Source organism: Streptomyces sp. H27-C3 (assembly GCF_030063415.1).
Taxonomy (GTDB): domain Bacteria; phylum Actinomycetota; class Actinomycetes; order Streptomycetales; family Streptomycetaceae; genus Streptomyces.
The window spans coordinates 1-47,978 of sequence record NZ_JASITA010000051.1; the positions used below are offsets into that span (position 1 = coordinate 1).

Sequence of the window (47,978 nt, forward strand, 5' to 3'; positions counted from 1 at the left end):
GAGTTCTCAAGGAACGGACGCTTCCTTTGGTCCCTTTTCACGGGGCCCTCCGGGCGCTTCCCTTCGGTATTTCGTGTTTCCGACTCTACCAGACGCTTTCGTGTCCGATTCCCCGTCGGCGGGGTGCCTTCCAGGTTCCCGCTTTCGCGTTTCCCTTTCCGGCGATTCCGACTCTATCAGATCCTTTCGGGCCTGATTCCCAGTCAGCGGGCTTTGCCTTTCCGGCTGTTTGGCCGTTCCGACGAGTGAGACTTTAGCGGAATCCTGGCTCCCGAGCTAATCGGGAGCGTTCCTTCGAACGCGGATTCCAGATTTCGCAAAAGTGCGCCAAAACGGGACGACGGCTGTCGTTCGCTCTGGTCAATTTTGCGGAATCGCTGTCCGGGGCCGACCGGGGCCGGTGCTCACGTCGGACAACTCGGAGAACACTACGTAGGCGTCAATGCCCTGTCAACCGAGGGCCTACAGGCTACGCGGGGGCCATGACTTCGCGTACGTGCACCCAGCAGTGGCGGGCCGCCTGACGGCGGCCGGCAGCATGTGCGCACTCAACGGCCGCCGCTTCGGCGGCCGTTTCGCGTTCTCCCTCCGGGAGGTCGGCCGCCGGTAGTGGCGGCTCCGACGAGGAGGTAACGACCTCGGGGGCAATGGAGCGTGGATCAGCGAGCGGCGTCCTGCGGCTTCGCGTCCAAGGCAGAGGAGGGAGGCGACGCGGAGCGTCGTCGACCGACGACAACGCCGGAGGCGGAGTCACAGGACGTCGGGAGCCCGCGCACTATTGCCCCCGAGGTCGTAACAGAGATGACGCGGATCTTCAGCGGGGTCAAGCCCACCGGGCACCTGACGCTGGGCAACTGTCTCGGGGCCGTCCGGCGGTGGGCCGAGGACGATCAGCACCGGGCCGACGCGCTGTTCTGCGTCGTGGACCTGCACGCGCTGACCGTGGAACACGATCCTGCGCGGGTCCGCAGACTCAGTCGCCAGGCGGCGACTCTGCTGCTGGCGGCCGGGCTGAATCCCGCCGTGTGCACCGTGTTCGTACAGAGTCAGGTGGATGAGCACGTGCGGCTCGCGTACGTACTGGAGTGCACGGCCACCGACGGCGAACTGCGGCGGATGATCCAGTACAAGGAGAAGAGCGCCCAGGCGCGGGCTGCCGGGGACGGGGTGCGGCTGTCCTTGCTGACGTATCCGGTGCTCATGGCGGCCGACATCCTGGCCTACGGGACGGACGAGGTTCCTGTGGGCGACGACCAGACGCAGCATGTCGAGCTGACCCGGGATCTCGCGGTCCGTTTCAACCAGCGCTACGGGCACACCTTTGTGGTGCCCAGGGCCACGCGTCCGGTGGTGGCGGCGCGCGTCATGGACCTTCAGGACCCCACTTCGAAGATGGGGAAGTCGCACGCGGCCACCGCCGGGATCGTTTATCTGCTCGATGAGCCCGAAGTGGCTCGAAAGAAGATCATGCGGGCGGTCACCGACAGCGGGAGTGAAGTGGAGTACGACCGGGAGGCCAAGCCCGGTGTCGCGAATCTGCTGGACGTACTCGCGGCGTGTGAGGGCGGGGACCCGGCGGAGCTGGCCGGTGCGTACGCGTCGTACGGGGCCTTGAAGAAGGACACCGCTGACGCTGTTGTCGAGCTGTTGTGTCCCGTGCGCGAGCGGCATGCGGCCTTGACGGCCGACCCCGCATATGTGGACCGCGTACTGAAGGAGGGGGCCGAGCGGGCTCGGGGGATGGCCCGGCCGCGGGTGGATGCCGCCTATCGGGCCATCGGGCTGCGGCCCGCGGGCTGACGGAAGGCGGCGCGGTAGTCGCGTGGGCTGGTGGCGAGGTGGGCGGCGAAGTGCTGGCGCATGGTCACCTCGCTGCCGAAGCCGGCGCGGCGGGCCACCTCGGGGATGGGGTGGTCGGTGCGTTCGAGGAGCTTCTGCGCGGAGGCCAGTCGCTGGGTGATGAGCCAGCGCTGCGGGGTCGTGCCGGTGGTGGCGGTGAAGTGGCGTGCGAAGGAACGGGGGGACATTCCGGCGCGGGCCGCCAGGTCGGGGATGGTGAGCGGCTCGTCGAGGTGGCCCAGCGCGTACGCGCGTACGGAGGCGAGTGCGTCGGCGTCGCGGTCCGCGCGGGGGGTCGGTTGCTCGATGAACTGGGCCTGGGTGCCGGTGCGGAACGGGGCCGTGACCATCGAGCGCGCGATGGCCGCGGCGGCCTCGGCGCCGTGGGCCGCACGGACCAGGTGCAGGCAGAGGTCGATGCCGGCGGCGGTGCCTGCCGAGGTCCAGATGTTGTCGTCCTCGATATAGAGGGAGTCGGGGACGACGGTGACGTGGGGGTGGTGGGTGCGGAGGAGGTGCGTGAGGTTCCAGTGAGTGATGGCCCGGCGGCCGTCGAGCAGCCCGGCCTGGGCGAGGGTGAAGGCACCCCCGCAGAGGGCGGCGATCGGGGTGCCTCGGGCGTGGGCGCGGCGGAGCGCGTCGAGGACCCGTGGCGGGGCCGGGGCGAGGTGGTCGTCGAGGCCGGGGACAACGATCAGGTCGGCGTTGGCGAGCCAGGCGAGCGCGCGGTCCGGGGCGAGGGTGAGGCCGCCGCGCATGGGGACGGGGGTCCGGTCCTCGGCGACGCGGCGCAGAGCGAAGTCCGGGACGCCGCGATCGGTGCGGTCCACGCCCCAGACCTCAGTGATGACGGAGACGTCGAAGGCTCGGATGCCGGGGAAGGCTAGGAGCGCGATGCGGGAGGTCGGACGAATCGTCGGACGACTCTTCGGCCGACCCGTCGGTTGCGGAGTCGCCTGGGGCTTCGGCTTGCGCGTCGCCCTGAGAGTCACCTTGGCAGTAAAGCATCGATCGATGGCTTTTTGTTGTATGGGCGGTGGGGGGGTCGGCGCGGCAGCATCGTTCCTATGGAGAACGCAGAGAACGCAGAGAACGCAGGGATCTCAGGGATCTCAGAGAACGCCACGCTGGTGGTTGTCGACGTACAGAAGGGATTCGAGGAGGAGGAGCACTGGGGGGTGCGGAACAATCCGGCGGCCGACGACAACATCGCCGCGCTGATCGACGTATGGCAGGCGACGGAGCGGCCCGTGGTGTTCGTACGGCACGACTCGCTGAAGCCCGGGTCGCCGCTGCGGGTGGGGTACGAGGGGAACGGCTTCAAGGAGTACGTGGAGAGGAGGCGGGGGAAGGGCGCGGCAGCGGGCGGGGGCGAGCTGTTCGTGACGAAGAGTGTGAACTCCGCGTTCTACGGGACGCCGGACCTGGATGCGTGGCTGCGGGGTGGCGCGGGGCGCGGTGTGGGTGGGAATGCCGCGCGCGGTGCGGGTGGCGAATTGAGTGCCGCTTGTGGGCCGCGGGGGCAGTTGGTGGTGGCCGGGATTCAGACCAACATGTGCGCGGAGACCACGGCCCGGATGGGCGGGAATCTCGGGTACGAGGTGTTCTTCGCGCTGGATGCGACGTACACCTTCGACGCGGTGGGGCCGTGGGGGTGGACGTTGAGCGCGGACGAGCTGGCGCGGGCCACCGCGGTGTCACTGCACGGCGGTGGGTTCGCGACGGTGGTACGTACTGAAGAGCTTGTGCGGGCAGCGGGCTCAGTGCGGGCAGCGGGCTCGGTGGATGGGTATTAGTTGGGTGGTGCTGGTGGGCTGCATGCGGGTGGCCGCACGCACGCAGCCGGGTCAGCCGTTCCCCGAGGCCAGTTCGCGGCTGCGGTCCCGGGCCGCTTCCAGCGCGGCGATGAGGGCCGCTCGTACACCGTGGTTCTCCAGCTCGCGGATCGCGTTGATCGTCGTACCTGCGGGGGACGTGACCGCCTCGCGGAGCTTCACCGGGTGCTCGCCGCTGTCGCGGAGCATCACCGAGGCGCCGACAGCTGCCTGGACGATGAGGTCGTGCGCCTTGTCGCGGGGCAGGCCCAGGAGGATGCCGGCGTCGGTCATCGCCTCGACGAGGAAGTAGAAGTACGCCGGGCCCGAACCGGAGAGTGCGGTGGCCGCGTCCTGCTGGGACTCGGGGACGCGCAGGGTCTTGCCTACGCCGCCGAAGATCTCCTCGGTGTGGAGGAGGTGCTCGGGGGTCGCGTGGCTGCCGGCCGAGATGACCGACATGGCCTCGTCGACGAGAGCGGGGGTGTTCGTCATGACCCGGACGACGGGGGTATTCGGGGCGAGACGCTCTTCGAAGAACGCGGTGGGGATGCCCGCGGCGCCACTGATGACGAGGCGGTTCGCGGGGACGTGCGGGGCGAGCTCGTCGAGGAGCTTGCCCATGTCCTGCGGCTTCACCGTGAGGATGAGGGTGTCGGCGCGCTTGGCGGCCTCGGCGTTGGTGACGGGCTCCACGCCGTAGCGGGTGCGGAGCTCTTCGGCGCGTTCGGGGCGGCGAGTGGTGACCAGGAGGTCGGCGGGGCGCCAGCCCGCTCGGATCATTCCGCTGAGCAGCGCTTCGCCGATTTTTCCGGTGCCTAGGAATGCGACTGTCTGGGTCATGCGGTCACCTCGCCGGTGGGGTGCGTGTGCTGCGTGCGGGGCCCTGGAGCCCTGAAGCCCTGAAGTGGGTTCCTGGTGCGGGGCCCCGGGGTGCGTGTCCTGGACATCTTCGCATCGGGGGTGGTGGGTGGGGGTGGGTGTCCGGTGGGCGGAACGGGGGTGCGGGGTGTGTGCGTGGGTCGGGGATTGTTCTACGCCGTGCGGCGGCGGAGCGTTGCTGCTCCCAGGGTCAGGACCAAGAGCGCGCAGGCCGCCACGATGGATGCGTCTCGGGCGAATGCAGCCGTTACCTCCGAGTGGCGCAGCACCTCGTTCATACCGTCCACCGCGTACGACATGGGCAGGACGTTGGAGATCGCTTCCAAGACCGGTTGCATCTGGTCGCGGGGGGTGAACAGGCCACACAGGAGGAGTTGGGGGAAGACCACCGCCGGCATGAACTGCACCGCCTGGAATTCCGAGGCTGCGAAGGCCGACACGAACAGGCCGAGCGCCGTGCCGAGCAGTGCGTCCAGCAGCGCGATCAGCAGCAGGAGCCACGGGGAGCCCGCCACGTCCAGGTCGAGCAGCCACAGCGACAGGCCGGTGGCCAGCGCGGACTGGACGACCGCGAGTGCGCCGAAGGCCAGCGCGTAACCCGCGATCAGGTCGCCCTTGCCGAGCGGCATGGCGAGCAGCCGCTCCAGGGTGCCCGAGGTGCGTTCGCGCAGGGTCGCGATGGACGTCACCAGGAACATCGTGATCAGCGGGAAGATGCCGAGCAGCGAAGCTCCGATGGAGTCGAAGGTCCCCGGGCTCGCGTCGAAGACGAAGCGCAACAAGGTGATCATCACGACCGGGATGAGGATCAGCAGCGCGATGGTCCGTGGGTCGTGGCGGAGTTGGGCCAGGACGCGGGCGGCGGTGGCGAGGGTGCGGGATGCGTTCATCGAGCTTGCTCCTGGAGGGCGTCCACCTGGTCGACCAGGTGGAGGAAGGCCTCTTCGACCGTCTCGGTGTGGGTGCGGGAGCGCAGCGTTTCGGGTGTGTCGTCGGCCAGGATCACGCCCTCGCGCATGAGGAGGAGGCGGTGGCAGCGCTCGGCCTCGTCCATGACGTGCGAGGAGACCAGGATCGTGGCGCCGCGGTCGGCCGCGATGGAGTGGAAGAGGCTCCACAGGTCGCGGCGCAGGACCGGGTCGAGGCCGACGGTCGGTTCGTCGAGCACGAGCAGCTCGGGCGTGCCCAGCAGTGCGACCGCCAGTGAGACCCGGCTGAGCTGACCACCGGAGAGGTTGCCTGCCAGGGAGTCGGCATGCGAGGTGAGGTCCACGTCGGAGATGGCGCGGGTGACGGCCTCGTGGCGGCCGTCCCGGTGGGTGCGGCCGGGTTGCAGGACGGCCGCGAAGTAGTCGAGATTCTGGCGGACCGTCAGGTCGGCGTAGACGGAAGGCGCTTGGGTGACGTAGCCGATGCGGGGGCGGAGCGCGGCGTCGCCCGCCGGGAGGCCGAGGACTTCGAGGGTGCCGGTGACTTTGGCCTGGGTGCCCACGACGGCGCGCATCAGGGTGGACTTTCCGCAGCCGGACGGGCCGAGGAGGCCGGTGATACGGCCGCGGGTCACGGCGAAGTCGAGTCCGTGCAGGACGGTGCGGGGGCCACGTACGACGGTGAGATCGCGGGCCTCGATGGCAGCCCCCGCTGCCGGGGCGGCGGATCCGGAGACATAATTCATCATGCGTTGAATAATGCTCCTGGAGCGCGGTCGCGTCAAGAACCAGCGGTGGGGCAAGGGCGTCCCCCATGGTGTTCCGGGCGGCGGCGCGTGGAGCGTCGAGCGTCGAGCGTCGAGCGTCGAGCGTCGAGCGTCGAGCGTCGAGCGTCGAGGTTGACGCAAAACGGTGAAATCTCGAAAGCCGAGCGGCGCAGTCTCGTTGTCGCGTAAGCGACTCTCGGGCCGTGGCGGAGCGCCGCCGGGGTCGGTGCGCCGGGTGGCGGCGTCACGTTCACGGCCGGTGCGATCGGCCGCGGGTTCGGCACCGGCGTATCGACCGGTTCGCTGTCCGTCGCGCTGATGCTGTTCTTCCTGGTCGGCGTCGCCGGTGCGGCGCTCGGCGGTCGGCAGGGCGCGCCCGCGGACCGCCGGATACGGCGCTGGGCGGCGACCCACCCGTGGCGGGTCGTCGCCGTGCCCGCCGCGCTGCTGGTCGTCACCGATCTGGTCGTGCGGCAGGCCCCCTTGGCCGAAGGATTCTTCGGCAGCCTGTGGGACGGGTTGCGGCGGGGCGCGCTGACGTTGGGTGCAGTGGATGCAGTGGATGCAGTGGATGCAGTGGTGGGTGGGGTGGCTTCGGCGCGGGTTGCGTGAGCGGGGAGTGGAGGGGAGAGCCCCAGGGGTGCTGGGTGCGGGGGTCCGGGTGGAGTGCCGCTGGGTGCGGGCGTGAACGCGGCGCCGCGGGCGGGCACCTCCCGCTGCTTGCCTGGCGGGAACCCCGGCGGGGTTACTTTCGCTTGGGCTTCTTCTTGCGGGCGGCCGGGTTGCCGGTGCGGGTGCCTCGGCGGCGCTCGTACTGGGTGAGAGCCGTCTCGTACTCACCGCGGCGCAGCTTCTCGCCCGGGGCCTCGGCCAGCGAGCGGAAGAAGTACGCGAGCAGGCTGCCGATGAAGCCGATGCCCTTGAGGCTGCGCAGCGATGCCTCGGTGCTGGGGTCGGGGCGGCGCGAGTATCCCTCCCAGGTGCGGCGGAATGCGATCGCGCTGCAGATCGCGAACATCACGACGACCAGGAGACTGACCCAGCCGCCGATCTCGGCGATCTCCAGCCCCTGGTAGGCGAAGCGCAGCACGAAGCAGGCGGCGACGGTCAGCGCCAGCGAGCCGAGCGCGACTCCGGCGCGGCGCAGGGCGTAGCCGTTGTCGTGGCCGACCCAGGCCGTGCCGAAGAATCGGATGGGCTCGGGGCGGGGGCCGGCGGGGGTCTCGCCGGTCGTGGTGTCGTCCGTGTTCTCGCTCACGAGGGCGATTATCCCCCGTGGTGGGGGTGGGGATGTGCGGGTGCGGGTGCGGGTGCGGCGCTGTTCCCCTACCCGCCCCTTCCCGCTGTGTCATTTTGCGGCTGCCGCCCCGTGGTGGGGCTCCGCCCCAGACCCGGTCCGCAAACGCCGGACAGGCTGAAGTGGGCGGGATCGGACCGGGTGGGGTGGGGTGGGGTGGGGTGGGAGTGCCCGACCCACCTGCCGGTCCCGGTCCTCAAACGCCGGACGGCTGGAATGGGCGGGCGAGACGTGGCCGGGTGCGACGGAGGTAACCCGGATCACTTGCCGGTTCCCGTCCTCGAACCCCGAACGGCTGAGGTGCGCCGGGCCAGGCCGCGCGGGGTGCGTTCTCAACGGTCGGCCCACCTGCCCGTCCGCGACCCCGGACCGGCTGCGAGTGGCCAGGGTGGGCGGAGCGGCGGCGAGTCCCCCGACGCCCCCCCCCCCCTTCTCCCCCCCCCACCCCCCGCAACCGCTCAGCCAGGCCGCTCCACCCAGCAGTTGGGGTTGTGGTCGTCAGGAACAGTGCGGGGCGACGTAGCCGTCGCTGCCCGTCTTGATGTACGAGTCCGAGACGAACTGGCCGTTCCCTATGTTCGACCAGAGGTTCGTCGTGCCGTACGGGCCGGACACTCTGGTACCCGGGCACTGGCAGTTGATCGGCACCCGGGCGCCGTACGGCAGGACCTTGACCACTCCGTAGCTCGTGCCGGGGCCACTGCGTACGTTCACCCGGTGACCGGGAGCTACCGGGTACCGCAGCGCCGTTGCCGCGGAGGTGGTCTCCTCCGTGCTGGTCTCGGCTCCGGCCGCCTTGTCCGCGTTGATTCCTGCGGTGTCCATCGTGTCTCTTGTTTCTCCAACAGCCATCGGACTCTCCCCCGTTGATGTTCACTCTCCGTGTGTGCCACGCAGGCTAGCAAGCCCCACCGACATCGCACGCATCATCGACTAGGCTCCGTGCGTCGCGCTCGCGGACGAACAGCCGACGAACTACACGGGGGTGGGCGATGCCGCCGCTGCGCAGCATCGGGACGGGACCGGAAGCGGAGCTGCCGGAACAGCCGGAGTACGCCGGGCAGTACCGGCTGGAGTCCGTAATCGGCTCCGGTGGCATGGGTGTGGTCCATCTGGCCACGTCCGCCTCCGGGTTGCGCCTGGCCGTGAAGGTGGTGCACGCCGGGTACGCGCAGGATCCCGAGTTCAGGGCCCGTTTCCGGCAGGAGGTCACAGCTGCTCGGCGGGTGAGCGGGGCCTTCACCGCGCCCGTCGTCGACGCGGCGGCCGACGCCGAACGGCCCTGGATGGCCACGCTGTTCATCGAAGGTCCCACCCTCGCCGAACGCGTCAAGCGGAATGGGCCGCTGCCCCCCGAGGAGTTGTTCAGACTCGGCGCCGGGCTGGCCGAGTCGCTGCGTGACATTCATCGTGTCGGCGTGGTGCACCGCGATCTCAAGCCGAGCAATGTGTTGTTGGCCGCCGACGGGCCCAAGGTCATCGACTTCGGTATATCGCGGCCGACGGACAGCGATCTGCGTACGGAGACGGGCAAGCTGATCGGTACGCCGCCGTTCATGGCACCCGAGCAGTTCCAGCGCCCGCGTGAAGTGGGTCCGGCTGCCGACGTGTTCGCGATGGGCGCCGTGCTGGTGCACGCCGCGACCGGGCGCGGCCCCTTCGACTCGGACAGCCCGTACATCGTCGCGTATCAAGTGGTGCACAACGAGCCGGACTTGGCAGGCGTGCCGGACGTACTGATTCCGCTGATCACGCGCTGCCTGGCGAAGGATCCCGCCGACCGGCCCACCCCGGACGAGCTGATGGCCGCGCTGCGGTCCGCCGGGTACCGGACGGCCGACGACACCCAGGGCTTCGTGGCGGGGGAGCCGCCACCCACCGCCGCTCCCCCGGCCGTCACGCCCCCACCCGGCGTGCCCCCGCGCCGAGTTTCCCGTCGGCGGGCCGTGCTCGGCGTGGCTCTGGCGTTGCTGCTCACCGGCGGGGCCTACGGCGTACATGCCATGGCGGCGGGCGATCCCCCCGATCAGCGCCTGCCCACCGTGCAGGGGGAGGAAAAAAAGGGGGAGAAGGAGCAGGCGCCTCGGGCGTGGGACGTCTCGGTGCGGTCCGGTGGTGAGAACAACACGCCCGCCTGCTCGTACGCCGGCCACGCCCTCTACTGCAACGCCCCCGGCATCAAGGCCTCCCGGCTCAGCCCCGCTTACGGCGCCACCGTCTGGTCGAAGAAGGCCGCCGGCTCGTCCCAACGCGCCGGGCAGGACCGCACTCCCGTGCTTTCCGGCGGGCTGCTTCAGGTCGTCGCACCGGGCGGGGAGTGGTTGGAGGCCCTCGATCCGAAGTCCGGCGCGAAACGCTGGAGCATCGGCATCTCCGCGTACCCCACCGTCGTGCACACCGAGCGATCCGTGCTCCTGATGACCGCGGACGGCACAGTCCAAGCCGTCAGCAACACCACGGGCAAATCGCGCTGGACCGAGCGGCGCGGGGGGCTCGGCACGCAGTGGGTGGCGTCGCCCGGCGGCGGTCCCGCGCTTTCCGTCACGCCCTCGGCCGACGGTACGTCCAGCACGGTCGGCGCGGTCGATCCGGACAGCGGCGCCGTGCTGTGGGAGGAGCGGCTGGACGGGATGCTCAGCCCGGTGGCCGTGTCGGGCGGCGCCCTGTTCCTGCTGGCGTACGACACCGACTCCCTGACCAACGCGGTCGTACGTCTCGGCACCGCACCCGGCGGCCGCACCGCCCGGCGCGTCCCGCTCGTCACCCCGCTCGACCAGGCGCAGGCCTCGGTGCACGGGGACACGATGTATGTGTTCGGGGCCGGGGGCTCGCTGCTCGCCGTCGACACGCGGCGCACCGGCGGCGCGCAGGACGCCCAGCGGTGGCGGCTCGAAACGTCGGTCAGCCGGGCTTCGCAGCCGGTCGCGACCCGGGACCGGGTGTACCTGGCCGCGGCTGACGGGCGGCTCCTGGCGGTGGACGCGGCGGACGGCGCGCTGCTTGGGCAGAGCAAGCCGCGGATGGACGGGGGGCGGCAGACGTTCACGCCGACCCTTCCGGCGCCGGTCGCCGTCGGGGACAGGGTCTTCGCGACCGCTCCCGACGGGGCGGTCTTCGCCCTGGACGCGAAGGACCCGGCAGGCTGGTAAGAGCGGCCCAGCGAGGGCGGGCCGATGAGGGCGGGCCGATGAGGGCGGGGGGCGAGACCGTCCCCCGCCCCCCGGGGCTCAGCCGCCCAGCATCGAGACGTCGCGGACCGCGCCCTTGTCCGCGCTGGTCGCCATCGCGGCGTACGCCCGCAGTGCGGCCGAGACCTTGCGGTCCCGGTTCTTCGGCTCGTACACGCCACCGAGCGCCTCGCGGCGCGTTGCCAGCTCCTCGTCCGCGACGACCAGCTCGATCGTCCGGTTGGGGATGTCTACGCGGATGCGGTCGCCGTTCTCGACGAGCGCGATCGTGCCGCCCGACGCGGCCTCCGGCGACGCGTGGCCGATCGACAGGCCCGACGTACCGCCGGAGAAGCGGCCGTCCGTCACCAGCGCGCAGACCTTGCCGAGGCCCAGGCCTTTGAGGAAGGACGTCGGGTAGAGCATCTCCTGCATGCCGGGGCCGCCCTTGGGGCCCTCGTAACGGATGACGACAACATCGCCCGGCTCGATCTCCTTGCGGAGGATCTTGTCGACGGCCTCGTCCTGCGACTCGCAAACGACGGCCGGGCCCTCGAAGGTCCAGATGGACTCGTCGACGCCGGCGGTCTTCACGACGCAGCCGTCCTCGGCCAGGTTGCCCTTGAGGACGGCCAGGCCGCCGTCCTTGGAGTAGGCGTGCTCGATGTCGCGGATGCAGCCGCCGGCCGCGTCCAGGTCCAGGGTCGCCCAGCGCTCGGACTGGGAGAAGGCGGTCGCGGAGCGGACACAGCCGGGGGCCGCGTGCCACATCTCGACGGCCTCGGCGGACGGTGAGCCGCCGCGCACGTCCCAGGTCTTGACCCAGTCGGCGAGCGAGGCGGAGTGCACCGAGTGCACGTCCTCGTTCAGCAGCCCGCCGCGGTAGAGCTCACCGATGATCGCGGGGATGCCGCCGGCCCGATGCACGTCCTCCATGTAGTACGTGCCGCCGGGCGCCACGTTCGGAGCGACCTTGGCCAGGCACGGGACGCGGCGGGAGACCTCGTTGATGTCGTCGAGGTCGTAGTCCAGCTCGGCCTCCTGCGCCGCGGCGAGCAGGTGCAGGATCGTGTTGGTCGAGCCGCCCATGGCGATGTCCATGGCCATGGCGTTGTCGAAGGCGGCGCGGGTGCCGATGGTGCGCGGCAGGACCGTCTCGTCGTTCTGCTCGTAGTAGCGCTTGGTGATGTCGACGACCGTGCGGCCGGCCTGCTCATACAGCCTCTTACGGGCGGTGTGCGTGGCCAGCACCGAGCCGTTGCCCGGCAGGGACAGGCCGAGGACCTCGGTCAGGCAGTTCATCGAGTTGGCGGTGAACATGCCCGAACAGGAGCCGCAGGTCGGGCAGGCGTTCTCCTCGATACGGAGCATGTCCTCGTCGGAGACCGACTCGTCGACCGCGTCCGAGATCGCGTTGATCAGGTCGAGCTTGCGGACCGTGCCGTCGACGAGAGTGGCCTTGCCGGCCTCCATCGGGCCGCCGGAGACGAAGACGGTCGGGATGTTGAGGCGCATCGCGGCCATCAGCATGCCCGGCGTGATCTTGTCGCAGTTGGAGATGCAGATCAGCGCGTCCGCGCAGTGCGCCTCGACCATGTACTCGACGGAGTCGGCGATCAGGTCGCGCGAAGGCAGCGAGTAGAGCATCCCGGCGTGGCCCATCGCGATGCCGTCGTCGACGGCGATCGTGTTGAACTCGCGGGGCACCGCGCCCGCCGCCAGGATCGCCTCGGACACGATCCGGCCGACCGGGGCGAGGTGGGTGTGGCCGGGCACGAACTCGGTGAAGGAGTTGGCGACCGCGATGATCGGCTTGCCGATGTCCGCGCTCGCTACGCCCGATGCCCGCATAAGGGCGCGCGCACCCGCCATGTTGCGGCCGTGGGTGACTGTGCGGGACCTCAGCTCGGGCATCGTCGCTCGCTCCTTCAGCAGATATGGGGCTCATGGATCGCGTACAAGACTGCTGTCGAGCGTACGCCCGTATCCAGGACCTGGACAGCTTGTCCGAAATGCGGGACGGAGTGCTCAGACTTCGGTCAGGTGCCGGTGGATCGTCCGCACTCAGTCCTCGGTCAGGTATCGCTGGAGCGTCGGCGCCACCAGGGCGACGATCTCCTCCGTGTCGACGCTCGCCATCGGCTCCACCTTCACGACGTACCGCAGGATCGCGATCCCGATCATGTGCGAGGCGGCCAGCTCCGCGCGGAAGGTCGGGTTCGGTACGTCGAGATCCGCCGCGATCCGCTCCAGGAGGCGGCGCAGTACGAACGTACGCAGCACCTTCGCCGCCGCCTCGTTCGTCAGCGCGGACCGTACGACCGCGAGCAGCGGGGCCCGCGTCACCGGGTTCTCCCAGACGCCGATGAAGTACCGGGCCAGCCGCTCCCCCAGGCCGTCCGTGCTCTGGCCGATGACCGCCGGCAGCACCAGCGCGGGCTCGAAGGACATCTCGATGGCTGCGGCGAAGATGTCGTCCTTCGTACCGAAGTAATGGTGCACGAGCGCCGCGTCGACGCCCGCCGCCTTGGCGATGCCCCGCATGGACGTTTTGTCGTAGCCGCGCTCGGAGAATTCCGTGCGGGCCGCCTGCAGGATGCGCTCGCGGGCGCCGGGGCCCTCGGCGCTCTCGGACCGGGGCGGGCGGCCGCGTCGTCGCGGCGCCGCGTCCGTCATGGCCGCGAGGCTCCGAGCGACGACGCGAGGTGCAGGCGGGTGAAGGCGAGTGCCTCCGCGAGGTCGGCCTCGCGTTCGGCGGAGGACATCGCGCGCCGCGTGTTGACCTCGATGACGACATGGCCGTCGAAGCCGCCGCGCGCGAGGCGCTCGAGCAGTTCCGCGCAGGGCTGATCGCCGCGTCCTGGCACCAGGTGCTCGTCCTTGCCGGAGCCCTTGCCGTCGGCCAGGTGGACGTGGCCGAGCCGGTCGCCCATCCGGTCGATCATGGCCATGGCGTCGCTGCGGGACGTCGCGGTGTGCGACAGGTCGATCGTGAAGTGGCGGTAGTCGTCCTTGGTGACGTCCCAGTCGGGGGCGTACGCGAGCATCTCGCGGTCCTTGTACCGCCACGGGTACATGTTCTCGACGCCGAACCTGATGTCGGTCTCCTCCGCCATCCGCCAGATCCCGGTGACGAAATCGCGTGCGTACTGCCGCTGCCAGCGAAACGGCGGGTGTACGACGACGGTGGACGCACCGAGCTTCTCGGCGGCGGCCCGCGCGCGCTGGAGCTTGGTCCACGGGTCGGTGGACCACACCCGCTGGGTGATCAGCAGGCAGGGCGCGTGGACGGCCAGGATCGGCACGCCGTGATAGTCGGAGAGTCTGCGCAGGGCTTCGATGTCCTGGCTGACGGGGTCCGTCCACACCATGACCTCGACGCCGTCGTAGCCGAGGCGCGCGGCGATCTCGAAGGCCGTCGCCGTCGACTCCGGATAAACGGACGCCGTGGACAGTGCGACCTTCGCATCCGGGATGCGCACCACTGGTTCTGCCACGAGGGACAGCGTACGGGCCATCACCGGATGGTTGGCAGGTGGTCCAGTCTCCGCAGGATGACGCCCTCGCGCAGGGCCCAGGGGCAGATTTCCAGCGTCTCGACCCCGAAGAGGTCCATCGCACCCTCCGCGACCAGGGCTCCGGCCAGCAGTTGGGCGGCCCGGCCGTCCGATACGCCGGGCAGTGTCGCCCGCTGCGCGACCGGCATCGCGGCCAGTTTCGGCACCCACTCCTCCAGTGATCTGCGACTCAGCTCACGTTGCACGTAGAGGCCCTCGGTGGAGCGGGCCGCGCCCGCGATGCGCGCCAGTTGCCGAAATGTCTTGGATGTCGCGACGACATGGTCCGGTTTGCCGAAGCGGCTGAACTCGCCGACGTTACGGGCGATCTGGGCCCGTACATGGCGGCGCAGCGCCTTGACGTCCGCGGCTTCCGGCGGATCACCGGGCAGCCAGCCCGCGGTCAGCCGGCCCGCCCCGAGGGGCAGCGACACCACGGCGTCGGGGTCCTCGTCGATCCCGTACGCGATCTCCAGGGAGCCGCCGCCGATGTCCAGGACAAGGAGCTTGCCCGCCGACCAGCCGAACCAGCGGCGGGCGGCCAGGAACGTCAGCCGCGCCTCCTCCGCGCCGCTCAGCACCTGAAGGTCCACGCCGGTCTCGCGCCTGACCCGGGCCAGCACCTCGTCGGCGTTGGTCGCCTCGCGCACGGCGGAGGTCGCGAAGGACAGGACGTCCTCGCAGCCCTTGTCCTCGGCCGCCTGAAGGGCCTCGGCGACGGTCGTCACCAGCCGGTCGACGCCCTCGGCGCCGATCGCCCCGTCCTCGTCGAGGAGCTCCGCGAGCCGCAGTTCGGCCTTGTGTGAATGCGCGGGAAGCGGGCGCGCGCCGGCGTGCGCGTCGACCACCAGCAGATGAACCGTGTTCGACCCCACGTCGAGGACTCCGAGTCTCATAGGCGGAACGCTACTGCGACGGCGCGCATAGGCTTGTCCCGTGCCAAAGACGAAAAAGGCGAAGCAGGACAAAGCCTCTAAGCAGCCCAAGCAGCCCCAACAGGTTCCCGACGAAAAGGGCCTGGACTTCGCGCGGGCCTGGGTCGAGTTTCCCGATCCCGGCGACGACGAACAGATCTTCCGCTGCGACCTGACCTGGCTGACGTCCCGGTGGAGCTGCATCTTCGGCAGCGGCTGCCAGGGCATCGTGGCGGGCCGGGCCGACGACGGCTGCTGCACGCTGGGCGCTCACTTCTCGGACGAGGACGACGAGAAGCGCGTGGCCGGTCATGTGGCGCGGCTGACACCGGACGTGTGGCAGTTCCACAACGTCGGTACGAAGACGGGCTGGACCCAGACCGACGACGACGGCGAGCGCCAGACGCGGCGCTGGGACGGTTCCTGCATCTTCCAGAACCGGCCGGGCTTCGAGGGCGGCGCGGGCTGTTCGCTGCACATTCTGGCGCTGCGGGAGGGCAAGGAGCCGCTGGAGACCAAGCCGGACGTGTGCTGGCAGCTGCCGGTGCGGCGGACGTACGACTGGATCGAGCGGCCGGACGACACGCGCGTGCTGCAAGTCACCATCGGCGAGTACGACCGCAGGGGCTGGGGCCCCGGCGGCCACGATCTGCACTGGTGGTGCACATCGGCGACATCGGCGCACGGGGCGGGCGATCCGGTGTACGTGACGTACAAGCCGGAGCTCACCGAGCTGATGGGCAAGGCGGCGTACGACCGGCTGGTGGAGCTCTGCCTGGAGCGCCTCGCCGCGCTGCTGCCGATGGCCCCGCACCCGGCCGACCCGGGCACTCCCTGACCTGCTCCACGAGCCCAACCCGCTCAGTCCGACGGCGGCGGTGAGTCCGAAGGGGCCGGCTCCGACGGTGGCGGGTCCGAGGCCGGGGGCGGCGTCGTCGGTTCCGGCGGGGTCGGTGTCGGGTCCGGGTCGGGCGGCGGTGTCGTCGGGTCCGTGGGCGTCGGATCCGGGTCCGGGGGCGGTGTCGTCGGGTCCGTGGGGGGTGTGGGGGTCGGGTCCGGGCGGGGCGGTGGGGTCGTCGGGACCGGCGGGGGGTTCGTCGCGCCCCGGCCGTGGCCCTCGACCGCGATCATCGCGCCCGAAGGACCGATGCCGATTCGGGCGCGCCAGGCGCCCGCCGGCTCCCGCTCATGGTCCACGGAGACGTACAGAGTGATCGATTCTCCAGGGGCCAGGGTGCCCGACGACTGGCTCAGATAGAGCCAGGACGCGTCCGTCCACGCCGACCAGGAAACCGGCGACGAGCCCGACGCGGTCAGCGTGACCACCGTCGTGCTGCCCGCCGACCGCGCCTCCACCGTCAGCCGCCCGGCGGCCTCACCGGGGCGGCCGGGGACGGCCGTACCGCCGCTGATGACCTGCACCGAGACGTCCGGTGAGCGGGTGCCCGGCGTGAAGTCGGAGTCGGGGGTGGGCCGGGCGTTGCCCGCGTTCTCGTATGCGTCGTAGCTCTCGTCGCCGGCCGCGCGGTCGTTCTGATCGCCGTCGCCATCGCCGGGGCCGTCCGCCTCGCTCGCGGCGACGGAGGCGCCGCCCTGGCTCTCACCGGTGAGCGGAGCGCCCCGGTACGCCGCCCAGAGGGCGAACACCGGCGCGGCCACCACGGTCGCCACCAGCGTCGTCGTGACCGCCCTGGTGCGCAGCCGGTCGCGGCGCGCGGCGCGGTCCTTGGGGTCCAGCGGGAAGCCGTCGCGGTCGAACCGGGGCGCGGCGACGCGCACCTTCGGGACGGCCAGCATCGCCGCGTACGCCGCCGACCTGGGCGCCGCGACGACGGGCAGCGCGGCGGGCGCGATGCCCGTACCCGGCCACGGACCGCCCGCCCCGGCCCGCTCGGCGGAGCGCCGGCAGCGGGGGCAGTCGTCGACGTGCCGGACGAGCTCGCGGCGCAGGGCGGTGCCGAGCAGCACCTGGTTGTCGCCGGTCAGCCGGGCCACGATCGGGCAGGTCCCGCCCTCCACGACGGCGAGGGCGGCCCGGGTCCGCTCCACCTCGCAGGCCGCGGCGGCCAGCAGCTCACGGGCCGATGGGTAGTCCATCCCCAGCACGGCGGCGACCTCGCGCGGGCCGAGCCCGTGGCGTACGGCGAGCTCCAGAGCGTCACGCTGCTCGGGGGTCGTGCCGGCCGCCTCGGGCCAGGCCAGCAGGGCGAGTTCGGCGCGGTGGCGGGCGGCGGTCTCCTCGGGGACGGGGCTCACCGGGGCGGGAACGGGCGCGCGACTCCCGGTGTGCGCCCCCTGGCGCCGCCGCCGCTGCTCGGCGAGCTTGCGCAGACAGGCCCACCGCGCGAGGGCGTACAGCCAGGCCTTGCGCTCGGGATCGCCGGACGGACAACGGCCGTGCCTGCGCTCGGAGATGGCCAGTACCTCACCGAGGACCTCGGTGGCTTCGCCGTGGTCGCAGAGCACGGACAGGCAGTAGGTGAACAGGCCGTCCAGATAGGGCTCGTAACGCGTGGGCGGAGCCTGCACGAGCGTGGGCCGGGGCACCCTGTTGCGCGCCCGGTGTGCGCCGGTGGTATCCATGGGCTGCTTGGGCTGCTCCCGCCTGGTGGTCGTCACTCGCAGACCGTAGACAGGGCGGAGCAGGCCCCTTGCGCACCTTGAGTGCTTTTAATCCTTACGGGTGAATGTATCCCTCAAAAGAGGACAGGAATCGCGGATTCCGTGGCCCTGACGCAGACGGGTCCCGAGGTCTTCCGGAGTCCCCCGGAGGGCCCGGCCGCGCGCCGGCCCGGGGGCGGGTGACGCGCAGGGCACCCCTTGGTGACGGCCGTGGTCCGCGGTGTCAGTGGTCACGGCTACGGTTCCCGACATGGCTGCCCGTACGAAATCCACGAAGGACCGACCGTCCTACCGCTGCACCGAGTGCGGTTGGACGGCCGTCAAGTGGCTCGGCCGCTGCCCCGAATGCCAGGCCTGGGGCACGATCGAGGAGACCGGCACGCCCGCGGTACGGACCACCGCGGCCGGGCGGGTGAGCACGGCGGCGCTCCCTATCCGCCAGGTCGACGGCCGCAGCGCGACCGCCCGCTCCACCGGCGTCGACGAGCTGGACCGGGTCCTCGGCGGCGGTCTGGTGCCGGGCGCCGTGGTGCTGCTGGCGGGTGAGCCCGGCGTGGGCAAGTCGACCCTCCTCCTCGATGTGGCCGCCAAGGCGGCGAGCGACGACCACCGCACGCTGTATGTGACGGCCGAGGAGTCCGCGAGCCAGGTGCGGATGCGCGCCGACCGGATCCACGCGCTCAGCGACCACCTCTATCTGGCCGCCGAGACCGACCTGTCCGCCGTCCTCGGCCACCTCGACGCGGTCAAGCCGTCCCTGCTCGTCCTCGACTCGGTGCAGACCGTGGCATCGCCCGAGATCGACGGTGCGCCCGGCGGCATGTCCCAGGTCCGCGAGGTCGCGGGCGCGCTCATCAGGGCGTCCAAGGAGCGCGGTATGTCGACGATACTGGTCGGCCATGTCACCAAGGACGGCGCGATCGCCGGACCGCGCCTGCTGGAGCACCTCGTGGACGTCGTGCTGTCCTTCGAGGGCGACCGGCACGCCAGGCTGCGTCTCGTACGAGGCATCAAGAACCGGTACGGCGCCACCGACGAGGTCGGTTGCTTCGAGCTTCACGACGAGGGCATCACCGGCCTCGCCGACCCGTCCGGGCTGTTCCTGACCCGCCGCGCCGAGGCCGTCCCCGGCACCTGCCTGACCGTCACCCTCGAAGGGCGGCGCCCGCTCGTCGCCGAGGTCCAGGCGCTGACCGTCGACTCGCAGATCCCGTCCCCCCGGCGCACCACATCGGGCCTGGAGACGTCACGGGTGTCGATGATGCTCGCCGTCCTTGAGCAGCGCGGCCGGATCACCGCCCTCGGCAAGCGCGACATCTACAGCGCGACGGTGGGCGGCGTGAAGCTCACCGAGCCCGCCGCCGACCTCGCCATCGCCCTCGCACTGGCCAGCGCGGCGAGCGACACCCCGCTGCCCAAGAATCTGGTCGCGATCGGCGAAGTGGGCCTCGCCGGGGAGGTCAGAAGGGTCACCGGGGTCCAGCGCAGACTCGCCGAGGCACACCGTCTGGGGTTCACGCACGCCCTGGTCCCGAGCGACCCGGGGAAGGTTCCCGCGGGCATGAAGGTCACCGAAGTGGCCGACATGGGAGAGGCTCTGGGAGTGCTTCCGCGCCGGGCTGGCGCACAGGCCCCACGAAGTGAGGATGAGCGCCGGTAGACTTTGCCCTGGTCTCGCCCGTCCGTACGAGTACGCGAGGCGAAGTCCAGTGCCCCAAGGGGCATCGCAACCCCGTGACCGGAGGAGTGCAGTGGCAGCCAACGACCGGGCAACAGCACCCGGAAAGTCCGGCGGAGGCTCCGGTAATGCGGGCATCGAAGCGCTGATGCGCGCCACGCTGAGCGCAGTCGCGCCCGGCAAGGGCCTGCGCGACGGGCTGGAGCGCATTCTCCGCGGCAATACCGGCGGTCTGATCGTCCTTGGTATGGACAAGACCGTCGAGTCCATGTGCACCGGCGGCTTCGTGCTGGACGTGGAGTTCACCGCGACCAGGCTCCGCGAGCTGTGCAAGCTCGACGGTGCGCTGATCCTTGACAAGGACATCACCAAGATTCTGCGGGCCGGCGTCCAGCTGGTCCCGGACGCGTCCATCCCGACCGAGGAGACCGGCACCCGCCACCGCACGGCGGACCGCGTCTCCAAGCAGTGCAACTTCCCGGTGGTCTCGGTCTCCCAGTCAATGCGCCTGATCGCGCTGTACGTCGACGGGGAGCGCCGGGTCCTGGAGGAGTCGGCAGCGATTCTGTCCCGCGCCAACCAGGCGCTGGCCACCCTGGAGCGGTACAAGCTCCGCCTCGACGAAGTCGCGGGCACCCTGTCCGCGCTGGAGATCGAGGACCTGGTGACGGTCCGCGACGTGACGGCCGTGGCGCAGCGCCTGGAAATGGTGCGCCGCATCGCCACCGAGATCGCCGAGTACGTGGTGGAGCTGGGCACCGACGGTCGCCTTCTCTCCCTCCAGCTCGACGAGTTGATCGCGGGCGTCGAGCCGGAGCGGGACCTGGTCGTCCGCGACTACGTCCCGGAGCCGACGGCGAAACGCTCCCGCACGGTCGCCGAAGCGCTGACCGAGCTGGACGCGCTCAGCCACGCCGAGCTGCTCGAACTGCCCACCGTGGCACGGGCACTGGGGCACAGCGGCTCTCCCGAGACGCTGGACTCCGCGGTGTCGCCGCGCGGCTACCGGCTGCTCGCCAAGGTTCCGCGGCTGCCCGGCGCGATCATCGAGCGGCTCGTCGAGCACTTCGGCGGACTGCAGAAGCTGCTCGCCGCGAGCGTCGACGATCTGCAGACGGTCGACGGCGTGGGCGAGGCACGGGCGCGCTCGGTGCGCGAGGGCCTGTCCCGCCTCGCGGAGTCGTCCATCCTGGAGCGGTACGTCTGAGGGACGCCTGAGGGATACCTGAGGGACGCCGACAACGCGTGAGTGCCGCACCCCCTCGGGGGTGCGGCACTCACGCGTTGTCAGTCCTTCTTCGTCGTCAGTCCTTCTTCACCGAGAACGTGGCCGGCGCCTTCACGCCCGCCATCTCCACCAAGTAGGTACCGTCGCCTGCGGGCGTCGCGGGCGGCGTCGCGCACTTGGGGCCGCTCTTCTTCAGGTCCCATTCGACGGTGTGCTTGACGGTCGTCTTCCCGGGGACGCGGAGCAGCAGCGCTTCGGGCGCGCGCGGGCAGTCCTCGGAGGACCACACCTCGTTGTTGTCGTCATCGGTGATGGTCAGCACGGCTGCCTTCGGCCCGAAGTCCATCTTGCAGGTGCTGGCCGAGGTGTTCTTCGCGATCAGTTCGAACTTGGGCTTCTCGCCCGGCTCGTACTCGTTCCTGATGCTGCGTACGGACAGTTCGATGACGCCCGGGGTGCAGCTCGGAAGGCTGGAACTCGCGGGCACCCGCTGACCGGCGCCGCCACCACCGCCACCACCGTCGCCGGTGTCGCCGTTGCCGTCGCTGCCTCCGCCGCCGCCCGGGTCAGTGTCCCCCCGGTCGCCGCCACCGCCATCACCGCCACCGCCATCGGTGCCGCCACCGCCGTCGCTGCCACCGGTGCCGCCCGGCTCGTCGCGCCCGCCGGGGCCCTCACTGATGGCCGGGCCCGACGAGGAGGGGCCCGGGGTGATGGCGGACGGCTCGGGGCTCGCACCACCGCGGCCCTCGTCCTTACTGCCCTTGTCCCCAACGGAGATGACGGCCCATAGGACCAGCACCGCGAGCAGGGCGAGCAAGGACAGGCCTACTGCCCTCCGGCGCCAATAAATGGAGGAGGGAAGCGGCCCGACTGGATTGCGCAGTGATCCCACGGCACAAACCTTACGAGAGATCGGCGCCAACTCCCGCCCCACCCGCCGCCCGTCTCCGCAACTTTTCCCGATCATCATTCCAGCCCACGGCTGACGCACCGTTAACTGTCCTCAGGTGCGGCGCCCGACGATCGCTCCATGTGACGGCCGGGCGACCTTCCGTACGTTCGGCGGTCGCCGACCTGGCTCCAGCACCTCGCGGAGACGCGGAGATGCGGGGATGCAGTCGTGGGGTCCGCGCCCCTGACGATCGTCAGGTGTTGCCCAGGTCTCGCCCAGGGGGCGTCCGGCGGGTCTCCGCCACGGAGATCCGCCGGACACCCCCTCGTCCACGTGCGGGCCGAAACATGCCAGGATCGCCAGTGCCATGACTGCGACCAGTGACACCGCCACCACCACAGCCCTCCACTCCCCCGTCATCGCGTGGTTCGACGTGCACGCCCGTGACCTTCCCTGGCGACGCCCCGAAGCGGGGCCCTGGGGGGTGATGGTCAGCGAGTTCATGCTCCAGCAGACGCCGGTCAGCCGGGTACTTCCGGTGTATGAGCAGTGGCTCGCCCGTTGGCCGCTGCCCGCCGACCTGGCCGCCGAGCCGCCCGGTGAGGCGGTACGGGCCTGGGGCAGGCTCGGATATCCGCGGCGTGCGCTGCGGCTGCACGGGGCGGCCGTCGCGATCACCGAGCGGCACAACGGCAAGGTGCCGAGCGAGCACGCGCGGCTGCTCGCCCTGCCCGGCATCGGCGAGTACACGGCCGCGGCCGTCGCCTCCTTCGCGTACGGGCAGCGGCACGCCGTCCTGGACACGAACGTCCGCCGGGTGTTCGCCCGCGCGGTCTCCGGCATCCAGTACCCGCCGAACGCCACGACGGCCGCCGAGCGCAGGCTCGCCCGGTCGCTGCTCCCCGAGGAGGACGAGCGAGCAGCGCGCTGGGCCGCCGCCTCGATGGAGCTCGGCGCGCTGGTGTGCACCGCGAAGAGCCCCGACTGTTCGCGCTGTCCCGTGTCGGAGCAGTGCGCGTGGCGGTTGGCCGGCAAACCCGCGCACGAGGGGGCGCCGCGGCGCGGGCAGACCTACGCCGGTACGGACCGTCAGGTGCGCGGCAAACTCCTGGCCGTACTGCGCGAGGCCATCGAGCCCGTTCCGCAGGCCTCGCTCGACGCGGTGTGGGACGAGCCGGTCCAGCGGGCGCGGGCCCTCGACGGGCTGGTCGCGGACGGGCTGGTGGAGCCCATGGAAAGCGGTGTCTACCGGCTCCCCCTCGGCTGATCTCATCGCCGTTACACAACCGACGGCCAGCCGTGCGTCTGTCGAGGGCTGACCCGCACAACCCCGTGACAACGCCTCCGTAGCGTCCTGGGACGTAAGCAGTTACGGGGTTTGTCAGTGGGACGGAGGCGGTTCTGAATGGCGCACGGCGAGGTGCTCGAGTTCGAAGAGTACGTACGCACCCGGCAGGAGGCCCTGCTGCGGAGCGCCAGGCGGCTCGTCCCCGACCCGGTCGACGCCCAGGACCTCCTCCAGACCGCGCTGGTGCGCACGTACGGCCGCTGGGACGGCATCGCGGACAAGTCCCTGGCCGACGCCTACCTGCGCCGCGTCATGATCAACACGCGTACCGAGTGGTGGCGTGCGCGCAAGCTCGAAGAGGTTCCGACCGAGCAGCTGCCCGACGCGAGCGTCGAGGACGGCACCGAGCAGCGCGCGAACCGCGCACTCCTGATGGACATACTCGGCGTGCTGGCACCCAAGCAACGCAGCGTGGTCGTGCTGCGACACTGGGAGCAGATGAGCACGGAGGAGACGGCCGCCGCGCTCGGAATGTCGGCGGGTACGGTCAAGAGCACACTGCACCGGGCACTCGCCCGGCTGCGGCAGGAGCTGGAGAGCCGTGAGCTGGACGCGCGCGTCTTCGAGCGCGCGGGGCACGGTGACGGACGGGGGCGGGAGCGGTGCGCGGCCTAGCGAAGCGCGGCAGGTGCACATGGGCGGCGAGTGGCACGGCTCTGGCCGGCCTCGCCGCCGTCGGCCTGTTCGCCGTGTCATGTGATGCGGGCGGTACGGGCACGCGCGACGCGGGCCCGGCCCGCACCGACCCGGTCGCCCGCGCGACGCCGTCCGACGGCGCGACGACGCCTCCGGCGGCCAAGCGGGTGAACGCCGTGGCGCTGCTCCAGGAGGACCCGAAGGTCAGCGAAACGGTCAAGCGCGACCTGAAGCCGTGCGTCAAGGACGAGTACCCGGTCGACACGTCGTACGGGAAGCTCACCGGCAGCACCGACAACGACGTTGTGGTGAATGTGATGACGTGCGGGGATGCCGTGGGCATCGGTACGTATGTGTATCGCGAGCAGGGCAATTCGTACGCGAATGTCTTCGCGGCCGAGGCCCCCGCCGTCTACGCGGAGATCGACCGCGGTGATCTGGTCCTGACCAAGCCGGTCTACGGGAAGAACGACCCGATGGCATATCCGTCGGGCGAAGAGGTGATCACGTACCGCTGGTCGGGGAACAAGTTCACCGTGCACGATCAGGTGCACAACGACTTCAGCCGCGCGGTGGGCGGGGACGGCGACGAATCCGCCGCGCAGCCGAGCGTCCCGACGGAGAACTGAGAGAGCAGCGGATGGCCGAGACCCATGTCCTGTTTGTGGAGGACGACGATGTCATCCGCGAGGCCACTCAGCTCGCGCTGGAGCGCGACGGCTTCGTGGTCACCGCGATGCCCGACGGCCTGTCCGGCCTCGAAGCCTTCCGCAGCAACCAGCCCGACATCGCGCTGCTCGATGTGATGGTGCCCGGCATCGACGGCGTGAGCCTGTGCCGGCGCATCCGCGACGAGTCGACGGTGCCGGTGATCATGCTGTCGGCGCGGGCCGACTCGATCGACGTCGTGCTCGGCCTGGAGGCCGGCGCCGACGACTATGTGACGAAGCCCTTCGACGGCGCGGTGCTGGTCGCCCGCATCCGCGCGGTGCTGCGCCGCTTCGGGCACGCGGGCGGCCCGGCCGGTGGCCCCGAGGAGGGCCTGGGTCCCGACCGCGGGCTGCTGGTCTTCGGCGACCTGGAGATCGACACGGAGGGCATGGAGGTCCGCAAGGACGGCGAGCCGGTCGGCCTGACGCCGACGGAGATGCGGCTGCTGCTCGAATTCTCCTCAGCGCCCGGCACGGTCCTCTCCCGCGACAAACTCCTTGAGCGGGTCTGGGACTACGGGTGGGGCGGCGACACCCGGGTGGTGGACGTCCATGTCCAGCGGCTGCGCACCAAGATCGGTCAGGACCGCATCGAGACGGTCCGCGGCTTCGGGTACAAGTTGAAGGCATGAGCCACCGCCCCCTGTCTGCCCCTGGCGCTGCGACCTCTCGTACGGAACGGGACTCCGCATGAGGCGCTTCGCCCTGCGCACCGGCGTCCGCTGGAAGATCAGCATCGCGATCGCCGGAGTCGGCGCGCTCATCGCGATCGCACTGAGCCTGGTCGTGCACAACGCCGCCCGCGTCTCGATGCTCGACAACGCCCGCGAGGTCCAGATCGAGCGGCTGCAGTTCGCCCAGCGGTGGTACGAGTCCGCGCGGGAGCCCAGGTTCGGCACGAAGCTCAACGATCCCGCGCTGCCCCCGGAACTCAAGGCGAGCACCGAGCGGGGCCGCCGCGCCACCCATGTCGCGGAGAGCCCGAACGGCGTGCCCGACGTATGGGCCGCCGCCCCCCTCGGCAACGGTGACGTGCTGTCCCTGCACACCCCGTTCACCGACCGCTCCACCGCGATCATGGAGGACCTGGACCGCGCCTTGGTCATCGGCTCGGTCTCGGTCGTCTTCGGCGGCTGCGCCCTGGGTGTGCTGATCGGCGGCCAGTTGTCCCGGCGGCTGCGCAAGGCGGCCACCGCGGCCGGCAAGGTCGCCCAGGGCAATGCGGACGTACGCGTACGGGACGCCATCGGCGGTGTCGTACGGGACGAGACCGATGAGCTCGCGCGCGCCGTCGATGCCATGACCGACGCGCTCCAGGAGCGCCTGGAAGCGGAGCGCCGGGTCACCGCGGACATCGCGCACGAGCTGCGCACCCCGGTGACCGGCCTGCTCACCGCCGCCGAACTGCTGCCGCCCGGCCGCCCCACCGAGCTCGTACGGGACCGGGCGCAGGCCATGCGGACGCTGGTCGAGGACGTGCTGGAGGTGGCGCGGCTCGACAGCGCCTCGGAGCGGGCCGAGCTGCAGGAGATCGCCCTCGGCGAGTTCGTCGGCCGCCGGGTCGTGCGCCTCCACCCGGACGCGGTGGTGCGGGTCGTCCACGAGTCCTGGGTGAGCACCGACCCCCGCCGCCTGGAGCGCATCCTCGGCAATCTCCTCGGCAACGCCGCCAAGCACGGCAAGGGGCCGTACGAGGTCACCGTCGAGGGCCGGGTGGTGCGGGTGCGCGACCACGGACCCGGTTTCCCCGAGGCACTGCTCAAGGACGGGCCGAGCCGGTTCCGTACGGGCAGCAGCGACCGGGCGGGCCGCGGCCACGGCCTCGGCCTGACGATCGCGGCCGGTCAGGCCCGCGTCCTGGGCGCACGGCTGACCTTCCGCAACGCGCATCAGAACGGCGGGGCCATCGCGGTGCTGTGGCTTCCCGAGCACGCGCCGACCACCACCGGCAGCTACCCGATCGTGCGGCTGCCGGCCAAGTAGCCCGTCGTCCCCTGGAGTCGGCGGCCCGGTACACGGCATCTCCGCCGCCCGGCGGCTCGTCCCGGTGCCGGCACGCAGCACCAGGCACCTCCAGGCGCCTCCATGCACCACTGACAACGGCCCCCGGTGCGTACACCGGAGGCCGGAATCATGAGGTCACACGTCACGGCGTCACGGCGTCACCGCGGTCGGTCAGGCGTTTTCCTTCGCCAGCTCCCGGCCCGGGGCCACCGGGCGGGCAGAGTCCGTGGGGCCTGCGACCGGACCCTCGGCCGGCTCCGGGCCCGCGCCGCGCAGCGGCACCTCCTTCACGAAGAAAGAGATCCTGACCCGCTACAGCCGGGCCCTCGCCGCCGCCGCCCCGCTCTTCCGCTTCATGCAGGAGAACCAGGCGACGATGCGCGACCTGAGCATCGGCGAGACGTTCAAGGAGCGGATGCTCGTCATGCTCGACCTGGTCAAGGAGCCGGATTCGGCGCTGAAGGACCAGGTCCGCTGTATCAGCGCGCTCTTCACGATGCACGCCGGCATGTTCGTCCTCAAGGACGTCGAAGGCGACCCCGAGGAGAAGCGGCTGGCCGTCCTCGAAGTCGCCATCGACCTGGTGACCCAGGCGCACGGGCACGCACTGAAGAGCTAGACGCTGACGCCCTCCGAGCGGAGGTAGGTCACCGGGTTGATCGCGGTGCCGTAGTTCGGCGTCGTACGGATCTCGAAGTGCAGGTGCGGCCCGCTGGAGTTTCCGGTGTTGCCGGAGAGCGCGATGCGCTGGCCGGTCTTCACCTTCTGCCCGGGGTGCGCGTCGACCTTCGACAGGTGGGCGTACTGCGAGTACGTGTTGTTGTCGTGCTTGATCACGATCGCGTTCCCGTACGCCGGGCCGTCACCGGCCCCGTTCGGCCCGGACTTCACCACGGTGCCGCCGTGCACGGCCTCGACCGGGGTGCCGATCTTCACCGCGAAGTCCTGCCCGGAGTGCTTGCTGGCCCACATGCCGCCGCCCTTGCCGTACGTAGCGCTGAGCGAGTAGTGATCGACCGGCTCGCCCCAGGCTGCGGGAGCCTTCTTGGCGGTGGCCTTCTTGGCAGCCGCCTTCTTGGCAGCCGCCTTCTTGGCGGTGGCCTTCTTGGCAGCCGCCTTCTTGGCGCCCGCGGCGGCCTTGGCCTGGGCGTCGGCCTGCTTGGAGACGGACGAGGCGGCGGATCCCTCGGCGGCGAACGCCGTCCCCGTCGTCCCGAGCACCATCGTCGCCCCGAGTCCGGCGGCCACCAGGGCTGCACGGGTACGGATGGACGACGAGCCGGCAAGGGAGAAGATGTCGCGCTTCGGCATGCGGAAGAAACCTCCGGAGATAAGAACGAACCCGGCAAACCGCCGAGCTGCCTCACCTTGGTAACCCGCACCCCCGCCCCGCCTCAAACCGCCCATCTACTACCCCGGGCCGTAGGCGTGGCGACAGCAATCCGACCCTTGACGGCTGCCGACGCGTTCTGCAGGGGGATTCGAAATAAAGGCTCTCGTCATGGTTTAGCCCCACACCGGAACCCAGCGAATCGGGCATACGCCCAGGTTCCGCACCCCTTACGCACACCGGACCGAAGGTCCCGCCGACCGCCACCCGGAAGTCCCCTGACCGACTGGGAACACGCCAACTATTCCCCTTCGTATGCCGCGAACAGCCTGTGCGCCTTGTCACCGCCACGCCCCTCGATACGCTTCCCCATCGGACAGCGCAGGCCTCAGGGGGACGGCACGTGGAACCGGCAACCATCGGCGCCAGGCTCGTATCGGGCGCCGTAGCACCGCTGATCAAAAAGCTCTTCGTGGCCGAGGGGCCGGGCGCAGGCCTGGTGGACAAGCCGATCCGGCTCGCCGGATACGTCTCCTTCAAGGGCGAGAAGCGCACCCTCGCCCAGGGCGACCTGCGCAAACTCGCAGCCGAGCTGGTCAAGCAGGCCGTACGGGCGGGCGAGCGGCCGGTGCCGACCGGTGAGGACGCCGCGGTGATCGACGCCCTGACCGCCACGCTGTACGCCGTCGGGGACCTCGCCCTCAGCGACCTCGACGCCGTCCGGCTGGGCCACACTGCCCTGGCCCGCGAACTGCGCCGCGCGGGCGGCGCACCGGAGCGGCACCTGTCGGCGGACGCGACGTACTTCTACGAGCGCCTGCTCGACACCACCTGCCTGCACATCCTGAACTTCTTCACCCAGCGCTCGACCTTCGTCGCCGCGACGCTGGTCACCCAGAGCCGCCGCCAAGGCGAGCTGATCGCCAAGGTGGACGCGCTGATCGCGCGCAATCCGCTGCCGGGGGCGGAGGACGTGGCGTTCGAGCAGCGCTATCTGGCGCACATCGCGAAGAAGCACAGCAAGCTGACGATCTTCGGCATCGACCTCAGCAACTCACCGGGGAAGTGGCCGCTGGACGCGGCGTATCTGAGTCTGGAGGCGACGGTCGGCGCCTTGCCCCCCTTGCCCGACTGGGCGCCGCTCGGGGATGCGGCCACCGGCCTGGACGCCGCTCCCGGACCGGAGAGCCGGCGGCCGGAGACGCGCGACATCAGCTGGGCGCTGAAGAGCGGGCGGATGGGGACGCACGAAATCGAGGCTGCGCGGTCGATCCTCTTGGCCCTCAACGAGACCAGCCCCGCCGACCAGGCCCTCGCCGCCCACGAGCGCGTCCTGCTGCGCGGCGAGGCCGGCTCCGGCAAGACCACCCTCGTCCAGTGGCTCGCCGTGTCCGCCGCGCGCCAGGACCTCGACGACCGCATGGCGTACCTGCACGACCGCGTCCCCTTCGTCCTGCCCCTGCGCACCCTCACCCGCCACGGCGAGCGCCTCCCCGCCCCCAAGGACTTCCTGGCCGCCGTCGACTGCCCTCTCGCCGGTGAGCAGCCCACCGGCTGGGAGGCGCGGGTGCTCACGGCGGGCCGCGGCCTGGTCCTGGTCGACGGCATCGACGAGATCCCGGACGCCGAACGGTCCCGCACGCGCGCGTGGCTCGGCGAACTCATCGACACCTACCCCGGCAACCGCTGGCTGGTCACATCCCGCCCTTCGGCCGTACGGGAGGACTGGCTCGACGACGAGGACTTCACCGAACTCACCCTCTCCCCCATGAGCCGGGCCGACGTGTCCTCGTTCATCAAGCGCTGGCACACGGCCGCGCGCACGGGCTCCGAGGACGACGAAGCCTTGACGGAATACGAGCGCCAACTCCTCGCCGCAGTACGGGCGAAGCCCGATCTCGGCCGCCTCGCCACCAGCCCTCTGTTGTGCGGCCTGATCTGCGCCCTGCACCGCGACCGCCGCGGCTTCCTCCCGCTGGGCCGCAAGGACCTCTACATCGCGGCGCTCTCGATGCTGCTCGTACGCCGCGACCGCGAGCGGCACATGGGGGTCCCGGACCTGCGCGAGGAACCGCAACTCCAGCTGCTGCAAAGGCTCGCGTACTGGCTGATCCGCAACGGCCGTACGGTCATGGACCGTTCACGGGCCGTGCGCATCATCATGGACGCTCTCCCCGGCGTTCCTGAGCTGGCCGCGCTGGGCGACCCGAAGGCGGTCTTCGAACACTTCCTGCACCGCAGCGGCCTCCTGCGCGAACCGTCCCCCGGAACCGTCGACTTCATCCACCGCACCTTCCAGGACTTCCTCGGCGCACGGGCGGTCGTCGACGAGGGCGACTTCGGGGTACTGGTCGCGCACGCGGCTGACGATCAGTGGGCCGACGTGATCCGCATGGCGGTCGCCCACGCCAGGCCGCGCGAGCGTGCGGAGTTCTTCACCGACCTGCTCACGTACGGCGACGCGCACCCGGACGTCACCGTCCGCACCCGCGTCCGCCTGCTGGCGGCGGCCTGCCTGCAGGATGCCGCCGAACTCTCCCCGCTCGTACGCCAAGCGGTCGAGAAGGGAGCCGCAGCGCTGATCCCACCGCGCAACGCCGAAGCGGCCCGCGACCTCGCGGCAGCCGGGCCGATGATCCTCGACCTGCTGCCGGGGCCGGAGACGCTGGACTCGTCCACCGCGCACGATGTCGTCGTCGCCGCGTCCCATGTGGCATCGGACCTCGCGATCCCCTTCCTCGCGCGATTCTGCGGACATAAGTCCGCGCTGGTCCGGGCCCAGCTCATCTGGTCCTGGGCCCGGTTCGAGACCGGCCCGTACGCCGAAGAGGTCATCGCGCATATCGACCCCGAAGGCCTGTACTTCACGGCCTCGACGGACGAACACCTCGCGGCTCTCGGCGCACTCGGCGCCCGGCCGATGCTCGACGCGAAGGGCGAACTGTCCGCGCTAGCCCTGCGCACCTACACGTCCGACGCCTCGCTCACCCACGTCCGCATCCGCGGCAACCCGTCCCTGACGGATGTGTCGTTCCTGCGCGGCCAGGACCGCCTCCACATCCTGTCCATCACCGACTGCCCCCGGCTCACCGACCTGACCGGAATCGCCGGGCTGCCCCTGCGTGGGCTCACCGTGGACCTGACAGTCCACACCGGCATCAGCCCTCTGACGGCGCTGGCGGGCCTGGAGTCCCTCAGTCTCTACGGCGAAGGAATCGCCTGGTCCATGACCGACCTCCCCCGGGAAGCCCCCTTGCAGTCCCTGGACCTGAGCCATCTGGCGGCGCCGACCGACGGACTGGGCGAACTCGGCAGGTACGGAGAGCTGGAGTCCCTCCATCTCGGCCTCGGATCGCATCCTCAGGCCCCGGACTGGGCAGCCATCGGCCGACTGACCCGGCTGTCCTACCTGGAGACCACCGGGGATTCGCTTCTCTCCGCTCCCCGTTCGCTGTCCGTGCCCGCCGTCACGGACCTTTCTCTTCTGGGCGACATCTCCTCGGCCATGCTCGTCGGGGTTTCCAAGCTCTTCCCCAACCTGGCTCGCCTGGAACTCAGTTCGCCCGCGCCGGAGATCGACCTCACACCAGTTGCGGCTCTGTCACAACTCCGGAGCATCCGCCTCTTCGGCAGCCCCCACAGCGTGCACGGCCTCGACCAGCTCCCGGAGAACGTCACGGTGTACAGGCACGGGTAGGAACGCAGTTGACCTCATCACCGGTTGAGCTGAAACCACACCCCCTTCCCCCGCCCTGTGCTCGTCACTCCGCACAGATCCGACAGCGCGGTCACCAGAAACAGCCCGCGCCCGCCGGCGTCCGCGGCCCGTGCCCGCCGGGGTGTGGGCAGCGTGAAACTCTCGTCGTAGACGGCGACCCGCACATGGGTCGCTTCGACGGCGGTTCTGAGGTGCACGTCGCCTGCCGCGTGCTGGTGCACGTTCGTCACCAGCTCCGAGGTGCACAGGGACGCCGTATCCGCCAAGTCCCCCAGCCCCAGGGTCTCCAGTGCGCTCCGCACGAAGTCGCGGCAGATCTTGGGCGAGCTGGCGTTGCCGGGGGTGAAGAGGGTGTAGGACTGCGGGAGTTCATGCTCAGGTACGCCCACGAGACGCCTCCAAGGCGTTGGGTTCACAGCTTCGACTGATGGATTACGCCCGGCCGCAGTGGCCTACCGCCCCCGCACGATGGATCGGGCGGTGCGCTTCCGTGGCCAGGCATGGTTGTGCTGCGTCGACAGCGGGCTTCCAACATCTCTGTGTGAGCGTCGCCACACCCAAGGTAGCGAATAAGGGGTTACATGTTCAACCTTGTCTGTGAGATTGGTGGACCGAAACCTCACACCGGGGCAAACTGAGCCCCACACTCCAAGGAGAGTCCGCATTGGCGCTGCGAACCACCACCACCGAACGGCAACGCCGACTCGGCGTAGAACTGAAGAAGTTGCGGGAAGATGCCAAGCTCACCGCACATGAGGGCGGCGCTCTCATCGGGATGGGCCGCGTGCACTTCACCCACGTCGAAGGCGGCAACACCGCCATCTCCGCAGAGCGAATTCGCACTCTCTGCACCTCATATGGGGTTACTAGTTCTACCTACGTTGACGCCCTGGTAGACCTGGCAGAGCCCTCCGGCAAAGGCTGGCGGAACGGGTACAAGGGCCAGATCCCGCCCTCCGCAATCGACTTGGCCGAGTTGGAGTCAAAGGCCACCGACCTCCGCTCGTACGAATCGCTGTTCCTGCCTGGTCTCTTCCAGCTGGAGGAGTACACCCGGTCCATCTTCCAAGCCAGCGATGCAGTCACCACGTCCGAGGGCATCGAATCGGCGGTCCGCTTCCGGATGCAGCGTCAGGATGTCCTCACCGCAGGCGGTGCACCGACCGTCCACGCAGTGGTTCACGAAGCAGCGCTCCATATGCGTTTCGGCGGAGCCAAGGTGATGCGTCGACAGCTCCTACGCCTCGTAGAACTGGCCGAGCTGCCCCACATGACCATCCAGGTCTTCCCGTTCACAGCCGATGCTGTCTCGGCGCTCACGACGCCGTTCTGCCACATCGGCTCTCACGGTGGCGCGCTGGAGACCGTACTCGTGGAGCACCCAGCGGAGTCGATGTTCCTGCACGGCTCCGAATCAGTCGCGAAGTACCGCCGACAATTCGACAGGCTCAGCGCCGCCGCACTGCCGCCGATCGACACTGCCGTGCTGACCGTCAAGCAAGCGTCCCGCGATTCGCTCGGCCTGATCCAGCACATCCTCTACACCCTCCAGGAAGCCCGTTCATGACTCACCTCGACTGGCAGAAGTCCACATTCAGCGGCGACCAGGCCAACTGCGTCTACGTCGCCCCCGCCCCCGACGGCACCATCCGCCTCCGGGAGAGCGATGATCCGGACGTCATCCTCACCACCACCCCCCACGCACTCGCGGCCCTGATACGCGCGACCCAGACCGAGGCGTAGCGCGGGCGCCGGGGTCGCGGGAGCGGTGGGCGCCGGGGGTGGACGACGTTCATCACCCGCGCCAACCACTCACGCCACCACCCGCGTCAACCACTCGCCTCCTTCCCCCCGCCGCCCCCGTCCGGGATGCTCCTGTGCCATGAGCAGACCCGTGAGCACACCGCGTACGCGTCTCCCCCATCCCCGTTCCCGTTCCCGTGCCCGTGCCTGGATCTGGCCCGTGTCCATCGGGCTCGCCTGCACGCTCACCTGGAGCTCGCCCGCCGGGGCAGGTCCCTCCGACGGCGGCATCAAGGGCGCCATCGACACGATCCTCACCGACCCCCGCCTCGACGGCGGGGCCGCGGGCGTCGTCGTCGCCGACGCCGCCACCGGCGAGGTCCTCTACCGGCGCGACGCCGCCGACCGCCTGATGCCCGCGTCCAACACCAAGCTGCCCACCTCCACCGCGGCCATGGCCCTCCTCGGCCCCGACTACCGCTACCGCACCGACGCGCTCTCCACCGGCAGCCGCCACGGCTCCGTCCTGCGGGGCGACCTCTACCTCCGCGGCAGCGGCGACCCGACGACCCTCGCCAAGGACTACGACCGGCTCGCCGCCGAGGTCGCCGAGTCGGGCATCAAGCGCGTCACCGGCCGTCTCGTCGCCGACGACACCCGCTTCGACACCCAGCGCCTCGGCCGCTCCTGGGCCGCCGACGACGAGTCCGCGTACTACTCGGCGCAGATCTCCGCGCTCACCGTCGCCCCCGACACCGACTACGACTCCGGCACGGTCATCGTCGAGGTCGCGCCCGGCGCCGCGCGGGGCGCCCGCCCGAAGCTGACGCTGACCCCGCGCACCGACTACGTGGACCTGGACATCCGCGCCACCACCGTCCCCGCCGGTGGCCCCAACACGCTCGCGGTCGAGCGCCGGCACGGCTCCAACACGATCAGCGTCACCGGCAACGTTCCCGTCGGCGCGGGCACCACCAAGGAGTGGGTCAGCGTCTGGGAGCCCACCGGGTACGCCGCCGAGGTCTTCACCGACGCCCTCGCCGCCCACGGCGTACGCATCACAGGCCCCGCCCGCCTCGGCCGTCCCACTCCCCCGGGTGCGCGCACCCTCGCCACGCACAGCTCCATGCCGCTCAAGGAGCTGATGCGCCCGTTCATGAAGCTGTCCAACAACATGCACGCCGAGGCGCTCACCAAGACCCTCGGCTACGAGACCACCGGCGACGGCAGCTGGGCGGCCGGGCTGGCGGCCATCACCGGCCACCTCAGGAAGGAGGGCGTCGACCCGGCCACCCTGCGCCAGGTCGACGGCTCCGGGCTGTCCCGGATGAACAACATCCCCGCCGGACAGTTCGCCGCGCTCCTGCTGTCCGTGCGGGACGCGCCCTGGTACGCCGACTGGCGCGCGTCCCTGCCGGTCGCCTGCTCACCCGACCGCATGGTCGGCGGCACCCTCCGCACCCGGATGTGCGGCACCCCGGCCGCCCTGAACGCGCGGGCGAAAACCGGCTCCCTGACGGGCGCCTCGGGCCTGTCCGGGTACGTTACGGACGCGAACGGGCGCGAGCTGGTCTTCAGCATCGTCCTGAACAATTACTTGGCCGCGTCGGTGAAGAGCATCGAGGACGCGATCGTGGTCACCCTCGCCTCGTCCGGCGAGGACGACACCAGGCTCGTACGCCCCCGGCCCGACCGCGCCGCCACCCCCGCCGCCGACCTCGAATGCAGCTGGCGCAAGCCCGCCACCTGCTGACGCCGTAGGCCTGCGCCCGTACCCCTGCGCCGTACGACAAGGCCGTACCCCGAAGGGGCGGCCCCGGGACCATTGCTGGTTCCGGGGCCGCCCCTTCAGGACTGCACACACTCACATGCGCTCGGGCGCGGGTTACGCGTCCTTCGTCATGTTCGGGCCGGCGGTGCCGCCCGTCGCGGACTCGATCGGGGGGACGTCGGGCAGTGCCGACTTCTCCTCGCCGCGGAAGGTGAACTTCTTCGCGTCACCCTCGCCCTCGGTTCCGACGACCACGATGTGACCGGGGCGCAGCTCACCGAAAAGGATCTTCTCGGAGAGGATGTCCTCGATCTCCCGCTGGATCGTCCGGCGCAGCGGCCGGGCGCCCATGACCGGGTCGTAGCCCTTCTTCGCGAGCAGCGACTTGGCTTCCGAGCTGAGCTCGATACCCATGTCGCGGTCCTTGAGCCGCTCATCCACCTTGTCGAGCATGAGGTCGACGATCTGGATGATGTCTTCCTCGGTCAGCTGGTGGAAGACGACCGTGTCGTCGACACGGTTGAGGAACTCGGGCCGGAAGTGCTGCTTGAGCTCTTCGTTGACCTTGTTCTTCATCCGCTCGTAGTTCGACTTGGTGTCGCCCTGGGCGGCGAAGCCCAGGTTGAACCCCTTGGAGATGTCCCGGGTCCCGAGGTTGGTCGTCATGATGATGACCGTGTTCTTGAAGTCCACGACGCGGCCCTGGGAGTCGGTCAGGCGACCGTCCTCCAGGATCTGCAGAAGGGAATTGAAGATATCGGGGTGGGCCTTCTCGACCTCGTCGAAGAGGACGACCGAGAACGGCTTCCGGCGCACCTTCTCGGTGAGCTGGCCGCCCTCTTCGTAACCCACGTAACCGGGGGGAGAACCGAAGAGACGGGAAACCGTGTGCTTCTCGCTGAACTCCGACATGTCGAGGGAGATCAGTGCGTCCTCGTCGCCGAAGAGGAATTCGGCGAGCGTCTTGGAGAGCTCGGTCTTACCGACACCGGACGGGCCGGCGAAGATGAACGAGCCACCGGGGCGCTTCGGGTCCTTCAGGCCTGCTCGCGTACGGCGGATCGCCTGCGAGAGGGCCTTGATGGCGTCCTTCTGGCCGATGACGCGCTTGTGGAGCTCGTCCTCCATGCGCAGCAGGCGCGAGGACTCCTCCTCGGTGAGCTTGAAGACCGGGATGCCCGTGGCCGTGGCCAGCACCTCGGCGATCAGCTCGCCGTCGACCTCGGCGACGACGTCCATGTCGCCGGCCTTCCACTCCTTCTCCCGCTTGGCCTTGGCCGCGAGGAGCTGCTTCTCCTTGTCGCGCAGCGAAGCCGCCTTCTCGAAGTCCTGCGAGTCGATCGCGGACTCCTTGTCCCGGCGGACATTCGCGATCTTCTCGTCGAACTCGCGGAGGTCCGGCGGTGCGGTCATCCGGCGGATGCGCATCCGGGAGCCCGCTTCGTCGATCAGGTCGATCGCCTTGTCGGGAAGGAAGCGGTCGGAGATGTAACGGTCGGCGAGCGTCGCGGCCTGGACCAGCGCTTCGTCCGTGATGGACACGCGGTGGTGGGCCTCGTAACGGTCGCGCAGGCCCTTGAGAATCTCGATCGTGTGGGAGAGGGAAGGCTCTGCCACCTGGATCGGCTGGAAGCGACGCTCCAGCGCCGCGTCCTTCTCGAGGTGCTTGCGGTACTCGTCGAGCGTCGTCGCACCGATGGTCTGAAGCTCACCACGCGCCAGCATGGGCTTCAGGATCGAGGCGGCATCGATCGCGCCCTCGGCGGCGCCCGCACCCACCAGGGTGTGGAGCTCGTCGATGAACAGGACGATGTCGCCGCGGGTGCGAATCTCCTTCAGGACCTTCTTCAGGCGCTCCTCGAAGTCACCGCGGTAGCGGGATCCGGCGACGAGCGCACCGAGGTCCAGGGTGTAGAGGTGCTTGTCCTTGAGGGTCTCGGGCACCTCACCCTTGACGATGGCCTGCGCGAGTCCCTCGACGACCGCCGTCTTTCCGACGCCGGGCTCGCCGATGAGAACCGGGTTGTTCTTCGTACGGCGCGAAAGCACCTGCATGACCCGCTCGATCTCCTTCTCGCGCCCGATGACCGGGTCGAGCTTGGATTCGCGAGCGGCCTGCGTCAGGTTGCGGCCGAACTGGTCCAGGACGAGCGAGGTCGAGGGCGTGCCCTCGGCCGGACCGCCTGCGGTGGCCGCCTCCTTGCCCTGGTAACCGGAGAGCAGCTGGATGACCTGCTGCCGCACCCGGTTCAGATCGGCGCCCAGCTTCACGAGGACCTGGGCTGCGACGCCCTCGCCCTCGCGGATCAGGCCGAGCAGGATGTGCTCGGTGCCGATGTAGTTGTGGCCGAGCTGAAGGGCCTCGCGGAGCGAAAGCTCCAGGACCTTCTTGGCACGGGGAGTGAAGGGGATGTGGCCGGAAGGGGCCTGCTGCCCCTGCCCGATGATCTCCTCCACCTGCTGGCGGACCGCCTCGAGCGAAATCCCGAGGCTCTCCAGTGCCTTAGCGGCGACACCCTCACCCTCGTGGATAAGGCCCAGGAGGATGTGCTCGGTGCCGATGTAGTTGTGGTTGAGCATCCGGGCTTCTTCCTGAGCCAGGACGACAACCCGCCGCGCGCGGTCGGTGAACCTCTCGAACATCGTTAATCGCTCCTCAGAGCGGTCAGGCAGTGAGAGGGGTCGGTCCCCTCCCTGTCCTTCCGCATGCTAGTCCCGTGGGACGGGACAGCTCATTCCAACTGCCGACATCCGTCCGGATCCGCCGCCTGCGCGAGGAATCCTCTGCCGAACAGCCGACAACTGCTCCAACCTGATGGTGCGAGACGATGTTCCCGCAGGCCAAGCAGATACCCGTGCAACCAGTACGCCGATGGCGAACGTGAGACGGCTCGGCCAGCGTGTCGCCCCTTCCCACTAGGAATGTCTTACCCGCAAGGACTGACACTCCATGCGGCGCGCGCCGGTTCCCTCCGCTACGGGCGAACACCCTCGCGCCGCCGAACGCCTCCACACGCCCCTCGCGCATCAACAGAACGCGTTCGCGCACGGACAGAGCGTAACCTCGGGGCGTTTTGGGAGTTGGTCCGGACATGACGCCCACCGTTCCACTCCCGCGCACACCGCTGCCGCTCGAAGACGCGGACGGTACTGCCCGATGGTACGAACACGAGCTCGGCTGGGCGGTCGCCGGAGGCCGGCCGGTGGAGCTGCTGACGGGGCTGCGCTTCGACGTACTGGAGCTGCCCGCCGACGCGGGTTTCGCGGTATTGCGGCGCTGCGGGGCACAGCTGGGGCCGGTCGCCCTCCTGGGGCAGCGCATGCGCCTGCTGGTCGCCGCGGGCAGTGCGGAGGAGCTGCCTGGGCTCCTCGACTGGCTTGAATGGGGTGGTGTGGCCCTCGCACTGCGCGCCCTCGGCGCGGGCGGGCGGATGACAGCCCCTGCCCCGCCGGGACGGGCGGGCCCACAGGGGGCCGCCGTGTGGCTGCGACCCCCCGAGCCGGGGCACGAGGTGGAACCGACACTGCCGGCCTTCGCGGGTCTCGGGTGCCGTGGGGAAGCACCCGATCTCGTACGACTCGTGGGCACGGCAGCGACGGAATGCCACCGGGCCCGGTTGTTGCGTGCGACTGTGCATTACCGGGGGTCATCCCCCGGATCCGCAGCAACTTCTCAGCCGTTGGCCTTCTCATAAGCTTCACGAATGTCGGCGGGTACGCGACCGCGGTCATTCACGTTGTAACCGTTGGCCTTGGCCCACTTACGGATCTCGGCGGTGTTCTGGTTGCCACCGGCAGTCGCGCGCGTCTTGCCGCGACCCGAGGAAGCCCTGCCACCAGTACGACGGCCGCTCTTGGTGTACGGGTCGAGCAGACCGCGCAGCTTGTCCGCGTTGGCCGTAGTGAGGTCGATCTCGTACGTCTTGCCGTCGAGAGCGAACGTCACGGTCTCGTCGGCCTCGACGCCGTCGAGGTCGTCAACAAGAAGGACCTGAACCTTCTGTGCCACCGGATTTCCTTTCATCGAAAATGCAGTACGCGGAAAGGAAACCGCTTTTCCCTGGAAAACACAAACCCCCGGTCGAGGTTCACTACCTCAAGAACACGGGAAACGTGCGCGTTTCGGACATAGGGTTCCGGCGCCTTCTGGCGATCACAGGTGCAGAAGCATCCGACTGTTGCCCAAGGTGTTCGGCTTCACCCGTTCGAGACCCAGGAACTCCGCCACACCCTCGTCATAGGAACGCAGCAGCTCACTGTAGACATCTCCGTCAACCGGCGCCTCACCGATCTCCACGAAGCCGTGCTTGATGAAGAACTCGACTTCGAAGGTGAGGCAGAAAACCTTCCGAACGCCGAGCCATCGAGCGGTCTGCAGCAGCTTGTCCAGTACTTGATGCCCGACTCCCGCGCCCTTGAAGTGCGGGTCCACGGCGAGAGTTCGCACTTCGGCGAGGTCTTCCCACATGACGTGCAGAGCCCCACAGCCGACCACAGTGGCATCCTCGTCGCGTTCCGCGACCCAGAACTCCTGGATGTCCTCGTAAAGCGTGACGTTCGCTTTGTCGAGCAGGATCCGCTTCTGTGCGTACGTGTCCACGAGGCTGCGGACGGATGGCACATCACTGGTCCTCGCCCGGCGGACGGTGATGGCTTTTTCGGCGGCATTGGGAAGCACGGGAAGCTCTGTGGGCATACGACGACGCTATCTTCCCGCGCCGTCCGCGTTCTCGGCGCCCTCCATGCCCTCAGTTGTGCCCTCCGCGTCCTCTGCGGGCTCATCCGCGGGCCGATCCGTAGGCCCGTCCGTGGGCCTCTCCGCGCGTTCAACGGGATCGACGCGGGCCTCGGTGGGGTCGTCGCCCTGAACGACGCGCATGGCATCCCGCAGAGCGACACGCTGCTCCGTCGACATCATGCCGAAGAAGGCGACCAGGGCCGAGGCGGGGTTGTCACTCTGCGACCAGGCTTCGTTCATCAGTGCGGCCGAGTAGGCGGCCCGGGTGGAGACCGACGTATATCGATAGGCGCGGCCGTCGACTTCCCTGCGGACCCAGCCCTTCTGATGGAGATTGTCCATTACGGTCATCACGGTGGTGTAGGCGATGGACCGTTCCTTCTGAAGGTCCTCAAGAACTTCCCGGACAGTCACCGGGCGGTTCCACTGCCACACGCGTGTCATGACCGCGTCTTCCAGGTCTCCCAATTGGCGGGGCACAGCGCCACCATAGTGGGAGATAAGGGTTACGGCCGGTTATTTGCGCAGCGAAAAGGGCGTACGGCTCGAAGCGAGCTGTACGCCCTCGGGAACGCGGGGCCCGGCGGGTGGGACGTGCGGGTCAGGCGTCGCCGGCCCTGGGGGCCCTGGCCTGCTGCGCGGACTCGGCGCGGACGATGGCGGCGTCCACGGCCGCATCCTCCTTGCCCTTGTTGGAGCCACCCTGGGTCTTGATGATCGTCATGACCAGGGCGATGAAGAATGCGGCCATCACTACCGGGGGCAGGAGCGCGGAAACGTAGTCCATGCCGTCCAGAGTAGCTACCCGGCGGCCCATTGTTCCGGCGGGGGGACGGGGTGACGGCGGGGCGGGAACACCTCGGAGGGCTTGGGCATCGGGCGGCCGGGGTGCGGGAATCGGTCAGGCACCGGCTCCTTGGGGCGCGGCTCATCCGCGGCGCGTCCGCCGGGCAGCGCGAGCAGCCGGGTGCGCGGGGCCGGGGCGGCGCTGCGGCCGGCCAGGCGGGCCCGCAGCGACAGCTCGGCGACCACCTGGCAGCGGCGCAGCAGCGCGGCGCCCACCGGGAGGTGGCGCAGCGTGCGCAGCGCCACCAGGTCGTCGGGGACGGGCTGGTACCCGGCGGCCAGGGCGTCCTGGAGCAGCTCCAGGTATCCCGGGGCGGCGGCGGGGAGCGCGGCGCGGTAGCGGGCGAGGTCGGCGAGGAGGAACGCGCGCAGCCTGCCGGCCTCGCGGACCGCCTCGTCCACCGAACCGGCGAGGCGCAGGACGTCCCGGACGTCCTCGTCGGACAGCGGGGTGGGATGGAGGGCGGTGGCGAGGGCGCGTCGGAGCACCCGCAGCTCGTCTGCGCTGAACGCCATGCCGCCGCGGGATCCGTATGGCGTGGGCATGAGGTGACGATACGTGCCAATGGGACAAAATCGGTTTAAGCGATGTACGGCGGCGCGGCGCGGAGGGCGCCCCCTCGCCGCCGCGGAACCCCCGGCGTCACAGGGCCCACGCCGCCGCGGAGCCCCCGGCGTCACCACGCTCGGCCGGGGGCCGCCGGCCGCTACATGCGGGCCATGTTCCGTTCGTACACCAGGCGCAGGCCGATCAGGGTCAGCCACGGCTCGTGCTCGTCGATGACCGACGCCTCGCCGAGGATGATGGGGGCGAGGCCGCCCGTCGCAATGACGGTGACATCGTCCGGGTCGCCCGTCGGGCCGGTCAGCTCGCGCGCCATGCGGGTGACCACGCCGTCGACCTGGCCCGCGAATCCGTACACGATGCCGGACTGCATGGCCTCGACCGTGTTCTTGCCGATCACGCTGCGCGGCCTGGCCAGTTCGATCTTGCGGAGCTGGGCGCCCTTGACGCCGAGCGCCTCGACGGAGATCTCGATGCCTGGCGCGATCACCCCGCCCGCGTACTCGCCGCGCGCCGATACGGCGTCGAACGTCGTCGCCGTGCCGAAGTCGACGACGATGGCCGGGCCGCCGTACAGCTCGACCGCCGCGACCGCGTTGATGATGCGGTCGGCGCCGACCTCCTTGGGGTTGTCCATGAGGATCGGCACGCCCGTCTTGATGCCCGGCTCGACGAGCACGGCCGGTACGTCGCCGTAGTAGCGGCGGGTCACCTCGCGCAGCTCGTGCAGGACGGACGGGACGGTGGAGCAGATCGCGATGCCCTCGATGCCGTCGCCCAGTTCGTCGCCGAGGAGCGGGTGCATACCCATCAGGCCCTGGAGGAGTACGGCGAGTTCGTCGGCGGTGCGACGGGCGTCGGTGGAGATCCGCCAGTGCTCGATGATCTCCTCGCCGTCGAACAGGCCCAGGACGGTGTGGGTGTTGCCGACATCGATGGTGAGCAGCATGGGTTACTTCGCCTCGGCATTCGGCTCGGCATTCGGCGCACGGAGGTCGAGGCCGATGTCAAGGATCGGGGCGGAATGGGTGAGCGCGCCCACGGCGAGGAAGTCGACGCCGGTGTCGGCGTACGCGCGTGCCGTGTCGAGGGTGAGGCGGCCGGATGACTCCAGGGTGGCGCGGCCGGCCACCAGGGCGACGGCCTCGGCGGTCTCGGCCGGGGTGAAGTTGTCCAGGAGGATCAAGTCGGCGCCCGCCTCCAGGACTTCGGTGACCTGGGCGAGTGTGTCGACCTCGACCTCCACGGGGACATCGGGGAAGCGGGTGCGTACGAGCTTGAACGCCTCGGCCACGCCCCCGGCCGCCACCACGTGGTTGTCCTTGACGAGCGCCGCGTCGGAGAGCGACATCCGGTGATTGGCGCCGCCGCCGCAGCGGACCGCGAACTTCTCCAGGGCGCGCAGCCCCGGGGTCGTCTTGCGGGTGTCGCGGACCTTGGCCTTCGTACCGTCGAGAGCGTCCGCCCACGCGCGCGTGGCGGTCGCGATGCCGGACAGGCGGCACAGCAGGTTGAGTGCGCTGCGCTCGCCGGTGAGGAGGTCGGCGGTGCGGGTGGTGACGCTGATCAGCTTCTGGCCGGGCTCGACCCGGTCGCCGTCCTCGACGTGCCGCTCCACCTCGAACTCGTCCGTGCAGACGATGGAAAGGACCGCTTCCGCGACCCGCAGCCCGGCGACGACGCCGGCTTCGCGGGCGGTGAAGTCGCCGGTCGCGACGGCATCGTCGGGGACGGTCGCGACGGTCGTCACGTCCGGCCCGTCCGCGAGGTCCTCGGCGAGGGCGACATTGGCGATGTCCTCGACCTGCAGAGGGTCGAGGCCGGCGTCGACGAGGAGCTGGGCGAGGTCGGGGTCCAGGCCGCACTCGGCGGAGTCGAGCTCGTACGTGTCCTCACCGCCGCAGCCGCAGGAGTCGCCGCAGCCGCCGGACGCGGCGGTCGGCAGGAGCTGGGGGTGGTCGGGCGTGCTCACGGTTACTGCTCCTTCTGGTTCGTACGGGCCGGGTTCATGCGGGGTGGGTCACTGCGTGGCTTACGGGCGGGAACGCGGCGGATTCGGTACGCCGTACGACGAGGCGGCGGTCGGAGGTGAGGCGTACGACGAGGTGGCGGCGCCAGTCCGCGTCGTCGCGGTCGGGGTGGTCCTCGCGCCAGTGGCAGCCTCGGGTCTCCTCGCGCTCGCGGGCAGCGGCGACGAGGACGCGCGAGACGAGGAGGAGGTTGGTGACCTCCCATGCCTCGACGCCGGGCTCGGCGTCCTTGGTGTCCGCGGCGGACCCCGGGCGCGGGGTGTGCTCCGCGTCGTACACCGCGCTCAGGTACAGCGCCTCCAGCGCGTCCGCCGCGTTGTCGAGGCTCTCGGCCGAGCGGAGCACGCCCGCGCCCGCCGTCATGATCCGCTGGATGTCGATCCGGGTGGCGGGGTCGAGGAGGGGGCCGGAGACCTCGGCGCTCTCCACGGTGGTGGCCGCGGGAGCTTCGGGGCGGGCCGCGATGTCCTCCGCGATGCGCTCCGCGAAGACCAGGCCCTCCAGGAGGGAGTTGGACGCGAGGCGGTTCGCGCCGTGGACGCCCGTGCAGGCGACCTCGCCGCACGCGTACAGGCCCGGGACCGATGTACGGCCGCGGAGGTCCGTGCGGATGCCGCCGGAGGCGTAGTGGGCGGCCGGGGCGACCGGGATGGGCTCGGTCACCGGGTCGATGCCGTGGGCGCGGCAGGCCGCCAGGATGGTGGGGAAACGCGACGCCCACATCTCGGCGCCGAAGTGACGGGCGTCCAGGTACATGTGCTCGGTGCCCTGTTCCCGGATGCGGCGCATGATCGCCTTGGCGACGATGTCGCGGGGCGCGAGCTCGGCCAGTTCGTGCTGCCCGAGCATGAAGCGCACGCCGTCCGCGTCGACCAGGTGGGCGCCCTCGCCCCGTACCGCCTCGGAGACCAGTGGCTGCTGGCCCTCCGCGTCCGCTCCCAGGAAGAGCACCGTCGGGTGGAACTGGACGAATTCGAGGTCGGAGACCTCCGCGCCCGCACGCAGCGCCAGGGCGACGCCGTCGCCCGTCGAGACGGACGGGTTGGTGGTGGCCGAGAAGACCTGGCCCATCCCGCCGGTGGCGAGGACGACGGCCGCGGCGCGGACCGCGCCGACGCCGTCGTGCTGGCCCTCGCCCATGACGTGCAGGGTGACACCGGCGGTGTTGCCTTCGGGGTCCTTCAACAGGTCCAGGACCAGTGCGTTCTCGATCGTACGGAGCGAGGCGGCCTGGACGGCCTCGACGAGCGCCCGGGAGATCTCGGCGCCCGTCGCGTCGCCGCCCGCGTGCGCGATGCGGCGGCGGTGGTGGCCACCCTCTCGGGTGAGCTGGATGACGCCCGACTCGGGGTCGGTGTCGAAGAGGGCGCCGGTTTCGATCAGACGGCGCACGGCGTCCGGGCCCTCGGTGACCAGGGCCCGTACGGCGTCCTCGTCGCACAGTCCCGCGCCGGCGACGAGGGTGTCGTCCAGGTGCTGCTCGGGGGTGTCGCCGTCGCCCAGCGCCGCGGCTATGCCGCCCTGCGCCCAGCGCGTGGAGCCGTCGTCCAGCCGCGCCTTGGTGACGACGACGGTACGAAGGCCCGCCGTGGTGCAGCGCAGCGCGGCCGTCAGACCCGCGACGCCGGAGCCGACGACCACGACGTCGGCGTCGATGGACCAGCCGGGGGCGGGGGCGTTCAGCCGTATACCGGTGCGGGTCATGCCGGGGCTCCGAAGGTCAGCGGGATGTTGTCGATCAGCCGGGTGGCACCGGACCTGGCGGCCACGGCGAGGACCGCGGCACCGAGGTGGCCGTCGGGCACCTCGGTGAAGTCGGACGGGTCGACCAGGGCGACGTAGTCGAGGGCGAGCGGGGGGTCCAGGCGCGCCGCTGCGTCCAGGACGGCGCGGGCCGCCGCGCGTACGGCGACGGGGGCGCTCAGGGAGCTCCCCTCCGCGACGGCGTACGCGTCGGCCGCCGCCCGCTCCTCGCCGACGGCCGCCAGAGCGGTCGCACGCGCGCGTGGCGGTACGGACTGGGCCTGTGCGCGCGCGTGCAGGGCCTGTTGGGCGGCGAGCCGGTCGCGGCCGGCGAACAGCGCGCGGGAGAGCGCGAGCGCGGTGCGGCGCTCGGCGGGAGCGAGGAAACGGTTGCGGCTGGACAGGGCCAGGCCGTCCGCCTCGCGCACGGTCGGTACGCCGACGATCTCCACCGGGAAGTTGAGGTCGCGGGCCATCCGGCGGATCAGGGCGAGCTGCTGGGCGTCCTTCTGTCCGTACAGCGCGACATCGGGCCGGGAGAGGTGCAGCAGCTTCGCGACGACCGTGAGCATGCCGTCGAAGTGGCCGGGGCGGGACACCCCTTCGAGGCGCTCGCCCATGGGTCCCGCGGCAATCCGGATCTGCGGTTCGCCGCCGGGGTAGACCTCGTCGGCGGACGGGGCGAAGACGGCGTCCGCGCCCGCCTGTCCGGCGACGAGGAGATCGGCGTGGAGGGTGCGGGGGTAGCGGTCGAGGTCCTCGCCCGCGCCGAACTGGAGCGGGTTGACGAAGACGGTGACCACGACGGAGCCACCGGGGCCGACGTGCTCCCTGGCGGCGCGCACCAGCGAGGCGTGCCCTTCGTGCAGGGCGCCCATGGTCATGACGACGGCACGCGGTCCTGTGCGCGCGAGCGCGTGCAGTTCGGCCGCGGTACGCACGAGGTGGGTGGTCATCGGTCGTCCCCCTCGCCGGTGCCCGCGCCACCCTTTCCGCCCGCCGGACCGGCTGTGCCCGCCCCGTCCGACAGGACGTCGAGCAGGTCCTCCGCCAGCTCCGGCTTGAGCAGGCCGTACGCCAGGGCGCGGTCCGCGGTCGTACGGGCCATCGCCAGGTATCCGGCGACGGTCTGCGGGGCGTGCTTGCGCAGCTCCGAGATGTGCGCGGCGACGGTGCCGGCGTCGCCGCGCGCGACGGGTCCTGTGAGGGCGCCGTCGCCGGAGCGCAGGGCGTTGTCGAGAGCGGCGCCGAGCAGCGGGCCGAGCATCCGGGCGGGGGCTTCCACGCCCGCGGTGCGCAGCAGCTCCATGGACTGGGCCACCAGCGTGACCAGGTGGTTCGCGCCGAGCGCCAGGGCCGCGTGGTAGAGCGGGCGGGCCTCCTCGGCGATCCACTCGGGCTCACCGCCCATCTCGATGACCAGGGCCTCGGCGGCGAGCCGCAGCTCCTCGGGCGCGGTGACGCCGAAGGAGCAGCCGGCCAGCCGCTGAACGTCCACGGATGTGCCGGTGAACGTCATGGCGGGGTGCAGCGCGAGCGGGAGAGCGCCGGCGCGCAGGGCGGGCCCGAGGACTCCGGTCCCGTACCGGCCCGACGTATGCACCAGGAGCTGTCCGGGGCGGATCGCGCCGGTCTCCGCGAGACCCTCGACCAGGCCGGGCAGAGCGTCGTCGGGAACGGTCAGCAGTACCAGGTCGGCGCGGGCGAAGACCTCGACGGGAGGGACGAGTGGGACGTCGGGCAGCAGGGTCGCGGCTCTGCGGACGGAGGCGTCCGAGACGCCGGACACGGCGACGGGACGGTGCCCGGCGAGCCGCAGCGCGGCGGCGAGGGCGGGGCCCACTCTGCCTGCTCCGACGACGCCGACGGTGAGGCGGGCGGGGCGGTCCCTGGCGTCCAGGGACTCGTGTGGTGCGTTCACGTTCACGCGGGGACGGCCTTCCGTTCCAGTCCGCGGGGGGTACCGGACGATTTCTCGTCATGCTACGCCAGCGTTTCGTGGCGGCCCCTCGCTGTCCACAGCCTGTGGGCGGGGGTGCCCCGTGCGGGATGATCGACGGATGACGGACACCAGCGAAGAGGACGGCCGACGGCGCAGGCGCGCGGCGTGGAAACAGTCGAAGCGGACCCTGTGGCGGCAGTCGACGGATCGAACGGTCGGGGAGCAGCTGGCCGTACTGGCGGCCGACGCGGGCTCTGTGTACGACGTCGGGGAGTTGTCCGACGTGTACGGCGACGGGGTCGTCGCGGAGCTGGAGGAGCGGGTCGCGCGGACGCTGGGCATGGAGGCCGCCGCGTTCTTCCCCACCGGCACGATGGCGCAGCAGGTGGCGCTGCGGTGCTGGGCGGGGCGCACGGGCAACGCGACTGTCGCGCTGCATCCGCTGTCCCATCCGGAGCAGCACGAGGCCGGTGCGCTGTCCGTGGTGAGCGGGCTGCGGACGGCCCACCCGACGGACGAGCCCCGGCTGCCCACCGCCGACGAGGTGCGGGACTTCGCCGAGCCCTTCGGCACGCTGATGCTGGAGCTGCCGTTGCGCGAAGCCGGTTTCGTGCTGCCCTCCTGGGACGAACTGACGGCGGTCGTCGAGGCCGCGCGAGAGCGGGACGCAGTGGTGCACTTCGACGGCGCGCGGCTGTGGGAGTGCGCCCCCCACTTCGGCCGTGCGCTGCCCGAGATCGCGGCTCTCGCGGACAGTGTGTACGTGTCCTTCTACAAGTCCCTGGACGGGATGTCCGGGGCCGTGCTCGCGGGGTCGGAGTCGCTGGTGGCAGAGGCGCGGATTTGGCGGCACCGGTACGGCGGACAGCTCTTCCAGCAGTCCCCGGCGGCGCTCTCCGCGCTGCTGGGCCTCGAAAGGGAGCTGCCGCGGCTGCCGGAGTACGTGGCCCACGCGAAGGTGGTGGCCGCCGCGTTGACGCAGGGGCTGCGGGCGACCGGTGTGCCGTGGTTCCGGGTGCATCCGGAACCACCGCACACGCACCAGTTCCAGGTGTGGCTGCCGTATCCGGCGGATGCGCTCACCGAGGCGGGGGTGCGGCAGGCGGAGGAGACGGGGGTGACGCTGTTCCGACGCTGGCTCCCGGACGGCCCGTCCGGGCTCGCCGTCACGGAGGTGACGGTCGCGGCGCACGGGCTGGAGTGGACTGCGGAGGACGTGGTGGCGCCGGCGGAGCGGTCGTGCCGAGCTGGGCGGCGCGGTAGAC

At 70.5% G+C, this 47,978-nt stretch carries 43 protein-coding genes and 1 pseudogene; 19 read left to right on the top strand and 25 right to left on the bottom strand.

Annotation, left to right across the window (positions count from 1 at the left end; genetic code table 11):
* The first annotated feature begins 801 nt into the window (after positions 1 to 801).
* Positions 802 to 1,800 carry a tryptophan--tRNA ligase gene (trpS, locus tag QMK30_RS33675; protein WP_283522137.1) on the top strand — a complete coding sequence of 333 codons (999 nt, stop codon included), beginning with the start codon at positions 802 to 804 and terminating at the stop codon, positions 1,798 to 1,800.
* Here the strand turns inward: trpS and QMK30_RS33680 are convergent.
* A complete protein-coding gene (locus QMK30_RS33680) occupies positions 1,767 to 2,753 on the bottom strand; it encodes a GlxA family transcriptional regulator (protein WP_283522177.1) in 987 nt (328 codons plus the stop codon). The two genes, trpS and QMK30_RS33680, sit on opposite strands and share 34 nt — an antisense overlap.
* 153 nt (positions 2,754 to 2,906) lie before the next feature.
* On the opposite strand from QMK30_RS33680, the gene QMK30_RS33685 reads away from it, so the two are divergent.
* Positions 2,907 to 3,635, top strand: a complete 729-nt coding sequence (locus tag QMK30_RS33685; protein WP_283522138.1) for an isochorismatase family protein — start codon at positions 2,907 to 2,909, stop codon at positions 3,633 to 3,635.
* A gap of 51 nt (positions 3,636 to 3,686) precedes the next feature.
* On the opposite strand, the gene proC is transcribed toward QMK30_RS33685, so the two are convergent.
* From proC to QMK30_RS33700, 3 genes are all read right to left on the bottom strand, one after another.
* Complete coding sequence (gene proC / locus QMK30_RS33690; protein ID WP_283522139.1) at positions 3,687 to 4,496, bottom strand: pyrroline-5-carboxylate reductase; 810 nt, start codon at positions 4,494 to 4,496, stop codon at positions 3,687 to 3,689.
* 191 nt (positions 4,497 to 4,687) lie between these two features.
* Complete coding sequence (locus tag QMK30_RS33695; RefSeq protein WP_283522140.1) at positions 4,688 to 5,425, bottom strand: ABC transporter permease; 738 nt, start codon at positions 5,423 to 5,425, stop codon at positions 4,688 to 4,690.
* The gene (locus tag QMK30_RS33700) at positions 5,422 to 6,213 is read right to left on the bottom strand and encodes an ABC transporter ATP-binding protein (RefSeq protein WP_283522141.1); all 792 of its coding nucleotides are present in this window, start codon (positions 6,211 to 6,213) and stop codon (positions 5,422 to 5,424) included. The genes QMK30_RS33695 and QMK30_RS33700 overlap by 4 nt, the downstream gene beginning before the upstream one ends.
* Before the next feature lie 336 nt (positions 6,214 to 6,549).
* On the opposite strand from QMK30_RS33700, the gene QMK30_RS33705 reads away from it, so the two are divergent.
* Entirely contained in the window at positions 6,550 to 6,843 is a 294-nt protein-coding gene (locus tag QMK30_RS33705; RefSeq protein ID WP_283522142.1) for a hypothetical protein, read from the top strand.
* A gap of 133 nt (positions 6,844 to 6,976) precedes the next feature.
* On the opposite strand, the gene QMK30_RS33710 is transcribed toward QMK30_RS33705, so the two are convergent.
* Both QMK30_RS33710 and QMK30_RS33715 read right to left on the bottom strand, forming a co-directional pair.
* Positions 6,977 to 7,489 (bottom strand): hypothetical protein, encoded by a 513-nt coding sequence (locus QMK30_RS33710; RefSeq protein ID WP_283522143.1) that lies wholly within the window; start codon positions 7,487 to 7,489, stop codon positions 6,977 to 6,979.
* A gap of 537 nt (positions 7,490 to 8,026) precedes the next feature.
* Positions 8,027 to 8,353: an SH3 domain-containing protein gene (locus QMK30_RS33715; protein ID WP_283522144.1), complete on the bottom strand. Its 327-nt coding sequence runs from the start codon at positions 8,351 to 8,353 to the stop codon at positions 8,027 to 8,029.
* A 167-nt stretch (positions 8,354 to 8,520) separates the two neighbouring features.
* On the opposite strand from QMK30_RS33715, the gene QMK30_RS33720 reads away from it, so the two are divergent.
* On the top strand, positions 8,521 to 10,677 hold the full coding sequence (locus QMK30_RS33720; protein WP_283522145.1) for a protein kinase domain-containing protein: 2,157 nt from the start codon (positions 8,521 to 8,523) through the stop codon (positions 10,675 to 10,677).
* Positions 10,678 to 10,755: 78 nt separating this feature from the next.
* Here QMK30_RS33720 and ilvD read toward each other — a convergent pair whose 3' ends face one another.
* From ilvD to QMK30_RS33740, 4 genes are all read right to left on the bottom strand, one after another.
* Positions 10,756 to 12,609, bottom strand: coding sequence for a dihydroxy-acid dehydratase (ilvD, locus tag QMK30_RS33725; RefSeq protein ID WP_283522146.1), 1,854 nt, complete (start codon positions 12,607 to 12,609; stop codon positions 10,756 to 10,758).
* Between the two features lie 150 nt (positions 12,610 to 12,759).
* A complete protein-coding gene (locus tag QMK30_RS33730; RefSeq protein ID WP_283522147.1) occupies positions 12,760 to 13,371 on the bottom strand; it encodes a TetR/AcrR family transcriptional regulator in 612 nt (203 codons plus the stop codon).
* Entirely contained in the window at positions 13,368 to 14,192 is an 825-nt protein-coding gene (locus tag QMK30_RS33735; RefSeq protein ID WP_283522148.1) for a sugar phosphate isomerase/epimerase family protein, read from the bottom strand. The genes QMK30_RS33730 and QMK30_RS33735 overlap by 4 nt, the downstream gene beginning before the upstream one ends.
* A gap of 20 nt (positions 14,193 to 14,212) precedes the next feature.
* Positions 14,213 to 15,148 carry a Ppx/GppA family phosphatase gene (locus QMK30_RS33740; protein ID WP_283522149.1) on the bottom strand — a complete coding sequence of 312 codons (936 nt, stop codon included), beginning with the start codon at positions 15,146 to 15,148 and terminating at the stop codon, positions 14,213 to 14,215.
* 40 nt (positions 15,149 to 15,188) lie between these two features.
* On the opposite strand from QMK30_RS33740, the gene QMK30_RS33745 reads away from it, so the two are divergent.
* A complete protein-coding gene (locus QMK30_RS33745) occupies positions 15,189 to 16,004 on the top strand; it encodes a DUF3109 family protein (RefSeq protein WP_283522150.1) in 816 nt (271 codons plus the stop codon).
* 23 nt (positions 16,005 to 16,027) lie between these two features.
* Here the strand turns inward: QMK30_RS33745 and QMK30_RS33750 are convergent, their stop codons facing one another.
* Positions 16,028 to 17,785, bottom strand: coding sequence for a BACON domain-containing protein (locus QMK30_RS33750; protein WP_502963275.1), 1,758 nt, complete (start codon positions 17,783 to 17,785; stop codon positions 16,028 to 16,030).
* A 253-nt stretch (positions 17,786 to 18,038) separates the two neighbouring features.
* Between QMK30_RS33750 and radA the strand changes: the two genes are divergently transcribed.
* Positions 18,039 to 19,448: a DNA repair protein RadA gene (gene radA, locus QMK30_RS33755; protein ID WP_283522151.1), complete on the top strand. Its 1,410-nt coding sequence runs from the start codon at positions 18,039 to 18,041 to the stop codon at positions 19,446 to 19,448.
* A 91-nt stretch (positions 19,449 to 19,539) separates the two neighbouring features.
* The gene (disA, locus tag QMK30_RS33760) at positions 19,540 to 20,673 is read left to right on the top strand and encodes a DNA integrity scanning diadenylate cyclase DisA (protein WP_283522152.1); all 1,134 of its coding nucleotides are present in this window, start codon (positions 19,540 to 19,542) and stop codon (positions 20,671 to 20,673) included.
* Positions 20,674 to 20,770: 97 nt separating this feature from the next.
* Here disA and QMK30_RS33765 read toward each other — a convergent pair whose 3' ends face one another.
* On the bottom strand, positions 20,771 to 21,514 hold the full coding sequence (locus QMK30_RS33765) for a hypothetical protein (protein WP_349362140.1): 744 nt from the start codon (positions 21,512 to 21,514) through the stop codon (positions 20,771 to 20,773).
* Between the two features lie 442 nt (positions 21,515 to 21,956).
* Here QMK30_RS33765 and QMK30_RS33770 point away from each other — a divergent pair, with 442 nt between their 5' ends.
* The 6 genes and pseudogenes from QMK30_RS33770 to QMK30_RS33795 all read left to right on the top strand — a co-directional run.
* Positions 21,957 to 22,856: an iron-sulfur binding domain-containing protein gene (locus tag QMK30_RS33770; protein ID WP_283522154.1), complete on the top strand. Its 900-nt coding sequence runs from the start codon at positions 21,957 to 21,959 to the stop codon at positions 22,854 to 22,856.
* Positions 22,857 to 22,994: 138 nt separating this feature from the next.
* A complete protein-coding gene (locus QMK30_RS33775; RefSeq protein ID WP_283522155.1) occupies positions 22,995 to 23,552 on the top strand; it encodes a SigE family RNA polymerase sigma factor in 558 nt (185 codons plus the stop codon).
* Positions 23,540 to 24,202: a hypothetical protein gene (locus QMK30_RS33780; RefSeq protein WP_283522156.1), complete on the top strand. Its 663-nt coding sequence runs from the start codon at positions 23,540 to 23,542 to the stop codon at positions 24,200 to 24,202. Before QMK30_RS33775 ends, QMK30_RS33780 begins: the two co-directional genes overlap by 13 nt.
* Before the next feature lie 11 nt (positions 24,203 to 24,213).
* Entirely contained in the window at positions 24,214 to 24,915 is a 702-nt protein-coding gene (gene cseB / locus QMK30_RS33785) for a two-component system response regulator CseB (RefSeq protein ID WP_283522157.1), read from the top strand.
* Between the two features lie 58 nt (positions 24,916 to 24,973).
* Entirely contained in the window at positions 24,974 to 26,266 is a 1,293-nt protein-coding gene (cseC, locus tag QMK30_RS33790) for a two-component system sensor histidine kinase CseC (protein WP_283522158.1), read from the top strand.
* A gap of 310 nt (positions 26,267 to 26,576) precedes the next feature.
* A pseudogene (locus QMK30_RS33795) lies at positions 26,577 to 26,906 on the top strand (TetR family transcriptional regulator); the annotation flags it as partial.
* Here QMK30_RS33795 and QMK30_RS33800 read toward each other — a convergent pair.
* Positions 26,903 to 27,598 (bottom strand): M23 family metallopeptidase, encoded by a 696-nt coding sequence (locus tag QMK30_RS33800; protein WP_283522159.1) that lies wholly within the window; start codon positions 27,596 to 27,598, stop codon positions 26,903 to 26,905. The pseudogene QMK30_RS33795 and the gene QMK30_RS33800 overlap by 4 nt on opposite strands.
* Before the next feature lie 422 nt (positions 27,599 to 28,020).
* On the opposite strand from QMK30_RS33800, the gene QMK30_RS33805 reads away from it, so the two are divergent.
* Positions 28,021 to 31,314, top strand: coding sequence for an NACHT domain-containing protein (locus tag QMK30_RS33805; RefSeq protein ID WP_283522160.1), 3,294 nt, complete (start codon positions 28,021 to 28,023; stop codon positions 31,312 to 31,314).
* Positions 31,315 to 31,331: 17 nt separating this feature from the next.
* Here QMK30_RS33805 and QMK30_RS33810 read toward each other — a convergent pair whose 3' ends face one another.
* The gene (locus QMK30_RS33810) at positions 31,332 to 31,724 is read right to left on the bottom strand and encodes an ATP-binding protein (protein WP_283522161.1); all 393 of its coding nucleotides are present in this window, start codon (positions 31,722 to 31,724) and stop codon (positions 31,332 to 31,334) included.
* Positions 31,725 to 31,999: 275 nt separating this feature from the next.
* On the opposite strand from QMK30_RS33810, the gene QMK30_RS33815 reads away from it, so the two are divergent.
* The 3 genes from QMK30_RS33815 to dacB all read left to right on the top strand — a co-directional run bounded on the left by QMK30_RS33815 (position 32,000) and on the right by dacB (position 34,831).
* Positions 32,000 to 32,902, top strand: a complete 903-nt coding sequence (locus QMK30_RS33815; protein ID WP_283522162.1) for a helix-turn-helix domain-containing protein — start codon at positions 32,000 to 32,002, stop codon at positions 32,900 to 32,902.
* Positions 32,899 to 33,078, top strand: coding sequence for a DUF397 domain-containing protein (locus tag QMK30_RS33820; protein ID WP_283522163.1), 180 nt, complete (start codon positions 32,899 to 32,901; stop codon positions 33,076 to 33,078). Before QMK30_RS33815 ends, QMK30_RS33820 begins: the two co-directional genes overlap by 4 nt.
* Before the next feature lie 139 nt (positions 33,079 to 33,217).
* Complete coding sequence (dacB, locus tag QMK30_RS33825; protein WP_283522164.1) at positions 33,218 to 34,831, top strand: D-alanyl-D-alanine carboxypeptidase/D-alanyl-D-alanine endopeptidase; 1,614 nt, start codon at positions 33,218 to 33,220, stop codon at positions 34,829 to 34,831.
* A gap of 132 nt (positions 34,832 to 34,963) precedes the next feature.
* Here the strand turns inward: dacB and QMK30_RS33830 are convergent, their stop codons facing one another.
* A complete protein-coding gene (locus QMK30_RS33830; RefSeq protein WP_283522165.1) occupies positions 34,964 to 37,492 on the bottom strand; it encodes an ATP-dependent Clp protease ATP-binding subunit in 2,529 nt (842 codons plus the stop codon).
* A 449-nt stretch (positions 37,493 to 37,941) separates the two neighbouring features.
* On the opposite strand from QMK30_RS33830, the gene QMK30_RS33835 reads away from it, so the two are divergent.
* Entirely contained in the window at positions 37,942 to 38,544 is a 603-nt protein-coding gene (locus QMK30_RS33835) for an SCO3374 family protein (protein ID WP_283522166.1), read from the top strand.
* Here the strand turns inward: QMK30_RS33835 and QMK30_RS33840 are convergent.
* The 10 genes from QMK30_RS33840 to QMK30_RS33885 all read right to left on the bottom strand — a co-directional run bounded on the left by QMK30_RS33840 (position 38,523) and on the right by QMK30_RS33885 (position 46,692).
* The gene (locus QMK30_RS33840; protein WP_283522167.1) at positions 38,523 to 38,858 is read right to left on the bottom strand and encodes a histone-like nucleoid-structuring protein Lsr2; all 336 of its coding nucleotides are present in this window, start codon (positions 38,856 to 38,858) and stop codon (positions 38,523 to 38,525) included. The two genes, QMK30_RS33835 and QMK30_RS33840, sit on opposite strands and share 22 nt — an antisense overlap.
* A 144-nt stretch (positions 38,859 to 39,002) precedes the next feature.
* Positions 39,003 to 39,545 carry an amino-acid N-acetyltransferase gene (locus tag QMK30_RS33845; protein ID WP_283522168.1) on the bottom strand — a complete coding sequence of 181 codons (543 nt, stop codon included), beginning with the start codon at positions 39,543 to 39,545 and terminating at the stop codon, positions 39,003 to 39,005.
* A gap of 9 nt (positions 39,546 to 39,554) precedes the next feature.
* The gene (locus QMK30_RS33850; RefSeq protein WP_283522169.1) at positions 39,555 to 40,067 is read right to left on the bottom strand and encodes a BlaI/MecI/CopY family transcriptional regulator; all 513 of its coding nucleotides are present in this window, start codon (positions 40,065 to 40,067) and stop codon (positions 39,555 to 39,557) included.
* A gap of 121 nt (positions 40,068 to 40,188) precedes the next feature.
* Entirely contained in the window at positions 40,189 to 40,374 is a 186-nt protein-coding gene (locus QMK30_RS33855; protein WP_283522170.1) for a hypothetical protein, read from the bottom strand.
* 14 nt (positions 40,375 to 40,388) lie between these two features.
* Positions 40,389 to 40,949 (bottom strand): hypothetical protein, encoded by a 561-nt coding sequence (locus QMK30_RS33860; RefSeq protein WP_283522179.1) that lies wholly within the window; start codon positions 40,947 to 40,949, stop codon positions 40,389 to 40,391.
* A gap of 191 nt (positions 40,950 to 41,140) precedes the next feature.
* Positions 41,141 to 41,947, bottom strand: a complete 807-nt coding sequence (locus QMK30_RS33865) for a type III pantothenate kinase (RefSeq protein ID WP_283522171.1) — start codon at positions 41,945 to 41,947, stop codon at positions 41,141 to 41,143.
* A gap of 3 nt (positions 41,948 to 41,950) precedes the next feature.
* A complete protein-coding gene (nadC, locus tag QMK30_RS33870) occupies positions 41,951 to 42,970 on the bottom strand; it encodes a carboxylating nicotinate-nucleotide diphosphorylase (RefSeq protein WP_283522172.1) in 1,020 nt (339 codons plus the stop codon).
* 34 nt (positions 42,971 to 43,004) lie between these two features.
* Positions 43,005 to 44,732 carry an L-aspartate oxidase gene (locus QMK30_RS33875; protein ID WP_283522173.1) on the bottom strand — a complete coding sequence of 576 codons (1,728 nt, stop codon included), beginning with the start codon at positions 44,730 to 44,732 and terminating at the stop codon, positions 43,005 to 43,007.
* On the bottom strand, positions 44,729 to 45,727 hold the full coding sequence (gene panC / locus QMK30_RS33880) for a pantoate--beta-alanine ligase (RefSeq protein WP_283522174.1): 999 nt from the start codon (positions 45,725 to 45,727) through the stop codon (positions 44,729 to 44,731). The genes QMK30_RS33875 and panC overlap by 4 nt, the downstream gene beginning before the upstream one ends.
* Positions 45,724 to 46,692 carry a Rossmann-like and DUF2520 domain-containing protein gene (locus QMK30_RS33885; RefSeq protein ID WP_502963276.1) on the bottom strand — a complete coding sequence of 323 codons (969 nt, stop codon included), beginning with the start codon at positions 46,690 to 46,692 and terminating at the stop codon, positions 45,724 to 45,726. The genes panC and QMK30_RS33885 overlap by 4 nt, the downstream gene beginning before the upstream one ends.
* A 139-nt stretch (positions 46,693 to 46,831) precedes the next feature.
* Here QMK30_RS33885 and QMK30_RS33890 point away from each other — a divergent pair.
* A partial coding sequence (locus QMK30_RS33890; RefSeq protein ID WP_283522176.1) for a threonine aldolase family protein occupies positions 46,832 to 47,978 on the top strand: 1,147 nt, incomplete at its 3' end.

Excerpts from the sequence above, each read along its gene's own strand:
- QMK30_RS33685 (WP_283522138.1), top strand. The coding sequence starts at position 2,907 with ATGGAGAACGCAGAGAACGCAGAGAACGCAGGGATCTCAGGGATCTCA.
- QMK30_RS33705 (WP_283522142.1), top strand. The coding sequence starts at position 6,550 with ATGCTGTTCTTCCTGGTCGGCGTCGCCGGTGCGGCGCTCGGCGGTCGG.
- QMK30_RS33865 (WP_283522171.1), bottom strand. The coding sequence starts at position 41,947 with ATGCTGCTCACCATCGATGTCGGCAACACCCACACCGTCCTGGGCCTG.
- QMK30_RS33715 (WP_283522144.1), bottom strand. The coding sequence starts at position 8,353 with ATGGACACCGCAGGAATCAACGCGGACAAGGCGGCCGGAGCCGAGACC.
- QMK30_RS33770 (WP_283522154.1), top strand. The coding sequence starts at position 21,957 with ATGACTGCGACCAGTGACACCGCCACCACCACAGCCCTCCACTCCCCC.
- radA (WP_283522151.1), top strand. The coding sequence starts at position 18,039 with ATGGCTGCCCGTACGAAATCCACGAAGGACCGACCGTCCTACCGCTGC.
- proC (WP_283522139.1), bottom strand. The coding sequence starts at position 4,496 with ATGACCCAGACAGTCGCATTCCTAGGCACCGGAAAAATCGGCGAAGCG.
- QMK30_RS33695 (WP_283522140.1), bottom strand. The coding sequence starts at position 5,425 with ATGAACGCATCCCGCACCCTCGCCACCGCCGCCCGCGTCCTGGCCCAA.
- trpS (WP_283522137.1), top strand. The coding sequence starts at position 802 with ATGACGCGGATCTTCAGCGGGGTCAAGCCCACCGGGCACCTGACGCTG.
- QMK30_RS33820 (WP_283522163.1), top strand. The coding sequence starts at position 32,899 with ATGACTCACCTCGACTGGCAGAAGTCCACATTCAGCGGCGACCAGGCC.
- QMK30_RS33860 (WP_283522179.1), bottom strand. The coding sequence starts at position 40,949 with ATGGCGTTCAGCGCAGACGAGCTGCGGGTGCTCCGACGCGCCCTCGCC.
- QMK30_RS33835 (WP_283522166.1), top strand. The coding sequence starts at position 37,942 with ATGACGCCCACCGTTCCACTCCCGCGCACACCGCTGCCGCTCGAAGAC.
- QMK30_RS33720 (WP_283522145.1), top strand. The coding sequence starts at position 8,521 with ATGCCGCCGCTGCGCAGCATCGGGACGGGACCGGAAGCGGAGCTGCCG.
- panC (WP_283522174.1), bottom strand. The coding sequence starts at position 45,727 with ATGACCACCCACCTCGTGCGTACCGCGGCCGAACTGCACGCGCTCGCG.
- QMK30_RS33700 (WP_283522141.1), bottom strand. The coding sequence starts at position 6,213 with ATGATGAATTATGTCTCCGGATCCGCCGCCCCGGCAGCGGGGGCTGCC.
- cseB (WP_283522157.1), top strand. The coding sequence starts at position 24,214 with ATGGCCGAGACCCATGTCCTGTTTGTGGAGGACGACGATGTCATCCGC.
- ilvD (WP_283522146.1), bottom strand. The coding sequence starts at position 12,609 with ATGCCCGAGCTGAGGTCCCGCACAGTCACCCACGGCCGCAACATGGCG.
- QMK30_RS33875 (WP_283522173.1), bottom strand. The coding sequence starts at position 44,732 with ATGACCCGCACCGGTATACGGCTGAACGCCCCCGCCCCCGGCTGGTCC.
- cseC (WP_283522158.1), top strand. The coding sequence starts at position 24,974 with ATGAGGCGCTTCGCCCTGCGCACCGGCGTCCGCTGGAAGATCAGCATC.
- QMK30_RS33740 (WP_283522149.1), bottom strand. The coding sequence starts at position 15,148 with ATGAGACTCGGAGTCCTCGACGTGGGGTCGAACACGGTTCATCTGCTG.
- QMK30_RS33845 (WP_283522168.1), bottom strand. The coding sequence starts at position 39,545 with ATGCCCACAGAGCTTCCCGTGCTTCCCAATGCCGCCGAAAAAGCCATC.
- QMK30_RS33830 (WP_283522165.1), bottom strand. The coding sequence starts at position 37,492 with ATGTTCGAGAGGTTCACCGACCGCGCGCGGCGGGTTGTCGTCCTGGCT.
- QMK30_RS33730 (WP_283522147.1), bottom strand. The coding sequence starts at position 13,371 with ATGACGGACGCGGCGCCGCGACGACGCGGCCGCCCGCCCCGGTCCGAG.
- QMK30_RS33855 (WP_283522170.1), bottom strand. The coding sequence starts at position 40,374 with ATGGACTACGTTTCCGCGCTCCTGCCCCCGGTAGTGATGGCCGCATTC.
- dacB (WP_283522164.1), top strand. The coding sequence starts at position 33,218 with ATGAGCAGACCCGTGAGCACACCGCGTACGCGTCTCCCCCATCCCCGT.
- QMK30_RS33800 (WP_283522159.1), bottom strand. The coding sequence starts at position 27,598 with ATGCCGAAGCGCGACATCTTCTCCCTTGCCGGCTCGTCGTCCATCCGT.
- QMK30_RS33775 (WP_283522155.1), top strand. The coding sequence starts at position 22,995 with ATGGCGCACGGCGAGGTGCTCGAGTTCGAAGAGTACGTACGCACCCGG.